This is a genomic window from Mesorhizobium sp. GW821-FHT04C10, assembly GCF_059420305.1.
In genome coordinates, this window is record NZ_JBWKTL010000001.1 from 4,787,871 (window position 1) to 4,841,353 (window position 53,483).

At 62.6% G+C, this 53,483-nt stretch carries 63 protein-coding genes (2 of these 63 cut by a window edge); 34 read left to right on the top strand and 29 right to left on the bottom strand.

Annotated features, from left to right (window positions below; translation table 11 throughout):
* A protein-coding gene (locus AC07UC_RS23300) for a DUF2188 domain-containing protein (protein ID WP_019857848.1) crosses the window boundary here: on the top strand, positions 1-70 show its 3' portion. 170 nt of this gene lie to the left of the window's left edge; 70 of the gene's 240 nt are visible here — the last part of the coding sequence; its start codon lies off the left edge, out of view; it ends in the stop codon at positions 68-70.
* 100 nt (positions 71-170) lie between these two features.
* Here the strand turns inward: AC07UC_RS23300 and AC07UC_RS23305 are convergent, their stop codons facing one another.
* Together AC07UC_RS23305 and AC07UC_RS23310 are read right to left on the bottom strand one after the other, a co-directional pair.
* Positions 171-455, bottom strand: coding sequence for a hypothetical protein (locus AC07UC_RS23305; protein ID WP_140767768.1), 285 nt, complete (start codon positions 453-455; stop codon positions 171-173).
* A 54-nt stretch (positions 456-509) separates the two neighbouring features.
* Entirely contained in the window at positions 510-1,514 is a 1,005-nt protein-coding gene (locus AC07UC_RS23310; RefSeq protein ID WP_494907532.1) for an alpha/beta fold hydrolase, read from the bottom strand.
* 164 nt (positions 1,515-1,678) lie between these two features.
* On the opposite strand from AC07UC_RS23310, the gene AC07UC_RS23315 reads away from it, so the two are divergent.
* The 8 genes from AC07UC_RS23315 to AC07UC_RS23350 all read left to right on the top strand — a co-directional run bounded on the left by AC07UC_RS23315 (position 1,679) and on the right by AC07UC_RS23350 (position 11,253).
* Positions 1,679-2,422, top strand: a complete 744-nt coding sequence (locus tag AC07UC_RS23315) for a competence/damage-inducible protein A (protein WP_494907533.1) — start codon at positions 1,679-1,681, stop codon at positions 2,420-2,422.
* 142 nt (positions 2,423-2,564) lie between these two features.
* Positions 2,565-3,398, top strand: coding sequence for a universal stress protein (locus tag AC07UC_RS23320; RefSeq protein ID WP_202322851.1), 834 nt, complete (start codon positions 2,565-2,567; stop codon positions 3,396-3,398).
* A gap of 117 nt (positions 3,399-3,515) precedes the next feature.
* Positions 3,516-4,016, top strand: a complete 501-nt coding sequence (gene gpt, locus AC07UC_RS23325) for a xanthine phosphoribosyltransferase (protein ID WP_056566656.1) — start codon at positions 3,516-3,518, stop codon at positions 4,014-4,016.
* Positions 4,017-4,226: 210 nt separating this feature from the next.
* Entirely contained in the window at positions 4,227-4,715 is a 489-nt protein-coding gene (locus tag AC07UC_RS23330) for an NUDIX hydrolase (protein ID WP_140767772.1), read from the top strand.
* A 116-nt stretch (positions 4,716-4,831) separates the two neighbouring features.
* Entirely contained in the window at positions 4,832-5,143 is a 312-nt protein-coding gene (locus AC07UC_RS23335; RefSeq protein ID WP_494907534.1) for a PilZ domain-containing protein, read from the top strand.
* Positions 5,144-5,808: 665 nt separating this feature from the next.
* Entirely contained in the window at positions 5,809-9,597 is a 3,789-nt protein-coding gene (locus AC07UC_RS23340) for a vitamin B12-dependent ribonucleotide reductase (RefSeq protein ID WP_494907535.1), read from the top strand.
* 71 nt (positions 9,598-9,668) lie between these two features.
* Entirely contained in the window at positions 9,669-10,445 is a 777-nt protein-coding gene (locus AC07UC_RS23345; RefSeq protein ID WP_494907536.1) for a hypothetical protein, read from the top strand.
* Positions 10,429-11,253, top strand: a complete 825-nt coding sequence (locus AC07UC_RS23350) for a DUF3037 domain-containing protein (RefSeq protein ID WP_494907537.1) — start codon at positions 10,429-10,431, stop codon at positions 11,251-11,253. Before AC07UC_RS23345 ends, AC07UC_RS23350 begins: the two co-directional genes overlap by 17 nt.
* 156 nt (positions 11,254-11,409) lie before the next feature.
* Here the strand turns inward: AC07UC_RS23350 and AC07UC_RS23355 are convergent, their stop codons facing one another.
* Positions 11,410-11,706 (bottom strand): hypothetical protein, encoded by a 297-nt coding sequence (locus AC07UC_RS23355; RefSeq protein ID WP_494907538.1) that lies wholly within the window; start codon positions 11,704-11,706, stop codon positions 11,410-11,412.
* A gap of 58 nt (positions 11,707-11,764) precedes the next feature.
* Here AC07UC_RS23355 and AC07UC_RS23360 point away from each other — a divergent pair, with 58 nt between their 5' ends.
* Entirely contained in the window at positions 11,765-12,217 is a 453-nt protein-coding gene (locus AC07UC_RS23360) for a pyridoxamine 5'-phosphate oxidase family protein (protein WP_140767775.1), read from the top strand.
* Positions 12,218-12,289: 72 nt separating this feature from the next.
* Here the strand turns inward: AC07UC_RS23360 and AC07UC_RS23365 are convergent, their stop codons facing one another.
* Positions 12,290-12,916 carry a hypothetical protein gene (locus AC07UC_RS23365; protein ID WP_494907539.1) on the bottom strand — a complete coding sequence of 209 codons (627 nt, stop codon included), beginning with the start codon at positions 12,914-12,916 and terminating at the stop codon, positions 12,290-12,292.
* Positions 12,909-13,430 (bottom strand): hypothetical protein, encoded by a 522-nt coding sequence (locus AC07UC_RS23370; protein WP_494907540.1) that lies wholly within the window; start codon positions 13,428-13,430, stop codon positions 12,909-12,911. Before AC07UC_RS23370 ends, AC07UC_RS23365 begins: the two co-directional genes overlap by 8 nt.
* A gap of 182 nt (positions 13,431-13,612) precedes the next feature.
* On the opposite strand from AC07UC_RS23370, the gene AC07UC_RS23375 reads away from it, so the two are divergent.
* A complete protein-coding gene (locus tag AC07UC_RS23375) occupies positions 13,613-13,972 on the top strand; it encodes a hypothetical protein (protein WP_494908974.1) in 360 nt (119 codons plus the stop codon).
* Between the two features lie 12 nt (positions 13,973-13,984).
* On the opposite strand, the gene AC07UC_RS23380 is transcribed toward AC07UC_RS23375, so the two are convergent.
* Positions 13,985-14,956, bottom strand: coding sequence for a DUF3592 domain-containing protein (locus tag AC07UC_RS23380; RefSeq protein ID WP_494907541.1), 972 nt, complete (start codon positions 14,954-14,956; stop codon positions 13,985-13,987).
* Between the two features lie 124 nt (positions 14,957-15,080).
* Here AC07UC_RS23380 and AC07UC_RS23385 point away from each other — a divergent pair, with 124 nt between their 5' ends.
* Entirely contained in the window at positions 15,081-15,452 is a 372-nt protein-coding gene (locus AC07UC_RS23385; RefSeq protein WP_494907542.1) for a VOC family protein, read from the top strand.
* A gap of 13 nt (positions 15,453-15,465) precedes the next feature.
* Here AC07UC_RS23385 and AC07UC_RS23390 read toward each other — a convergent pair whose 3' ends face one another.
* Both AC07UC_RS23390 and AC07UC_RS23395 read right to left on the bottom strand, forming a co-directional pair.
* On the bottom strand, positions 15,466-16,074 hold the full coding sequence (locus AC07UC_RS23390) for a class I SAM-dependent DNA methyltransferase (protein WP_494907543.1): 609 nt from the start codon (positions 16,072-16,074) through the stop codon (positions 15,466-15,468).
* A gap of 64 nt (positions 16,075-16,138) precedes the next feature.
* Positions 16,139-16,372, bottom strand: a complete 234-nt coding sequence (locus tag AC07UC_RS23395) for a hypothetical protein (protein WP_494907544.1) — start codon at positions 16,370-16,372, stop codon at positions 16,139-16,141.
* On the opposite strand from AC07UC_RS23395, the gene AC07UC_RS23400 reads away from it, so the two are divergent.
* Entirely contained in the window at positions 16,371-16,559 is a 189-nt protein-coding gene (locus AC07UC_RS23400; RefSeq protein ID WP_494907545.1) for a hypothetical protein, read from the top strand. The genes AC07UC_RS23395 and AC07UC_RS23400 overlap by 2 nt on opposite strands.
* A gap of 32 nt (positions 16,560-16,591) precedes the next feature.
* Here AC07UC_RS23400 and AC07UC_RS23405 read toward each other — a convergent pair whose 3' ends face one another.
* On the bottom strand, positions 16,592-17,665 hold the full coding sequence (locus AC07UC_RS23405) for a glycoside hydrolase family 25 protein (RefSeq protein ID WP_140767781.1): 1,074 nt from the start codon (positions 17,663-17,665) through the stop codon (positions 16,592-16,594).
* A 236-nt stretch (positions 17,666-17,901) separates the two neighbouring features.
* On the opposite strand from AC07UC_RS23405, the gene AC07UC_RS23410 reads away from it, so the two are divergent.
* Complete coding sequence (locus AC07UC_RS23410) at positions 17,902-18,885, top strand: DUF1402 family protein (protein ID WP_494907546.1); 984 nt, start codon at positions 17,902-17,904, stop codon at positions 18,883-18,885.
* 25 nt (positions 18,886-18,910) lie between these two features.
* The gene (locus AC07UC_RS23415; RefSeq protein ID WP_140767783.1) at positions 18,911-19,540 is read left to right on the top strand and encodes a DedA family protein; all 630 of its coding nucleotides are present in this window, start codon (positions 18,911-18,913) and stop codon (positions 19,538-19,540) included.
* On the opposite strand, the gene AC07UC_RS23420 is transcribed toward AC07UC_RS23415, so the two are convergent.
* The 3 genes from AC07UC_RS23420 to AC07UC_RS23430 form a co-directional block, all read right to left on the bottom strand.
* Entirely contained in the window at positions 19,537-20,328 is a 792-nt protein-coding gene (locus AC07UC_RS23420) for a phosphodiester glycosidase family protein (RefSeq protein WP_140767784.1), read from the bottom strand. The genes AC07UC_RS23415 and AC07UC_RS23420 overlap by 4 nt on opposite strands.
* A 121-nt stretch (positions 20,329-20,449) precedes the next feature.
* On the bottom strand, positions 20,450-21,076 hold the full coding sequence (locus AC07UC_RS23425; RefSeq protein ID WP_494907547.1) for a transglutaminase-like cysteine peptidase: 627 nt from the start codon (positions 21,074-21,076) through the stop codon (positions 20,450-20,452).
* A gap of 135 nt (positions 21,077-21,211) precedes the next feature.
* On the bottom strand, positions 21,212-22,084 hold the full coding sequence (locus AC07UC_RS23430) for an undecaprenyl-diphosphate phosphatase (RefSeq protein ID WP_494907548.1): 873 nt from the start codon (positions 22,082-22,084) through the stop codon (positions 21,212-21,214).
* A 169-nt stretch (positions 22,085-22,253) separates the two neighbouring features.
* Here AC07UC_RS23430 and AC07UC_RS23435 point away from each other — a divergent pair, with 169 nt between their 5' ends.
* Entirely contained in the window at positions 22,254-23,159 is a 906-nt protein-coding gene (locus tag AC07UC_RS23435; RefSeq protein WP_494907549.1) for a hypothetical protein, read from the top strand.
* Positions 23,160-23,162: 3 nt separating this feature from the next.
* Here the strand turns inward: AC07UC_RS23435 and AC07UC_RS23440 are convergent, their stop codons facing one another.
* Together AC07UC_RS23440 and AC07UC_RS23445 are read right to left on the bottom strand one after the other, a co-directional pair.
* A complete protein-coding gene (locus AC07UC_RS23440) occupies positions 23,163-23,375 on the bottom strand; it encodes a hypothetical protein (protein ID WP_140767788.1) in 213 nt (70 codons plus the stop codon).
* A 151-nt stretch (positions 23,376-23,526) separates the two neighbouring features.
* The gene (locus tag AC07UC_RS23445) at positions 23,527-23,922 is read right to left on the bottom strand and encodes a GFA family protein (protein ID WP_140767789.1); all 396 of its coding nucleotides are present in this window, start codon (positions 23,920-23,922) and stop codon (positions 23,527-23,529) included.
* Positions 23,923-24,033: 111 nt separating this feature from the next.
* Between AC07UC_RS23445 and AC07UC_RS23450 the strand changes: the two genes are divergently transcribed.
* Positions 24,034-25,062 carry an isopenicillin N synthase family dioxygenase gene (locus AC07UC_RS23450; protein WP_494907550.1) on the top strand — a complete coding sequence of 343 codons (1,029 nt, stop codon included), beginning with the start codon at positions 24,034-24,036 and terminating at the stop codon, positions 25,060-25,062.
* 47 nt (positions 25,063-25,109) lie between these two features.
* On the opposite strand, the gene AC07UC_RS23455 is transcribed toward AC07UC_RS23450, so the two are convergent.
* Positions 25,110-25,358, bottom strand: a complete 249-nt coding sequence (locus tag AC07UC_RS23455; RefSeq protein WP_008875526.1) for a ParB N-terminal domain-containing protein — start codon at positions 25,356-25,358, stop codon at positions 25,110-25,112.
* A 213-nt stretch (positions 25,359-25,571) separates the two neighbouring features.
* Between AC07UC_RS23455 and AC07UC_RS23460 the strand changes: the two genes are divergently transcribed.
* The gene (locus AC07UC_RS23460) at positions 25,572-25,988 is read left to right on the top strand and encodes an acyl-CoA thioesterase (protein WP_494907551.1); all 417 of its coding nucleotides are present in this window, start codon (positions 25,572-25,574) and stop codon (positions 25,986-25,988) included.
* 11 nt (positions 25,989-25,999) lie between these two features.
* Here the strand turns inward: AC07UC_RS23460 and AC07UC_RS23465 are convergent, their stop codons facing one another.
* Positions 26,000-26,959, bottom strand: coding sequence for a LysR family transcriptional regulator (locus AC07UC_RS23465; protein WP_494907552.1), 960 nt, complete (start codon positions 26,957-26,959; stop codon positions 26,000-26,002).
* 136 nt (positions 26,960-27,095) lie between these two features.
* On the opposite strand from AC07UC_RS23465, the gene AC07UC_RS23470 reads away from it, so the two are divergent.
* The 9 genes from AC07UC_RS23470 to AC07UC_RS23510 all read left to right on the top strand — a co-directional run bounded on the left by AC07UC_RS23470 (position 27,096) and on the right by AC07UC_RS23510 (position 35,543).
* Positions 27,096-27,878, top strand: coding sequence for an ABC transporter substrate-binding protein (locus AC07UC_RS23470; protein ID WP_494907553.1), 783 nt, complete (start codon positions 27,096-27,098; stop codon positions 27,876-27,878).
* 64 nt (positions 27,879-27,942) lie between these two features.
* Positions 27,943-28,590 carry an amino acid ABC transporter permease gene (locus AC07UC_RS23475; protein ID WP_494907554.1) on the top strand — a complete coding sequence of 216 codons (648 nt, stop codon included), beginning with the start codon at positions 27,943-27,945 and terminating at the stop codon, positions 28,588-28,590.
* Between the two features lie 9 nt (positions 28,591-28,599).
* Positions 28,600-29,259: an amino acid ABC transporter permease gene (locus AC07UC_RS23480; protein ID WP_494907555.1), complete on the top strand. Its 660-nt coding sequence runs from the start codon at positions 28,600-28,602 to the stop codon at positions 29,257-29,259.
* Positions 29,256-30,020 carry an amino acid ABC transporter ATP-binding protein gene (locus AC07UC_RS23485; protein ID WP_494907556.1) on the top strand — a complete coding sequence of 255 codons (765 nt, stop codon included), beginning with the start codon at positions 29,256-29,258 and terminating at the stop codon, positions 30,018-30,020. Before AC07UC_RS23480 ends, AC07UC_RS23485 begins: the two co-directional genes overlap by 4 nt.
* A gap of 8 nt (positions 30,021-30,028) precedes the next feature.
* Positions 30,029-31,669 (top strand): N,N-dimethylformamidase beta subunit family domain-containing protein, encoded by a 1,641-nt coding sequence (locus tag AC07UC_RS23490; protein ID WP_494907557.1) that lies wholly within the window; start codon positions 30,029-30,031, stop codon positions 31,667-31,669.
* A 1-nt stretch (position 31,670) separates the two neighbouring features.
* Complete coding sequence (locus tag AC07UC_RS23495; protein WP_494907558.1) at positions 31,671-33,056, top strand: aminotransferase family protein; 1,386 nt, start codon at positions 31,671-31,673, stop codon at positions 33,054-33,056.
* 4 nt (positions 33,057-33,060) lie between these two features.
* Entirely contained in the window at positions 33,061-33,990 is a 930-nt protein-coding gene (gene kce, locus AC07UC_RS23500) for a 3,5-dioxohexanoate:acetyl-CoA acetone transferase (RefSeq protein ID WP_494907559.1), read from the top strand.
* Positions 33,991-33,999: 9 nt separating this feature from the next.
* A complete protein-coding gene (locus AC07UC_RS23505) occupies positions 34,000-34,518 on the top strand; it encodes a GNAT family N-acetyltransferase (protein ID WP_494907560.1) in 519 nt (172 codons plus the stop codon).
* Entirely contained in the window at positions 34,515-35,543 is a 1,029-nt protein-coding gene (locus AC07UC_RS23510; RefSeq protein WP_494907561.1) for a histone deacetylase family protein, read from the top strand. The genes AC07UC_RS23505 and AC07UC_RS23510 overlap by 4 nt, the downstream gene beginning before the upstream one ends.
* 15 nt (positions 35,544-35,558) lie before the next feature.
* On the opposite strand, the gene AC07UC_RS23515 is transcribed toward AC07UC_RS23510, so the two are convergent.
* The 3 genes from AC07UC_RS23515 to AC07UC_RS23525 all read right to left on the bottom strand — a co-directional run bounded on the left by AC07UC_RS23515 (position 35,559) and on the right by AC07UC_RS23525 (position 38,514).
* Positions 35,559-36,827: a cysteine desulfurase-like protein gene (locus AC07UC_RS23515; RefSeq protein WP_494907562.1), complete on the bottom strand. Its 1,269-nt coding sequence runs from the start codon at positions 36,825-36,827 to the stop codon at positions 35,559-35,561.
* 46 nt (positions 36,828-36,873) lie between these two features.
* Positions 36,874-37,941: an aldo/keto reductase gene (locus tag AC07UC_RS23520; RefSeq protein ID WP_494907563.1), complete on the bottom strand. Its 1,068-nt coding sequence runs from the start codon at positions 37,939-37,941 to the stop codon at positions 36,874-36,876.
* Positions 37,942-38,052: 111 nt separating this feature from the next.
* The gene (locus AC07UC_RS23525; RefSeq protein ID WP_172352985.1) at positions 38,053-38,514 is read right to left on the bottom strand and encodes a hypothetical protein; all 462 of its coding nucleotides are present in this window, start codon (positions 38,512-38,514) and stop codon (positions 38,053-38,055) included.
* A gap of 386 nt (positions 38,515-38,900) precedes the next feature.
* On the opposite strand from AC07UC_RS23525, the gene AC07UC_RS23530 reads away from it, so the two are divergent.
* Entirely contained in the window at positions 38,901-39,065 is a 165-nt protein-coding gene (locus AC07UC_RS23530) for a hypothetical protein (protein ID WP_081294723.1), read from the top strand.
* Positions 39,066-39,119: 54 nt separating this feature from the next.
* Here the strand turns inward: AC07UC_RS23530 and AC07UC_RS23535 are convergent, their stop codons facing one another.
* Positions 39,120-39,626 carry a DUF1993 domain-containing protein gene (locus tag AC07UC_RS23535; protein WP_494907564.1) on the bottom strand — a complete coding sequence of 169 codons (507 nt, stop codon included), beginning with the start codon at positions 39,624-39,626 and terminating at the stop codon, positions 39,120-39,122.
* A 140-nt stretch (positions 39,627-39,766) separates the two neighbouring features.
* On the opposite strand from AC07UC_RS23535, the gene AC07UC_RS23540 reads away from it, so the two are divergent.
* Positions 39,767-40,822, top strand: coding sequence for a DUF1176 domain-containing protein (locus tag AC07UC_RS23540; RefSeq protein ID WP_494907565.1), 1,056 nt, complete (start codon positions 39,767-39,769; stop codon positions 40,820-40,822).
* Positions 40,823-40,852: 30 nt separating this feature from the next.
* Here the strand turns inward: AC07UC_RS23540 and AC07UC_RS23545 are convergent, their stop codons facing one another.
* The 7 genes from AC07UC_RS23545 to AC07UC_RS23575 form a co-directional block, all read right to left on the bottom strand.
* Positions 40,853-41,746, bottom strand: a complete 894-nt coding sequence (locus AC07UC_RS23545; RefSeq protein ID WP_494907566.1) for an alpha/beta hydrolase family protein — start codon at positions 41,744-41,746, stop codon at positions 40,853-40,855.
* A 32-nt stretch (positions 41,747-41,778) separates the two neighbouring features.
* Positions 41,779-43,389, bottom strand: coding sequence for an NTP transferase domain-containing protein (locus AC07UC_RS23550; protein ID WP_494907567.1), 1,611 nt, complete (start codon positions 43,387-43,389; stop codon positions 41,779-41,781).
* 66 nt (positions 43,390-43,455) lie between these two features.
* On the bottom strand, positions 43,456-44,193 hold the full coding sequence (locus AC07UC_RS23555; protein ID WP_494908975.1) for an XdhC family protein: 738 nt from the start codon (positions 44,191-44,193) through the stop codon (positions 43,456-43,458).
* Positions 44,194-44,197: 4 nt separating this feature from the next.
* Positions 44,198-44,536 carry an XdhC family protein gene (locus AC07UC_RS23560; protein WP_494907568.1) on the bottom strand — a complete coding sequence of 113 codons (339 nt, stop codon included), beginning with the start codon at positions 44,534-44,536 and terminating at the stop codon, positions 44,198-44,200.
* 49 nt (positions 44,537-44,585) lie between these two features.
* Complete coding sequence (locus AC07UC_RS23565) at positions 44,586-45,851, bottom strand: vWA domain-containing protein (RefSeq protein WP_494907569.1); 1,266 nt, start codon at positions 45,849-45,851, stop codon at positions 44,586-44,588.
* Between the two features lie 4 nt (positions 45,852-45,855).
* Positions 45,856-46,785 (bottom strand): AAA family ATPase, encoded by a 930-nt coding sequence (locus tag AC07UC_RS23570; protein ID WP_494907570.1) that lies wholly within the window; start codon positions 46,783-46,785, stop codon positions 45,856-45,858.
* Positions 46,782-47,309, bottom strand: coding sequence for a flavin reductase (locus AC07UC_RS23575; RefSeq protein ID WP_494908976.1), 528 nt, complete (start codon positions 47,307-47,309; stop codon positions 46,782-46,784). Before AC07UC_RS23575 ends, AC07UC_RS23570 begins: the two co-directional genes overlap by 4 nt.
* Before the next feature lie 182 nt (positions 47,310-47,491).
* Here AC07UC_RS23575 and AC07UC_RS23580 point away from each other — a divergent pair, with 182 nt between their 5' ends.
* Together AC07UC_RS23580 and AC07UC_RS23585 are read left to right on the top strand one after the other, a co-directional pair.
* Entirely contained in the window at positions 47,492-48,565 is a 1,074-nt protein-coding gene (locus tag AC07UC_RS23580; protein ID WP_494907571.1) for a branched-chain amino acid ABC transporter substrate-binding protein, read from the top strand.
* Complete coding sequence (locus AC07UC_RS23585) at positions 48,565-49,587, top strand: P1 family peptidase (protein ID WP_494907572.1); 1,023 nt, start codon at positions 48,565-48,567, stop codon at positions 49,585-49,587. Before AC07UC_RS23580 ends, AC07UC_RS23585 begins: the two co-directional genes overlap by 1 nt.
* A gap of 9 nt (positions 49,588-49,596) precedes the next feature.
* Here the strand turns inward: AC07UC_RS23585 and AC07UC_RS23590 are convergent, their stop codons facing one another.
* Complete coding sequence (locus AC07UC_RS23590; protein WP_494907573.1) at positions 49,597-49,851, bottom strand: DUF2171 domain-containing protein; 255 nt, start codon at positions 49,849-49,851, stop codon at positions 49,597-49,599.
* 130 nt (positions 49,852-49,981) lie between these two features.
* On the opposite strand from AC07UC_RS23590, the gene AC07UC_RS23595 reads away from it, so the two are divergent.
* From AC07UC_RS23595 to purB, 3 genes are all read left to right on the top strand, one after another.
* Positions 49,982-50,707: a DUF2259 domain-containing protein gene (locus AC07UC_RS23595; RefSeq protein ID WP_494907574.1), complete on the top strand. Its 726-nt coding sequence runs from the start codon at positions 49,982-49,984 to the stop codon at positions 50,705-50,707.
* The gene (locus tag AC07UC_RS23600; protein ID WP_494907575.1) at positions 50,704-51,231 is read left to right on the top strand and encodes a hypothetical protein; all 528 of its coding nucleotides are present in this window, start codon (positions 50,704-50,706) and stop codon (positions 51,229-51,231) included. The genes AC07UC_RS23595 and AC07UC_RS23600 overlap by 4 nt, the downstream gene beginning before the upstream one ends.
* A 157-nt stretch (positions 51,232-51,388) precedes the next feature.
* The gene (gene purB, locus AC07UC_RS23605) at positions 51,389-52,696 is read left to right on the top strand and encodes an adenylosuccinate lyase (protein WP_494907576.1); all 1,308 of its coding nucleotides are present in this window, start codon (positions 51,389-51,391) and stop codon (positions 52,694-52,696) included.
* 74 nt (positions 52,697-52,770) lie between these two features.
* On the opposite strand, the gene AC07UC_RS23610 is transcribed toward purB, so the two are convergent.
* A protein-coding gene (locus AC07UC_RS23610; protein ID WP_494907577.1) for a VOC family protein crosses the window boundary here: on the bottom strand, positions 52,771-53,483 show its 3' portion. The gene runs 100 nt beyond the window's last position; only the last 713 of its 813 coding nucleotides appear in the window; its start codon lies off the right edge, out of view — the gene reads right to left on this strand; its stop codon occupies positions 52,771-52,773.

Genomic DNA, 53,483 nt, shown 5'->3' on the forward strand with positions numbered 1-53,483 from the left:
TGCCGACGGCAAATGGCACGAGGAATTGGCTGACGGCCGCGACCGGCCGCAGACCGAGGTGTCAGACTAAATTTCCGAAGAAGAGAGCTTGCCTGCCGGAAAAGGCAGGGCGCCGACCGCGGACGCCAGGAGAGACGGCGTCCTACGGTCGACGGCTGCCCAGCGGCCGACTATTTGCCGCAGTACTGGTCGTTCACGTTGCCCTGGGCATTCGCGTCAGGCCCGGCCGTGTTGTAGGCACAAGGGCCGACCGCACCCGAACTGCCAAGGGTGTCCAGCCCGGAGCGGTCGCCATTGATGCTTCCGGTCGTGTTCTGGTCAACGCCTGACGACTCTTCGTTGCCGAACGGCCACCAGTTGTGATGATTGGAATATGCGCCTTCGGATGACTGGGCCATCGCCGATGTGGCGAGGCCGATCGTCAGAACCGATGCTGCGAGAAGTTTCGTGTACATTGAATTACTCCGTGTCTTGGTCGCCTTGGGTGCGACACGGGGTAAACCCGTCAGTCAGCCGGATGGTTCATTGAAATTGTCGTGAGGCAGAGGTGATGGAAACGCTCGGGCGCCGATCCGCTCTATGAAACCGGTCACCCGCTCGGGCTCGACAAACTGCGGCATATGGCCAACGCCGTCGACAGGTTCGAAATCGAGCCCTTCGATCCTGCCTCGCACAGGCTCGCCATGGATGCGGATATCGATGACGCGGTCGGCGGTTCCGAAGAGCATGCCTGCAGGCATGGCAATCTCGTCATAGCGTTGTTCGATGCGACCGAGATCCTGTTCGATGGCCACGACATCGGCTGATGTTGCCTGGAAATGGCCTGGCCGCAGCCCGAGCCACCCGCCGCCGGCGACCATGTAGTCCGCGGGAAAAGCCTGCGGCCCGAAGATGAACTCCATTGTCGGCCGGGCATAGCGCAGGCTCAGAGGTATCGCCACGGTATAGGCCATGATCCGGCGCAACAGGCGTGAGGGAATGTAGAGCAGGTCAAATCGCTGGCGTGCCCGGGTTTCCAGATGCGTCAGCGGCGCCAGCAAGGCGATGCCCGAAATCGCCGAGGGATATTCCACGGCCAAGGTCAGCGCGATGGCGCCACCCAGCGAGTGGCCCACCACCAGCGGCCTTTCCAGCCCCAGTCTTTCGATGAAGCGCCGCACCAAGGCCGCCTGTTCGGGCAACCGGCCCGTGGCGCCATTGGCGCGAACCGAATAGCCCGATCCCGGACGATCGAGCGCGATCAGCCGGTAGCCCGGGCCAAAATGTGCGAACAGCGTGTGCCGGAAATGATGGAGTTGAGCGCCAAGCCCATGCAGGAAAACGATCGGCCGTCCCTCGCTCACATCGATATAGTGGATGCGGTTGCCATCGATCTCGACGAATTTTCCGATGGGCGGCACCAGTCTCCGCGCCTTCGCCGCGATCCACAGCGTCGCCAGCACCAGACAGGCAATCCCCAGAACCGCCAGCAGGAACAGCAGGGCCAGCAGCCACGACAGGATCGATATCAGCATTGTTCACCCGGACCAGAACCAGCCTGAGCTTAGCCGCATCCGGTCACGCCGCAACCTTGCGTCGAAGCGGGCGCGTCCAGGTGTGGATTGTTCCCCGCCCGGTTGGCATTGCCGACAGCCACGCGCCGCGCTATCTCAGGCGACCCGTCCTGCCGGAGCCCTCCATGACCGAAATCGTTACCGCCGCCATGCTCGTCATCGGCGATGAAATCCTGTCCGGCCGCACCAAGGACAAGAATATCGGCCACCTCGCCGATATCATGACGGCGATCGGCATCGACCTCAAGGAGGTGCGCATCGTGCCCGACGAGGAAGACGAGATCGTAGCTGCGGTGAATGCGGTGCGCGCACGCTACACCTATGTGTTCACCACCGGCGGCATCGGCCCGACCCATGACGACATCACAGCCGATTCGATCGCCAAGGCGTTCGGGGTTCCCTGCGAATACGACGCCAAGGCCTATGCGATGCTGGAGGCGAGCTATGCCGCACGCGGCCTCGAATATACCGAGGCGCGCAAGCGCATGGCGCGAATGCCGCGCGGCGCCGACCATATCGACAACCCGGTGTCCGTGGCGCCCGGCTTTCGCATCGGCAATGTCCATGTCATGGCCGGTGTGCCCTCGATCTTCCAGGCCATGCTCGACAATGTCGTGCCGACGCTGAAGACCGGCACGAAGATGCTGTCGGCGGCGGTGCACTGTCCGTTCGGCGAGGGCCTTGTCGGTGGCCCCTTGGGTGAGATCCAGAAAGCGCATCCGGACACGATCATCGGCTCCTATCCAAAGTATGGCGACGGCAAATTCTGGACCGAACTGGTGGTTCGCGCCCGCAGCCAGGAGGCACTCGATGCCGCGCGCGCCGATGTCGAGGCGATGGTGGCGGGTTTCGCCGCCAAGGCGAGCTGATCGCCCCCTGAAGCAGCTGACGCAATTCCGGACGGAGAACCGCCTCACACGTTTCCTGGAATTGCTCTAGCCGGAACCAAGCGCGGCGCCGCGGCGTTTCCCTGCACGCGTGCTCCAAGGCTCGCCAGATTGAGGGATCACCATGCGCTTCAAGACCATCGTTGCCATTCTGCAGAACGAGCAGGACGCAGAACGCGTGCTCGACTGCGCCATTCCGCTCGCCAGCCGCTTCCAGAGCCACCTGATCGGTATCCATGCCGAGGCGCTTCCGGTGCCGTACACCTCGGCAACCGGTTTTCCCGACACGGAGTTCCTGCAGGTATCGGCCGATATGAGCCGCGAACGCGCCGAAAAGCTTCAGGCGGTTTTTCTCAGGCAAATCGAGGATTCAGGCCTGTCCTTCGAATGGCGCAGCCTGGAGAGCTTCTCCGGCGACAGCGCCCTGACCGGTATTTCGAGCGTGCGCGCTGCCGACCTGATCATCGCGGCGCAGAGCGAAACCGGCAGCGATCCGAGCGCGGATGTGGGCACGCTGGTCTACGATGCCGGCCGACCGGTATTGGTGGTGCCGCCCCAGGGGCCATTGCTCACCACTTTCAAGCACGTGCTGCTCATCTGGAACGGCAGCAAGGAGGCGGCGCGCGCCGCCTTTGACGCATTGCCCTTCATCATCGAGGCCGAGAAGACCGAGATATTGATCATCGACCCGCCCGATACGCTCGATGACAGCCCGGAGGCCGCCGGAACCGAAATCGCTTCGTCCCTTTCACGTCATGGCGCCAGTGTCGGCGTCAGCGTACAAAAATCGGGAGGCATCCCGGTCGAGGACATGATCCAGACAAGGATCGTCGAGACCGGCGCCGATCTGCTCGTTCTTGGTGCCTACAGCCATTCGTGGCTGCGTCGGCTCCTGTTCGGCGGAGTTACACGCTCGGTGTTGCGCACCGCGCCGGTGGCGGCCTTCCTGTCGCGGTAAGTCCACAGCGATCGTATCCGGTCGCCCTTGCCAAGGCCAAGGGTTTCCAGTTAATTCCGCGCGCATTCCCTTGGTTTTCTTGCACGCGGCCTTCGCGTGCTGCGGAGTGCGCGAGACATGTCCCTTCCCGAAAAAGCCTTCCCGGTCTCCTGGGACCAGTTCCATCGTGACGCCCGCGCGCTCGCCTGGCGGCTTGCCGGCGCCAACAAGGGTCAATGGAAAGCGATCGTGTGCATCACGCGCGGCGGGCTGGTTCCGGCCGCCATCATCTCGCGCGAACTCGGCATCCGCATCATCGAGACGGTCTGCGTCGCCTCCTATCACGACTATTCCAGCCAGGGACAGTTGCAGGTGCTGAAGGAAGTCACCCCCGCACTGCTTGCCGAGGACGGCGCGGGCGTGCTGATCATCGATGACCTGACCGACACCGGCAAAACCGCGGGCATCGTGCGGGCGATGATGCCCAAGGCCCACTTCGCCACTGTCTACGCCAAGCCCAAGGGCCGGCCGCTGGTCGATACTTTCGTCACCGAAGTCAGCCAGGACACATGGATCTATTTCCCATGGGACATGGGCTTCACCTACCAGAAGCCGATCGCCGACGATCACGTCGGCTGATTCGCGACAAACCGCTTTTTCCAGTTAAGCCGTCACCGATGACAATATTTGCTTCCGCGAAAGGCTCCGCGGGGCAGGATATCCTGTGAAATCGACGCTTATTGGCGGGAATCGGCCAGCCTGACCAAAGTTTTTACTTTTATTGGTGACAATTAGCCGTAAGATTCGTGAGGCGGCAAACGATTCTGGAGGCTGGGGCTAGCTTCTCCGATGTTGACGAGGCCAACGACGCACAACCATCTGGCTGAACGGGTCCGGCGACTCTTCGGCACCGCGCCGTGCCGCCTGCAGGTTGCCGCCCTGCCCTGGCGCGATACCGGGAACGGCGTCGAGATCATGCTCATCACCAGCCGTGATACCGGCCGCTGGGTGTTGCCGAAGGGCTGGCCGGAGGCCAAGGAGCCGCTTTGCGAAGCGGCGGCCCGCGAGGCTGGCGAGGAAGCCGGATTGCGCGGAAGCGTTTCCCATCTCGAAGCCGGCCGTTACTTCTATGCCAAGGTGCTGGCTTCGGGTGAGGAGGTGCCTTGCGAGGTGCTGGTGTTCCCGCTGCACGTCGACAAGATCGCCGATCGTTGGAAGGAAAAGCACTCCCGCACCCGCAAATGGGTCAATTCCGGCGAAGCGGTGCGCATGGTCAATGAACCCGACCTTTGCCAGATCATTGCCTATTTCTGCGCCGACCCGCACAGATTCTCCTAGAGCCGACCGCCGACCTCTTCCGCGTGCGCCATGGCAGGCTCACAACCCTGTGATGTGCCGCATGAATGGTTTGCTAATTTTTCTTCGCTAGAAAATGGCTAACCTGGCGTTGATCGATGGCGAATCCCGTAAACCCAATTCAGCAAGAACCCGGCGAGCCGCAACGCGAGCACCGTCCCCGCGTGCTCAAGGGCGGTTCCGTCATCACCGGGATTCAAAACTCGGAAGTCGCCGTAACGCTGCGCAACCAGCATGCGAGCGGCGCCGAATTGAAAATACCGGTCGAGGCGCGGATTCCCGATCGTTTCCTTCTCTATGTGCCGCTCGACGGCGTGGCCTACCGCTGCGAGGTCCGCTGGCGCCGCAATGACCGGATCGGCGTGCAGTTCACCGGCACCGAGCCGAAGCCGAAACTGCATTACGGCTGAACCGCACCTGCCAGCCCGAGAGGCCTTGCAGCCGGGGCGCATCCCCGACGAGGCCTCGTGCCTGTCGGCGGCGCGTAAATCGCCGCCGGAGATGACAATCGCGGCGGCGCGTTTCTATCCCCGTTATCCACATGTGTGACACACAAGATGTTGGGGTCACAAAAGCTACGCAAACGAATCCTTGACGGCGCAAAACGAGTCGCCTTTTATAGGCCATGTGCTCCTGTTGAGAGCGCGACCGGAAAGTTCTGAGCCCGGTCTTTTTCCCGGATTATGTGTGTTTTTGCCCGCATTTCCGCCTGTTTACGAGGCCGGCGGAAGCGTTGGGATTGTGGGTGGTGGGGCGACGAAAGGGACAATTGTCGGACTGGAATAAATTGTCTGTTAATACTATATTTAGTGTTTGCAGATAGGTTCGACCCTAGATAGTGTGAATTTCCCTCTACGTAGGGAATCGCAAAAGTTTCAGTTGAGGACCCGCGGGGTCGGTTTGCAGCTTGGGTAGGCGCCTGGGAAGGTGCTCGGTTGCCTGTTGCTGCGGGCGCTTGCGACGAGGAGATGCCGGCATTGTTCGCGATGCCGGCAAACGGCGGACTGCGCTTTTCGCCCCGGGGGGCAGAAATCCCCTGACGAAAGCGCTATATATAGACAAAAGGACCGGACCAATGCGCATCGAGCGTCGTTTCACCAAGCCAGGCCAATCAGCTTATGCGGAGATCGAATTCCGCAAGGCTCTTTCCGAGATCAAGAATCCGGATGGCTCGGTGGTGTTCCGCTTGGACAATATCGATGTGCCGGCGCAGTTCTCGCAGGTTGCCGCCGACATCCTTGCGCAGAAGTATTTCCGCAAGGCCGGCGTGCCCGCGCGCCTGAAGAAGGTCGAGGAGAACGATGTCCCCTCCTTCCTGTGGCGCTCCGTGGCCGACGAGGCCGAACTTGCCAAGCTGCCGGAAGCTGAGCGCTATGGTTCCGAGATCGACGCCCGCCAGGTCTTCGACCGGCTGGCCGGCACCTGGACCTACTGGGGCTGGAAGGGCGGCTACTTCAAGTCGGAGGAAGACGCGCGCGCTTTCCGCGACGAGCTCGCCTATATGCTGGCCACCCAGCGCGTCGCGCCGAATTCGCCGCAATGGTTCAACACTGGGTTGCACTGGGCCTACGGCATTGACGGTCCGAGCCAGGGCCACTTCTATGTCGACCCCTTCACCGGCAAGCTGACCAAGTCGAAATCCTCCTACGAGCATCCGCAGCCGCATGCCTGCTTCATCCAGGGCGTGCAGGACGACCTCGTCAACGAGGGCGGCATCATGGATTTGTGGGTGCGTGAGGCGCGCCTGTTCAAATATGGCTCGGGCACCGGCTCGAACTTCTCGCTGCTGCGCGGCGAAGGCGAAAAACTGTCGGGCGGCGGCCGCTCCTCCGGCCTGATGAGCTTCCTCAAGATCGGCGACCGCGCAGCGGGCGCCATCAAGTCGGGCGGCACGACGCGCCGTGCGGCGAAAATGGTCATCGTCGACGCCGACCACCCCGATATCGAGGAATTCATCGACTGGAAGGTCAATGAAGAGCAGAAGGTCGCCTCGCTGGTGACTGGCTCCAAGATCGTCAAGAAGCACCTCGAAGCGATCATGAAGGCCTGCGTCAATTGCGAAGGCCATGACGACGACTGCTTCGATCCGGCCATCAACACGGCGCTGAAGCGCGAGATCAAGGCGGCCAAGAAGTCGGCCGTTCCGGAGAACTACATCTACCGCGTGATCCAGTTCGCCAAGCAGGGCTACACGTCGATGTCGTTCAAGACCTACGACACCGACTGGGATTCGGATGCCTATCTGACGGTTTCAGGCCAGAACTCCAACAATTCGGTGTCGCTGAAGGACAATTTCCTGCGCGCCGTCGAGGACGATGCCGACTGGCACCTGACCGCCCGCAAGGACGGCAAGGTGCTGAAGACGCTGAAGGCCAGGGACCTCTGGGAAAAGATCGGCTACGCCGCCTGGGCGTCCGCGGATCCCGGCCTGCATTTCAACACGACGATGAACGACTGGCACACCTGCGCTTCGGCCGGTGCGATCCGGGCCTCCAACCCGTGCTCGGAATACATGTTCCTCGACGACACGGCCTGCAACCTCGCCTCGATCAACCTGCTGCCCTACCGCAACGCCGACGGCACGATCGACATCGCCGCCTACGAGCACACGGTTCGGCTGTGGACCATCGTGCTTGAAGTCTCGGTGATGATGGCGCAGTTCCCGTCGAAGGAGATCGCCAAGCTCTCCTACGACTACCGCACGCTCGGCCTCGGCTACGCCAACATTGGCGGCCTGCTGATGACCTCGGGCATTCCCTATGATTCCGACGAGGGCCGCGCCATCTGCGCCGCGCTCACCGCCATCATGACCGGCGTCGCCTACGCCACCTCGGCGGAAATGGCCTCCGAGCTCGGCGCGTTCCCCGACTATGACCGCAACGCCCAGAACATGCTGCGCGTCATGCGCAACCATCGCCGCGCCGCCTATGGCGACAAGGACGGCTACGAGAAGCTCGCCGTCAACCCGGTGCCGCTGGTCGCTTCCGACCTCAAGCAGCAGGCGCTTGCCGAGCATGCCAAGGCCGCCTGGGACCGCGCCATCGAGCTTGGCGAGGAGCATGGCTACCGCAATGCGCAGGCAACCGTGATCGCGCCGACCGGCACGATCGGCCTGGTCATGGATTGCGACACCACCGGCATCGAGCCCGACTTCGCGCTGGTGAAGTTCAAGAAGCTCGCCGGTGGTGGCTACTTCAAGATCATCAACCGCGCCGTGCCGGAAGCGCTGCGCACGCTCGGCTATTCCGAGAGCCAGATCGCCGAGATCGAGGCCTACGCGGTCGGCCACGGCAATCTCAACCAGGCGCCAGCCATCAACCCCGGCTCGCTCAAGGCCAAGGGCTTCACCGACGACAAGATCACGGCGCTCAACGCGGCGCTGAAGTCGGCCTTCGACATCAAGTTCGTCTTCAACCAGTGGACGCTCGGCGCCGACTGGGTAAAGGAGACTTTTGGGTTCACCGACGAGCAGCTCAACGACTTCTCGTTCGAGATGCTGCCGGCGATGGGCTTCTCCAGGAAGGACATCGAGGCCGCCAACATCCATGTCTGCGGCGCCATGACGCTGGAAGGCGCGCCCTTCCTCAAGGCCGAGCACCTCGCCGTGTTCGACTGCGCCAGCCCCTGCGGCAAGATCGGCAAGCGCTCGCTTTCGATCAACAGCCACATCCAGATGATGGCGGCGGCACAGCCCTTCATTTCGGGCGCCATCTCCAAGACCATCAACATGCCCAATGACGCGACCGTGGAAGACGCCAAGGGCGCCTACATGCTGTCGTGGAAGCTGGCGCTGAAGGCCAACGCGCTCTACCGCGACGGCTCCAAGCTGTCGCAGCCGCTCAATGCCTCGCTGCTCGCCGATGGCGAGGAGGACGAGGACGATGCGGTCGAGCAGTTGATCCAGGCTCCGGCCGCGGCGCGCGCGGCGCAGATCACCGAGCGGATCGTCGAGCGCATCATCGAGCGCGTCTCGCGCGAGCAGGAAAAGCTGCCCGGCCGCCGCAAGGGCTATACGCAGAAGGCCAAGATCGGCGGCAACACCATCTTCCTGCGCACTGGCGAATATGATGATGGCCGCCTCGGCGAGATCTTCATCGACATGAACAAGGAAGGCGCGACACTGCGTGGCCTTCTCAACAACTTCGCCATCGCGATCTCGCTCGGCCTGCAGTACGGCGTGCCGCTCGATGAATATGTGCACGCCTTCACCTTCACCAAGTTCGAGCCGGCCGGCATGGTCATCGGCAACGATGCCATCAAGAGCGCGACGTCGATCCTCGACTACGTGTTCCGCGAACTGGCCATCTCCTATCTCGGCCGCAACGACCTCGCCCATGTCGACCAATCGGACTTCTCCAACACCGCGCTTGGCCGCGGCATCAGCGAAGGCAAGACCGACGCCGTCTCCAAGGGCCTGACCCGTGGTTCGCCGGTGAAGCTGGTGTCGAGGGCAATCGGCAGCGAGCCGAAGGGCTTTTCCAGCGGCTCGACCGGAACCCCTGCCCGCTCGGCGCCGACCGCCTTCTCCGGCTCCAACGTGCTGGCGTTGAAGCCGGCCAGCGACGAGGCGATCGCCTACAAGCGCGACTATGAGGAGCGGGCCAAGGAATTGGCCGAGGATATCGCCTTCGAGGAAGCGGCAGGTTCTGCTTCCGTGGCCTCGGACGCCACGGCGGCGCTGTTCACCGACGCAGCGGCGAATGAAGCGGCCGAAGCGAAGAGACTCGCCGCCGACCGCCGCGCCAAGTCACTGCTGCAAGGCTACACCGGCAATTCCTGCTCCGAGTGCCAGAATTTTACGATGGTGCGGAACGGGACGTGCGAGAAGTGCGACACGTGCGGCGCCACGAGCGGATGCAGCTGAGGAAGGATAGTTCGGTTCTGATTTTAGAGAAGGGGATATTTATGACGGCTGTTGATACGGGATGAGACTTCATGACTCAGTTGGAAGTTATTCCACTTCGAATCGTTGAATATCGGCCAGTCCGAACGAATCAAACAATGCACGTTATGGGACGTGCGTTGGGTGAAGACGGTAGCTATTATGTCCTGAAGGGCGGCGCGAAGGATGATCTCGTCTCGGCTACCGAGTGGATTTGCAACTCCCTCGCCGATTCGCTGAACCTCCCAGTCGCGAGCCCCAAAATCCTGCAGGGCGCTGATGGCACACGCATCTATGGCACTAAGGAAATCACCCCCAGACTTCCAGAAATTGAGGCTGCTCGAGTGCTTCTGGGCAAAGCAGGGAACGACATTTTCACCCCTGAAATGGCCAACATCCTCTCGTCGACCTATGCCCTCGATCTCGTGATCGGAAATATCGACCGTCATCAAGACAATTTCATAATTTCTGTCGAGTCAGCGAGCGGAGCCGGCCAGCAAATTGGGCATGTTCATCTCATTGATTTTGGTTGCTCTGATCTGCTTCATAATGGCAGAACTCCTTTGCCCCTGGCTCCAATGTCACCTACCGTTCGCATTGGTCGCCAGATTCGTGCGGCTCATGGATTTGCCAATTCTGCGGCTGACACGCTATTGTCTCGGTTGAGGGATGGTCGCAAATTCCTTTTGGAACGAGCGCTTTTTGGAATGCCAAGCGAATGGTTGTCGAAGGAACAGAGAGAGTCGTTTGCAAAGTGGTTTGTAAGCGCGCAGTTCGAGCACCGGCTGAAGTTGATCGGCGAAGGACTCACTGATGGCACATATCTATAACTACGCCATCATTCGACTGATGCCTTTTGCTCATCGCGGCGAAACACTAAACGTTGGCATTGTCGTTTTTGGCGAAAGGCTGGACGTACGCTTTAGCGCGTCCCCATCTTTGCTGGAATATTTTGGCGTCCAAAGTGCGACCCTTGATTGGTTGGCTGAAAACCTGATCAATTTGGATGAAGGCAAATCATCCGTAAGCGACCGAGCTCATGAGATTTCTCGCTTTGCTGGCGTTCAATTGTCTGACATCGGATGGTTTTCGACTGATGATGACCGACAGTATGAGCTAAGAATCTCGGAAATTATTTCGGAATACGTGGAAAAGCCGAAAAAGACGAGAATTCGTAGGGCTTCGTCTAACCTTTCGCGCGATCTAAAACGAATATTTCAGGAATATCAGATATTTAGTAGCAAGATCGAAGATATCGATAGACATAAAGTGATAGCCAATATGCCTGTTGGTCCATCTGGAAAGCTTCACGTCGATTTCTTAATTCGAAACGGAGCTTATCACGCAACTGAGACAATCGATTTTCGAAAGTCGGAAGACGCCGGGCCTGCTGAGCTTAAGAATGCAGCACTGGCAAATGTTACCTTTCAACACGCTCGCGAGGTTTTGGGTGGAACAGAAACCAGATGCTATCTGGTTTATGCTGCCTCGTCATTGGTTGAAACAGCAGTCTTTCCCGCGTTAGAAATCGCACGGAAAAACATCTCAGATTCTTTTAACCTGGAGAGTCGAGACGATAAAGCTCGCTATCTCGATGCGATTCTCGCAGCGGCAGGCGTAAATCACCTATTTAGCTGATAGCTCTTGCTCGAACTTACCGCGACTTTTTCACCAGCAATAAATAGGCGCCACTATTTGTGTCGGGATTCGTCGTCGCTACGAAAGATGCTGGCCTCAATGCTAACAGCCCGTATGTGAAATACTGACCAGGCTATGGTCGGCCGCTTATTCCGCCTACAACACCCGCAGCGTCTGCTCGTCAAACAGCGGTTCGTCCTGCCCCACCCGGACAAACAGCACCTTCCGCCCCTCACCCGCAGGCACCTCGAAATACTGGATGCCGTCGGGCATTTCGCCCCAGTCGCCGCAGGGCGGTTCGGGAATCTCGTTGGGGTCGGCAAGTGCTTTCAGTTCTTTCGCATAGGCGGCGTTTGGGCTGAACGTATAACGCTTGACACCGGGTGGCATAAGGCGAGGCTCAGCCCGCCGGTCAGAGCGGCGTCTTTCCTCCATACGTTTGATGTGCGTCAAGGCCAGGCGATCCACGCCTCACTATCTTCACCGCCAGGAATGACGTTGGAGACGAGCGATGGACGCAGAGATCAGAGACAAGATTCAGACGCTTCTTGATCAGCACCGCATCATGACGGTTGCAACACTGAGGGCGGACGGCTGGCCCCAGGCGACGACCGTGGGCTACGTCAATGACGGCCTTTCCCTCTATTTTCTTTGCGGGCTCGACAGCCAGAAGGCGGCGAATCTGGCGCGGGACGATCGCCTGTCGCTGACCATCGATCACGACGCGCCTCAGGTGATGGAGATCACTGGCCTTTCCATGGCGGCACGGGCACAGCCGGTCACGGACAGGGCCGAGGCCGAGAAGGTCCTGGGGATGATGCCGATGAAATATCCGCCACAAGCCTCGATGCCATTCGCGATGCCGACACCGGAGCAGGTGCGCATCTTCCGTGTGGTGCCTTCCGTCATCTCCGTGCTCGACTACTCGAAGGGTTTCGGCCACACGGATCTCGTGACCTTTTGAGCGCCTGCTCTCGATCAAGATCGGTTATGATGACGGCGTTTTCGCAACCTCCCCTTTGGCTGGAAAGGCCATTCAATTCGGCGGCAACACCCGCAGCGTCTGCTCGTCGAACAACGGCTCGTCCTGCCCCACCCGGACAAACAGCACCTTCCGCCCCTCACCCGCCGGCACCTCGAAATACTGAATGCCGTCCGGCATTTCGCCCCAGTCGCCGCAGGGCGGCTCTGGAACCTCGTCGGGGTTGGCAAGCGCTTTCAGTTCTTTCGCATAGGCGGCGTCGGGGCTGAACGTGTAGCGCTTGACGCCGGCAGGCACTGTGCCTTCCGTGTAAGCCGCCAACACGCAGCGCGAACTGACAGCCTTGTCGGTCTTTTCCAGGAACAGGCGCAGCAGCGCAGCCTCGGCGGTTTCGCCTGATTTGATGTCGAACACCTCGACCAGAGGATCAGCCGCGCCGCCATCGCTGTATTTGATGGCGAGCGCGTTGCCGGCGAATTCGAAATGGATCTGGCGGAAGCCGAAATCGCAGCGCTGCGCCCAGGCGGCAAGGCCGATCGTCTTGTCGGCCAGCTTTTCCCAGACGCATTTGTCGATCGGCGGGCGCGACGGCGCCGGCTCATCCGCGCGTGCCGCGGCGGATATCGTCACGGATGCAAGCAAGGCGCAGGCCCAAAGGATCGATCTCATGGCGCTAGTCATCGCTGCATCCTGTCAGGGTAAAGGCATCCCAGGCCGAGCCGTTCGGATTGGCGTCGGCGAAATCGGCCCATTCGGTGAAAGCCACTCCGAAATCGGGCAGCAACAGCCCTTTCGGCGCCGGTGTCGCTTCGCGCGAAGCCAGCTGCTCGGCGCCGCCGCCGGTCAAGGCGTAGACCTGACCATCCCATATCCTGCACAGCCCGCTGCCATCCTGCAGGCCCGCTTCGCGGTCGTCGTCGGTGCAGGTGTGACGGATGGTGCCGAGCGGAAACGAATTCCTGCCATTGGTCCAGGTGATGTCGGCCGGCAGGCTTTTGTCGGTGTTGGGCACGCTCAGCGAAAACACCTGCGCCGTCAGTGCCGCCGGCTCATTGTCCAGCGGCCGGAATTGTAGAACGGCGCCCGAGCGCTGCTCGCGGTAGGTGGCGTGGCTCAGCAGGCATTCCCCGGCGCTCGCCATCTGCAAGGAGCCGAGCAAACCCAGGACAACAAAGGCCAGTCTGTAAATGATCATCGATATCTCGGGAAAAGCGTTGTGAAGCGAGGCTGCCGGGCTGCACAGTCGCATCATCCGTGCAAAACCATAAGCGAAATCCGGAACGAGCGCCCTCGACCGCTCCCGAACGAAAACTTATCCGGGTACCGATCCCGACAGTCTGTATGGTCGCGAGAAATGGCGAAGGAGAAAGCCCGGTGATGCAGCGTTTTGTGATGGCGATGGCGATATCCACTTTTGCGGCGATCCCATCGCTGGCGGCGACGCCCTATGTCGGGACGTGGTCGACGGACAGGTTGAACTGCCATGCGGCCGCCGACGCCCAACGCCAGACCGTCTACACCGTGGATCAGTCGGCCCTGTCGTTTCCCGACCTCGGCTGCGAGCACGCGACCTTCCGCAAAACCGCCACGGGCTGGGTGGTCCGCGCCAGCCAGTGCTATGGCGCGGACCCGTCGCTCGACGAGCCATTTTCCCGCATCATCCATATCAAGAAACATGGCGCGACGGTGCGGTTCACCTGGCGGGGATTCGACAGCGGCCCTCTGGTCCGCTGCTGAAAGCGCCGACACTCAGACCAACCCGACGAGCAGGGCCGCGCCGCCGAGGAAGCCTGCCGAACAGACCCATAGAAGCCAGAGCCCGCGCACCCGGCATTCGAGCACGGCCGAGGCGGGGTTGGCGGGGTCGTAGTGCACGTCGACCTTGCTGCCCTCGGCATAGCTCCGGGCCTGGCCGCTGACGAGGCCGGGCAGCGAAGCCGTCACGGTGGCGCCGAACGTCACGCGGTCGGCGCTGTAGCGCTGGCCGGCGACGCCATAGCTGTAGACGATGCGGGATTTGAAGACGGTGCGCCAACGTCGATAGCCGCTATAGTTTCGCAGCGCCTGCAGACCCGAGGACTCAATGCGGCCGGCGGCGACCGGCCATTTTGCCGCCTGTTCGGCCAACGACTTCTGGGCGAAACCCATGCGCAGGGCGAACAGCCCCATGAACAGCAGCAGTGCCGCGGCGCCGAGGTTCTGCGGCTTGGGCAGATGCGGCCGGATCGCCTCCAGCACGCCGCCGACGGAAAACACCAGCACCGCCGTGCCGATCACCAACCCGGCCGAGAGCTGAAGCATGAACTTGAAGGCGCCATCCGGCATGGTGCGCTCGATCACGGCTTTGCCGGGATCGGCCGGATTGTAGAAGACCGTCACCTCCGCCCCGCGAGGAAACTGCGCAAGGGTCTCGGTGACTTCGAAATTCCCCAGATTTTCCTTCACGCTGTAGCGCGAGCTTTGAAATTTCCTGCCGCCCACCTTGTATTCGAAGGTGATCGCCGGAAAATTGCGCATCTCGGTGGTGTCGCTGCTGTCCGAGCCGACGCCCGAGCTTCTGACTTCACGCGCCTCGACGCGCGACGAGATGATCTTTCCTGGCGTCGGCAGCCAGCGGCTGAGGGCTTGCACCTCTCGCCATTTCACGAAGGTGATGAGCGACAGACTGCCCGCGACCACGCAGGCAAATCCGATCAGCAGAAATTTGAGTTCCAGCTCCACCCTGATCCCCCCGGATTGCAGGAACCGGCACTAGACAGCACGGCGGCGGCAATGTCTTGCTTATTCGTAGGGGCGCCGGGGTGACCGGCCCAGCAAATGTTCAACATCCCAGGCGAAACACAACATGATCGATCACATCACCATCGAAGTGGGCGACCTGGAGAAGAGCAAGCTTTTCTATGAACGCGGTTTCGCGGCGTTGGGGTATCGCCTGTCCTTCGGCAAGGAGGGCGTGTTCTGGGCCTTCGATGTCGGCAATGGCTGCCTGTTCGAAATCCAGCGCACGGGCGAGAAGACGCCGCTCACCCATCTGCATGTCGCTTTCCGGGTCAAGAGCAAGGCGGAGGTCGATGCATTCCATCGCGCGGCGCTTGAAGCGGGTGCCGAGGACAATGGCGCGCCCGGCCCGCGTCCGGACTATGCGAAGAATTATTACGCCTGCTTCGTGCTTGATCCCGATGGCTACAACATCGAGGCGATGGTCAACGAGGCGTGACGCGCCCTTCCCTTCACAACGGCCGCACCGTCAGGAACGTATTCCATTCCTCGTCGTTGCGGCCCAGGTTGAAGTCGTCCCTGAGAAGGACCAGCCCGGCGGCTTCGAGACGGGCCGCGAAATCGTCCCTGCGCCAGTAGACCGTATGATATTCGCCTGATGTCTCGCCATCGCCATTGCGCATCGATACCAGGAAGGCGCCGCCTGGCCGCAGCGACCCGGCTATCCTGGCAAGCACCTGGTCAATCTGGTCGCGCGGTACATGGATCAGGACGGCGAGCGCCAGGACAGCGTCATGGGGCCCGCCGAGATCATCGGTGAGGAGATCGAGAAGCTCGCCATGCTTGCCGCGCGCGGCCTGCAGTTCGAGAAACCGTTTTGTCGCGTCGGTGCGGCGAACCTTGACGCCCAGGCCCTCCAGAAAGTCCGCGTCGTAGCCGGCTCCCGAGCCGACTTCCAGAATCCGGCCGGCCGTGCCGGCAATCGCCACAAGGCGCTTCAGCGATGCCTGCTCTCTCTCGTTGGGAACATGCCGCACGATGGCATCGTAGCGTTCCGCATAATCCTCATAGGCGCTGATCGTTTGACGGCTCTTCGCCAGAGCCTCGGATGGCACACTCATCTTTCCTCCCTCGCGTCCTATCGGTCAAAGATCGTCCTCGGCGAATGGTGCCGGAACGCACATGTCAGTCGAGCACGCCGATATCGCACAGGAAATGATCCGACAGCGAACACTGGTCAAGCAGGCCGCGCCCGCGGGGTCTGAACGGCGCGGTGAAAAGGTCCAGCATCGGACGACGAAGCGCAAAGCCGCAGCGTTGCATATGCCCATCGACACGATGACGTGATGGAAGGGTAATTTGACGGCCGATGCGATCCGATGGAGAAATCCACAGCGAGAACAGCCGGAAGATGGCCATGAGCGACGAAACCGACGACGACACCGACATCGTCAATCAGCTCGCCTATGTCAGAGCCGATCCAAGCCAGCACGACACATTGACACTTCTCACCATGATCGATGCCGCGATTGCCGAGATCATGGCATTGAGGAGAAAGCTGCGGCTGAGCGAGGACAAGAATACCGGGAGCAGCCAGCTCCAATAGGCGGCAGGACCAGAGCGAAGGCCGACGCGAACCTAGTCCGCGTCGGCCATCATCTGACGGCCGCCGCCGCCGGCCCAGGCGCGCCATTGCCGTTCGTCGCCATGGAAGACGTTGAGGTCGATGCGGCCGGTCACGCCATGCGACAGGCCGGAGCCGGAATATTGCCAGAACAGCCATTTGCGGCCCGGGTAGACTTTCGAGGGATGCTGCGCCACGGCGCGCAGCCAGAAGGGGTAGTCCGGGAAAGCACCCTGGAGGTTGTCGCGATAGAAATCCGGCGCGGTATAGATGATCGGACGCTGGCCGTAGTGACGTTCCAGCTTGTCCATGAACACCTGCATCTTCTCCAGCACCTTTTCGCGCGACGGACGCCGCTTGCAGGAAGAATCGCCATTCCACTCGACGTCGATGACCGGCGGCAAGGCACCGTCGACCTTCGGCACGTTGCGGATGAACCAATCGGCCTGCTCGCTGGCAACGCGGCACCAGTAGAAGAAATGATAGGCGCCGCGCTTCAGCCCGGCGGCGTCGGCATTGCGCCAGTTCTTCATGAACATCGGATCGAGATGGTCGCCACCATCGGTCGCCTTGATGTAGGCGAAGTTGGCGCCCTGGGCGCGCAGCTTTTCCCAGTTCACGTCGCCCTGCCAGCGCGAGACGTCGACCCCGTGCACGGCAAGGTGGCGAGGCGAGGAGCGGCCGAAATTGATCGGCTTGGCATCGCGAAAACCGTAGCGCGTGACCGGCCCCGCCAGCATCGGCGGTGCTGCCCGCGACAAGAGCCTTGGCGGCGAGACCAGAGCCGCGGGCTCGATGGGCGGATCGACATTGTCCGGCAATTCGGGCGCCGGAAACGCCACCGTCTCTTCTTCCGCCAGGCCGAAGGGCCGATCAATGTCTTGCGCCGGCGCCGCCTCGGCCAGCTTGCGCGCTTTACCGGCCTTGGTTGCGGGAACGGATGCGATCGGTGCGCTTGGCCGCACCACCGAACTGGTGGTTTCATTCGACGGCTTCTGCATGTCGAGCGCGTCCATGCCCGATGTCGACGAACAGCCGGCAAGGCACAGGGATGCGATCACGAAACTGATGACGCCTGGTAACCGCATCTGGACCTGTACTCAAAACACAACAGACCGAAGGCAACGGCCCACGGACAACCAGCGCTAGTTATGAACGAGAAATTACCAATAAAGTTTGAATCAGATTTTTACCATGAGTGTGACCCATTTCAGACATTCGCCAGCGAAGGCCGGCCAAGCCTTGACAGCGCCATGATGTGGCTGTTGAGACGGGAGGCGGCGTCTCGCGCCGGCATTACCCGCGATTTTGAAAAAGGCGCCCGATGATTGCGTTGCAGCGGCTTCTCCCGATCCTCCTGCTCGCGGCCCTTTCCTGCGGCGGCGTGCCCTTGTCCGGGACAGCGCATGCCAGCGGGCTGGTCGTCGTTCCCCCCGGCAATCGCTCCGAGACGCAACCGCCGATCCCGGATGCATCAGCGACGCGAACCCGCGCCTTCAAGACCACCTACGCGGAAAAATACGAGAAGATCGTCGCGCTGCTGAAGCGCGAGAAGAAATTGATAGCGCATATCAAGCAGGCGGCCGCGGCTTACGATATCGACCCCATCCATATCGTCGGCGCGCTGGTCGGCGAACACACCTACAATGTGACCGCCGTCGGCTCGGTCCAAACTTACTATGTGAAAGCGCTGTCCTATTCCGGTCTCGATTTCTCCTTCCGCTACAAGGGCGTGCCGGTGCAGAGCTTTGTCCAGCGGCCGGAGTTCGCGGCCTGCGCCGAGGCAGGGGGCAGTGCCGCCCTGTGGAGCTGCCGCGACAGGGTCTGGGTCGACCATTTCCGCGGCAAGACGGTCGACGGCGTCACCTATGACGCGATGACCTTCCAGCAGGCGTTCTTCCAGCCCTTCTTCGCCGGCCAGACATTCGGCCTCGGCCAGATCAGCCCGCTGACCGCGCTCGAGGTCACCGACCTGGTCAACAAGGTCAGCGGCTACGACAAGCTCACACCGGATCATCCGCAGGCCATCTATCGCGATGTCATGGATCCCGACCGCAGCATCGTCTACATCGCCGCGATCGTGCGCGACGCCATCGACGCCTACAAGGAACAGGGCTTCGACATATCAGGCAATCCAGGCATCACGGCCACGCTCTATAATGTCGGCCAGCCCCGGCAGCGGGCGGCGGATCTGCGCACGGCGCTCACCAGCGGCAAGGGCCGCAAGCTGCCGGTCGAGAATTATTACGGCTGGCTCGTCAACGACAAGCTCGACGAACTCAGGAGCCTGCTCGGCAGCGGCAGCTGAGAAACAATTTTAAGCAGGAGCTTGCGTGCAGTCGTTCATCGACCAAAGCGTTTGTTTCATCGAGAACCATCAGGCGTGGGCCGGTCTCGTGGTCGGGCTGCTGGCTTTTGGCGAGTCGCTGGTGCTGGTCGGCATCCTGTTGCCCGGCACCACGGTGCTCATCATCGTCGGCGGCTTGGTCGGGGCCGGTATCGTCCAGCCTTTGCCCGTCCTCCTGGCGGCGATGATCGGGGCGGCGCTCGGCGATACCATCTCCTATTTCCTCGGCAGATGGCTGGGGCGCGGCGTCGTCCATAAATGGCCCCTCAACCGCTATCGCCGCGAGGTCGCCAGGGCGCGGCTGTTCTTCCATCGTTATGGTTTTGCCGCGGTTTTCATCGGCCGCTTCTTCGGCCCGGTCCGCGCCACAGTGCCGCTGGTCGCGGGCATGATGGGCATGCACCGGCGCCGCTTCCAGATCGCCAACATCCTGTCGGCGATCATCTGGGCTCCGGTCGTGCTGTCGCCGGGATGGCTGGTGGCCAAGGGCGCCGGCAACATCCCCGAGCTCGATGCGACCAGCCTTTTCGGGTTGGCGGCGATCGGCGTGGTTGTCTTGATCATCATGGCGGTGATTGCCCTCAAGCTCCGAAGCAGGCGGTCCGCCCGAGCCTAGCCACGCTTCCTGAACACGCCGATCATCGGCCCCAGATTCCAGTAGTCGTCGTTGCGTCCGATGGCAGGCGCGAACAGGCTCGAAATCGTGCCGTCGAGAAACAGCGCATTGTCGCAGCCGAGCGCATCGCGAAACAGGCGGGCGAATGCATGGAAATTCACCGTGCCGTTCGAAATGGCAAAGACCGCGACACCATCCTTGCGCACCCCGACGCCATCGCGGGTCTTGCGCGAGGTGCCGTCGGACTGGAACTTCGGATGCAACTGGCCGTCGATCACCAGCATCGGTCCCGATTGCGTCGCATAGTCGGTGGACGGCCGCTTGCTGACGAAATCCCACGTCGCCCGGACCGCGGCCTTGCCGCCGCTGATGTAGAAGATGCCATTCGGCTGCAGCGAGAAATTGCCGCTTCCCGATCCTGTCTTCACACCAGCCATTTCCTGGCCACGCTCGACATAGAGGCCCACCGGCCTGAGGTCTGGGTGGTACATGCCGGCGTTGATGGCAAACAGCATGGTGCGGCCGGCCGCGCGCTGGGCGTTGTCGAGATTGTGCAGCGATTGGAAAGGCTTGCCAGCCGGATCCTTCCAGAACAGTTCGATCGAATACAGCTTCGGATCGACCTCGCAAATGAGGTAGCTGGTCGCCTCGAAGGTAAGGTCGCGGCACGGTGGCAGCGACACGAACCATTGGCTGAATGTCATCGTCGTGGCGACTGCCTGCGGCAGCGCCGCCTTGACCAGCCCCAGAAGCAGGGGCGCCGAATTGAGAAGTGTCAGAAAGTCCATGCGCCTGCGGATGCCAGCTTCAATCAGCTTTCGTGGTTATCACCACTTGCTGGCACCATGGAAGTCCGGCACGAAAAGATCGGGCCGAGGTTCATGCCCGGGCGCAGCGGAGCCGACCAGACTATTTGACGGCGCTGACCAGCTGTTCGTCGCCGCCAAGAATGGAGACCCAGTGCCCTGTGTTGTCGCTCGCCTGCCGCTTCAGGTAGCGATAGCTCGTCTGGTTCCAGAGGCGGACCTTGTCGGTCAGATTGTCGAGGATGAAGTCGCCCTTGTCGGTGCGCACCGTCAGCACGGCGTGGCCTTCGCCATCCGGCTTGCGAACCACCGTCATCAAAAGATTGGCTATGGCAATGCCCATGCCGTTGAGCTCGCGCCGCTTTTCCAGCGCGTAGTCCTCGCAGTCGCCGAAGCCGTTGTCCGGATAGGCCCACCACTCGTCCTTGCCGTAATTGTCCATGTCGCTCATCGGTTTGACGCGCGTGTTGACAGAGAAATTGACGGCCGAGATATCGTGCAGCAGCTTGCTGGTCATATGTTCCGGCACGCTGTTAGGCGAGCGGATCGAGCATTCGTCGAGATGGATCTTGCAAAAATCATAGTGGCCAATCGGCTGCGAAGTCGATCCGCCGACAACCATGGAAGCAGGCGCGGCATAGGCCGAACCCGTCGCCGCACAGAAAACGGTCAGGGCAAACGCCAGCCCCAGCCCCTTCGCCTTGCGGCGCCAACCCATCGAGGATGCCATGCGGCCCCACCCATCTGTTTTGTTAACAGAACGTTAAGGGCTGTTATATTCCGAAGTCAATGAACCTGGCCGATCACATCTTTGCGGATCGATGCATGCATCCAGGTGGTTGCCCGCGCGCAACACCGGGCCTGGCTAAGCCAGCCACCCCATCGCCACGCCCAGCAGCAGGACGACCCCGAGCAGGCCGCGATAGATGACGAAGGGCCAGGCGGAGAAGCGCTCCAGCACGCGCATCAGGCCCCATATGGCGAAGAAGGCGGAAATCGAGGCGACGACCAGTCCGGTCGCAAGAACCGACCAGCCATGGGCGTCGAGGTGAACCTTGTGTAGTTCCCACAACTCCTTGAGGCCGGCAAGCGCGATCGCCGGCAGGCCGAGCAGGAATGAGAAACGCGCCGCCTCGGCCCGCTTGAAACCGAGCCCGAGCGCCGCGGTCAAGGTCGAGCCCGAGCGCGAGACGCCGGGGATCAGTGCGCCGACCTGGGCGACGCCGACAAGCAGCGCATCGGTGAGCGACGCTTCGCCGATGGTGCGCTTGTGGCGGGCGAAAATCTCGGCAAGCGCCAAGAGGATCGCCATGGCGATGCAGGACCAGCCGATCACGCTCAGGCTGCGCAGCGGAGAATTGCAGGCATTGAGAATGCCCGACAGCGCGACGCCCGCGATAATGATCGGGATCGTCGCCAGCACGATCCAGGAAGCCAGCCTGAAATTCCGGTCGGCGAAATCGCGCCGCGTGAGCGCGTCGAGCGAGCCGAACAGGAGGTCCCTGACATCGCCCCAGAAATAGCTGATCACGGCGGCAAGAGCGGCAAGCTGCATGGCGGCGGAGAAGGCGGAACCCGGATCCTGCCAGCCGAGCACCGCCGGCACGATGCGCATATGGGCGGTCGACGAAATCGGCAGCAATTCGGTGATGCCCTGCACCAGGCCGAGGAAGGCGACCTTGGCAAATCCCAGGCCGACGAAGCCGGTGTCAACGCCCTGGGTGCAGATGTCAGCCATGTCGAGCCTTTCCGTTGGATAATCGTAAGGGCAATCCCCGCCTCGCAATAGACTCGCGACGCCCGAAAGCCAATTTACCGATTTGTAAGGCGTCTTTCCGGTTGACAAGCCGCGCCTGAATATTATTATTCACTAATCTTACACTGTAAGTCTGGCGATGGAGGAGAGCATGCAGACCGCCCTGTCAGAATTGCAACTCCCACCCGAACCCCATCCGCCGGTCATCGCGATCGAGGATGTCTCGCGCGACCTCAGCCGTATTCTCGAGCGTGCCGAAGTGCAGGCCTGGCTCGACCTCTACGCCGCCGCGCCGGCCGATTTCGCCGCGCGGCAAGAACTTTCGCTAGCGAGACAAGGCGACCTTGCCTGGACCACCTGTGCGACGATCCCGTTCATCCATTTCAACTGCGTGAAGAATTTTGGCGTCGACAGCGCGGCCACCGAAGGCCAGCTCGACGCGCTGCTGGCGCACTACCGCGCCGCCGGGATTTCGCGGCCCTGGTTCCATGTCAATCCGCACAGTGAACCATCGCGCCTCAGATGCTGGCTCGAGGCGCGCGGCCTGCAGCGCCAGGGCGGCTGGGAGCGGATTTATCGCGGGGCGGAACCCCTGCCATCCGAGCCGCTCTTCTCGGCTGACGGCGTTTCGATCGAACGCGTGACGACGGCAACGGCAAGCGACTGGGCCGCTTTCATCGACAGAAGCTATCGGCTGCCCACCTCGCCCTGGCTGCTGGCTCTGGTCGGCCGGCCGGGCTGGCATCACTACATGGCGAAGCGAGATGGCGCGGTGGCGGCGGTGCGCTCGCTGTTCATCGGCGCCGACGGTGCTGCCTGGAGCGGCATCGACGCGCCGGTGCCCGGCATAATGACGTCGAGCTTCGATCTGGACGCCGTGCTTGGAGAAGCGCTGGTGCGCGACGGCATTGCGGCTGGCGCAAAATTGTTTGTCGCCGACATCGAGGCGCCGCACGAGGAGCGCGACGGACCGGCCTATCGCAACTATGCCCGCCTCGACTTCAGGATCGCCTATTTCCGCAGCCATTACAGCTATTTGCCAGCCAACTCGAACTGACCGCTAATTGCGCAGCCATTGCTGGAAACAGCTCTTGACCACCATATGCGCCGGTGGAACGACCGGCTGGTCCGCGGGTGCGTCATCAACCGCCCGGCTGCGGGCCCGTTCGAGCAGCATGCGTACCTGCTCGGGGCGGACACGGTCGCGCTCCATCACAAGCAGGACCATCGGATCGCTCAAAAGCTCGTCCAGGGTGCTGATGCTGTCGTTCATCCGTCGTCTCCTCGAATGCCGGCCCGCGCAGCATAGATAGGACGACAAAGATGGCTCGCCAATGACGCTTTGCCGGCTATCGCGTGTCGATTTGGATTAATTTTTTGTCATGGTCGGGCCCGCTTCCGCTGTTGAAGGCGGAACGAAAGAGCTAGGCCGGCGGAGCGCCCTCATGTTGCGGCAGGTCGTCGTCGAGCAGCACCCAAGGCTGCTTCGAGGCGGTGAAAATATGCATCTGCGGCCGGAACAGCGAAGGGTCGTCGAGCGAGCCCGTGGTGACGCCGATGATGCCGGCCGAGTCGCGCCGCGAAAACATTGTCGTGCCGCAGCCTGGGCAAAAACCGCGCTTGAGATCTGGCGAGGTGTTGACTGTTGCCAGTGGTCCCTCGATCGTTACATCATCGATGCGAAACAGTACGCGCGCGTTGAAGGCGGCGCCAATCGCCTTCTGGCAAAGCCGGCAATGGCAGATGCGCTCGTTGATGGGAGCCGCCTCGGTGCTGTAACGCACCGCTCCGCACAGGCACCCGCCTTCATACCTTGTCATGGCCTTGATCCAAAATGGAGAGAATAGGCGTCAAGGTTAGTCGTCCGGCCGATAGGGTCAATTGAAATGCTTTGATACGATGCCATCGATAACCGTGATGCGAGGCTCATCATGACCCAAGATATCGAAACCATCGGCATTGCGGATCTGTTCGGGCCACCCTCGCCCGCCCGTGACCGCGCCGACGGCCACATCATGGCCGCGGCCTCTGGAATAGGCTTCATGGCGGTCCGGGATTTTCCCGGCGACGCCTGGCTGACACCGGACAGAAGATCGCAATTGCTGCGCATCTTCGCCCTTCCCGACACCGAGAAGCAGAAATTGCTGCGCTGGAATTTCGACAGCACCAGGAAGAACTTTTATCGCGGCTGGTTCCCACTCCAGCCTGCAGCCGTATCCTACAAGGAAGGCATCGACATGGGACCGGATATTGCCGATGCGGCGCGCGTCTCGGCTGCCGACGATCCGCTGTGCGAGCCGACACCCTTGCCGGCCGAAGGCACCGTGCCCGGCTGGCGCACGGCCGCGGCGGATTATTATCGCGCGATGGAGACAGTCGGCAACGCGCTGATGCGGTCGATAGCGCGCGGGCTTGGTCTGCCGGAAACGATCTTCGATCCGTATTTCGAGCACGGCATCTCGACGTTGCGCCTGATCCGCTATCCCTTGCGCGACGCCACTGCCGGCATCGACACCAGCGGCCCGGAGTTCTCGGTGGTCCACAAGGGAGAGTTACGCACCATCATCGGCCGCGAACATGCCGATTCCGGTTTCGTCACCTTGCTGGCCCAGGATGGCGTCGAAGGCTTGCAGGCAAAGAACCGCACCGGCGAATGGATCGACGTGCCGCCGGCCAACGGCACGCTGGCGGTCAATTTCGGCCAGTTGCTGGAACGCTGGACCGGCGGTCGCGTGCGGGCGACGCGGCATCGGGTGATCGCGCCGAAGACAACTCGGTTTTCGATCCCGTTTTTCTATGAACCGGGTGTTAACGCCGAGATCGCCCCCTTGCCACTAAGCGGCGCCGAGCCCTTCGAGCCATTTCTTTATGGCGATTATCTCTGGGAGTCGGCGACGAATTTCGTCGAGATGAGCGGCATCAAGAATCTCAGACAGCCGCGCCGCGCCAAGGCATCGTAGTCCGAACGCGATTGCCGCCAGAAGGCTGTCGTCAAAGCAAGGAAGCGTCAGTGACGCTTGGCCTGGACAAGATAGGCGTCGATCTCGGTCTCGCCGAGCCACTTGGCCGCTTCCAGCCGGTGCAGTCCTTCAACAAGGATATGGCGCTTGCCGTCGTGGCGGACCTGGATCGGCGTCTTCATGCCGTTCTCCAATATGTCCTCGGCGAGATGGCGGACGGTCTCGGGGTGTAATGTCTTCTTGCGCGCTGTCGGCACGTAGATGTCGTCGACCTTGACCTTTTGCACTCTGAGCATGCCTGTCCCCGTGGCGGAAACGCCGCCGTCCCCTGAGATAGTCGGTTTGGTTCGGAGGGCCAAGGGCACGGCTAACGAATGTCGGTCCCAAGGCCACTCCCGGTCCGAAGGCCATCGACCAGGTCCGCCGGTTTGCCTGTCGCCGCGCGTTTCGATATGGCGTCTCGCGATCCTCAACGATGGCCACGGAGCAATCCCCATGAGCAAGTCCCCATGAGCAAGTCCCTTGTCACCTTTGTCGGTGTTGCTCATCCCTGGATGTGCGACGTGATGGGACACGTGAATGTGCGGCACTACGCGGCGATGTTCGATGATGCCAGCTTCCAGCTTCTTGGCCACATCGCCGGACAGGACAGCAGCCAGGCCTCGGCAACGGGATGGGCCGATGTGCGCACTGAAATCGACTACCGGCATGAGACAAAAGCCGGCTCACTTCTCACCATCCGCTCGCATGTGGTGAAGATCGGCCGCACCTCCGTCACCTTCGAACAGGTCATGTCGGGATCGCTCGACGGCATCGTCCATGCATCGAGCCGGACCACCAGCGTACACTTCGACCTTGCCGCGCGTGCCTCGGTGGCGCTGGACGAAGCGATGCGCGGCCGCGCGGCGGCCTTCCTAGTCGAATAGGCCTGCGTCGATCAGCCGTTGTAGATGCGCTCGTCCAGCGGCGTCTCGGTGATCAGAGCCTGCAGCCCCGACAGCAGCGCCTTCTCGGCACGATTCATCGCCTTGTCGGGATTGGTGAGCAGGAAGATGTCGATGGCCGGCGGCGTGTGGTAGGGCGGCAGCCGCCACAGCGTGCCGTCGGCCACGTCGCGTCGCGCCACGTGTAGCGGCAGCGGACCGATGCCGAGCCCGGCGACGATCATGCGCCTGACTTCCTCCAGGCTCGAGGAGACACCGACGACATCGGCGTTCAGCCGGGCTTCGCTGCGCAACAGGGCGACCGGCCGCAGCGCGTCCGAAATATGGTCGGTCTGGAAGGATACAGAGGGCTCGCCGCGCAGATCGGCAAGCTTCAGCCCGGCCTTTCCGTAAAGCCTGTGCTGCGGGCCGCAGAAGAAGCCGAAGAACTCGCGATAGACCATCGCGTAGTCCAACGCCGGATCGCGCTGGCTGACAAGGCAGATGCCGAAGGAGGCGCGCCTTTCCCGCACCTGCTTGGCCACTTCCGTGCTTGCCGCGACCGAAATGGTGATGCTGGCACGCGGATAGTTGCGGTGAAATTCCGCCAGCGCCCGGTCGAACAGCGGCGAGACGACATGGCTGGCCGTGGCGATCATGACATGGCCGGTGACATCGTCGCTGATGCCCCGCATCAAGAGCGGCAGCTGCGATATCGAGCCGAATACCTCGACGCTCTGCTCATAAATCAGCCGCCCGACCTCCGTGAGTTCGAAGCGCGTCGCGTCGCGGTCGACCAGCCGCCGGCCAACCCGATCCTCCAGCCGCCGCAAGGCATTGCTGACGCTGGGTTGCTTGAGGTTGAGACGCTCGGCGGCGCGGGTGATGCTCTTGACCTCCGCGATGACGACGAACGTACGCAGAAGGTTCCAGTCGAGATCCCAGACCAGACGTTCGGGGCGAGGCAATGCCATTCCTGATATCTATGCTCCCTATTCCCATTATCTATTTGCGCAATGCTGATGCAAAGGCAATCATTGACATCAGGAGAGCGCCCCAACGCCTCCCAAGAACAAGCCTTCGCGCTCCATCCAGAGGACAGGAATTCAGATGAACAGGGTATTTTCCGGCATTGCGGTTGCCGCGCTGTTGCTTGCATCGGCCGTCACCACCGTTTCGGCAAGGGCCGACGACCTCGAGAAGATCAAGGCGGCGGGCGAATTGAAGATTTCCATGAGCGGGCAGTATCCGCCCTTCAACTTCGTCAGTGACCAGAACGAGGTCGTCGGGTTCGACGCCGATATCGGCAAGGCCATCGCTGAGCGCATCGGCGTCAAGGGCACCATCATCACCACGGCCTGGGACGGTATCATCGCCGGCCTGCTCGCCAACAAATACGACACTGTCGTCGGCTCGATGACGATCACGCCCGAGCGAGAGAAAGTGGTCGATTTCGTCGGCCCCTACTACCATGCCGGCCGCGCGGTTTTCGTGAGCCAGGATTCCAAGGTCCAGAGCCTCGAAGACCTCAAGGGCAAGACCCTTGGCGTGACGCTCGGCGAAACGCATGAGAAATGGGCGCGCGAACAGGGCGGCTGGGATATCCGCACCTATAAGGGCCTGCCGGAGCTGCTGCTCGAACTGAAGGCCGGCCGCGTCGACGCCATCGTCGTCGACAACATTCCGGTCATGGTGGCCGTCAAGGAAACCGGCGAAAAGGTCCGCAAGCTCGACACGCCCAACATCGAGGGCGGCAGCGTCGCCATCGGCATCGCCATCCGCAAGGACAATCCCGAACTCAAGGCCGCCATGCAGAAGGCGCTGGACGGGATGCTGGCCGACGGCACCTACGAGAAGATCTCCAAGCAGTGGGTCGGCAGCGACATCCGCTAATCCTTGCCGGCTCCAGGCGGTGAAAACCACCTGGGGCCGACCGCCACTCCAGCCGAGTCATTCCATGGATTTCGCCTTGATGAGCCGTGTCTTCCCGTTCTTTGTGGAAGCCGCGCTGGTGACACTGGAACTGACAGCGCTGGCCCTGGTTCTGGGGCTGGCAGCGGCGGCGTTGGCCGCGGCCGCCAGAATGTCGAGGTCGGCTATCCTGCGCGCCATCGGTACGGCCTATGTCAGCCTGTTTCGCGGCACGCCCTGCCTGATACAGCTCTTCGTGCTCTATTTCGGCGGTCCGCAGATCGGCATCAATCTGGATCCGTTCACGGCCGGGGTCGTCGGGCTTGGCCTCAACATCGGCGCCTATATGGCGGAATCGATCCGTGGCGCGTTAACAGCGATCGACCGCGGTCAGACGGAGGCTGCCCGCACGATCGGCTTCAGCCGCTTCCAGACCTTGCGCAAGGTCGTGCTGCCACAGGCCGCCCGGCTGATGATCCGCCCGCTCGGCGTCAACACGGTCGCGCTGTTGAAGGGTTCGGCACTGGTCTCCACCATCTCGGTCGTGGAACTGACCTATACCGCCCAGCGCTTCATCGGCTCGACCTACAAGCCGTTCGAGATCTTCGGCGTCGCCGCCCTGCTCTACATGGTCATGGTCTACGCCGTCGCCCGCATCGTCGACTTGCTCGACAAGCGCTTCGCCATCGTCTGAGGGAGTGCGATGCAAGGTTTGGATTTCACCGTCGTCGCTCCCTATTGGGACCTTTTGCTGACGGGCGCCTGGTGGACCGCGCTGCTTACGGTCTGGGCCGGAGCGCTCAGCTTCATCTTCGGCATCCTGTTCGCGGTCATCGTGCTCTATGCGCCAGCGATCCTCGCCTACCCCGTTCGCGCCTTCATGTGGCTGTTCATGGGCACGCCACTGCTGCTGCAGCTTTTCCTGATCTATTTCGGCCTTGTGCAAATCGGCATCGACATCCCCGCGCTGGCCGCCGGCATAATCGGGCTTGGCCTGCACTTCGCCGTCTACAATGCCGATGTCATCCGTGCCGGCATCGTGGCGGTCGATCCCGGTCAGACGGAAGGCGCGCGCAGCATCGGCTTCGGCAAGTGGCAGGCGCTGCGCTACGTCGTGATACCGCAAGCCATCCGCAACACGGCACCGCCGATCGGAAGCAATTTGATCGCACTGTTGAAAGAGTCCTCCATCGTCTCGGTCATCGGCATCGCCGAGCTTGTCCATTCAGCACAACTGGCGATCAGCGAAACCTTCCGCCCGTTCGAGTTCTACATCACGGCCGCCGCGCTCTATTACATCTTGAACCTAGTGCTCGAGGCGGCCTTGCATCGGTTTGAAAGACATGTGGAGGTTTCCCGATGAGCACGCGGCGGCCAATGGTCGAGGTCCGCGGCGCGCGCAAATCGTTCGGCGCGGTCGAGGTCCTCAAAGGCATCGACCTGTCAGTGGATCGGGGGCAGATCGTCGCGATTATCGGACCGAGCGGTTCCGGCAAGAGCACGCTGCTGCGCTCCATCAACCATCTTGAGACCTTGAACGGCGGCGAGGTGTGGCTGGACGGCGTGCAGGTCAACCAGAGACTGCACGGCCAGGCCTTCGAGCGGCACATCAACAAGGTGCGCCAGCACATGGGCATGGTGTTCCAGCACTTCAACCTGTTCCCGCACCTGACCGTGATCGAGAACATCACCATGGGACCGGTGATCCTGAAGGGCATGGCAAAAGACGAAGCCCGGGCCTTGGGGCATGGCCTCCTGTCCAAGGTCGGGCTGACCGACAAGATCGACGCCTATCCGTCGCGGCTTTCGGGCGGCCAGAAGCAGCGCGTGGCGATTGCGCGTGCGCTGGCCATGCAGCCCAAGGTGATGCTGTTCGACGAGGCAACCTCGGCCCTCGACCCGGAATTGGTCGACGAGGTCAACGCGGTGATGAAACAGCTTGCCGCCGAACACATGACCATGCTCATCGTAACGCACGAGATGCGCTTTGCCGGCGAGGTGGCCGACAGGGTGCTGTTCATGGACGGCGGCGTGGTGGTCGAGGAAGGCCCGCCGGGCGAGATCTTCCGCGCGCCCCAGAAGGAGCGCACGCGCACTTTTCTCAAGAAATATCTTTCCGCCTGAGTACGACGATGACCAGATTGCCCACGGAATTTCCCGATTTTGGACTGACGCCAGAGCAGCGCCGCCACGCGGTGCGCGGCCATTACTACGAGTGGCCCGGCATGGATGGCGAGCGTGGCGAAATCTGGTGTTACAGCGACCGCTTCTCCTATCGTGCCGGCGAAACGGTAACGCTGCATGTCAGTTCCACGGCTCCCTCCTTCGGCATGACGATCGTCCGCGACGGCGGCAGCGAGACAAAGGTGTTCGACAAGTCGGGAATCGCGGCGCGCTGGCAGGACAGTCCGGACCAGTGCTCGGCAGAAGGCTGTGGCTGGGAAGCGTCCTTCGAATTTCGTGTCGACGGCAGCTGGCCGTCCGGCGCCTATCGGATAACGTTGAGTGCCGAGGGGCGAGACGGCAAGCCGATCCGCAGCCACCATCTCTTCATTGTCTCTCCCCAGGCCGGCAAGAAGCCCGGCCGTGTGCTGCAAGTGGCGGCGACGGGCACCTGGCTCGCCTACAACACCTGGGGCGGCTCCAACCACTATCAGGGCATCACCGGGCCGGATCGCGACCAGTATTCCCCCATCGTGTCGACGCAGCGGCCCTGGTGCCGTGGCTTCGTCGTGCTGCCGAAGGATGCGCCGCGCGTGCCGCTGGAGGTCGCCGTGCCGCCGAAGACGGTGCCGCGTTACCCCCATATGGAATGGGCGCTTGCCACTGGCCATTCGAAGAAATACGCCTCGTCGGGCTGGGCAAGCTACGACAGCCACTTCTTCCGCTTCGCCGAACGGGCCGGCTATGAGGTCGACCTCGCCAGCCAGCACGATCTGCATTTCTCGCCCGATATTCTCGACGGCTATGACTGCGCCGTCTTCGTTGGCCATGACGAGTACTGGACCTGGGAAATGCGCGATGCGGTCGACAGCTACGTCGAACGCGGCGGCCATGCGGCGCGCTTTGCCGGTAATTTCATGTGGCAGACACGGCTGGAGGACGAAGGCCGCCGACAGGTCTGCTACAAATACCGCGCCCGCGCCGAAGACCCGGCCTATCGCGGCGGCGACGTCACCCGCGCCACCAATTCCTGGGAAGCGCCGGAAATCGGCCGGCCGGGTTCGGCAACCTTCGGGCTCGACGCGACACGCGGCCTCTACGCCGGCTGGGGCGGCTGCGCGCCGCGCGGCGTGCGCGGCTTTCCGGTTTACCGGCCCGAACACTGGGCGTTTGCCGGCGCCGGCATCTATTATGGCGACCTGCTCGGCGCCGACAGCCATGTCTATGGCTACGAGGTCGACGGGCTCGATTTCGAGATCCGCGGCGGCCTGCCCTACCCTACCGCGACCAGCGGTGCACCTGATGGATTGCAGGTCCTCGCCGTCGGCATGGCGTCCCAGGTCGAGGAGAGCGCCGATATCCCGATCGAGGACCAGTTCCTCACCGACGAGGATGGCCGTTTCAGCGCCGAGACGCTGTTTGGCGACAGGAGCGACGCCAATCTCGAAAAAGTCAAACGTGGCAACGGCATGATCGTCAACTTCCCGCGTGGCAAGGGCGAGGTCTTTCATGCCGGAAGCTGCGAATGGGTCGCCGGCCTGCTAAGACAAGACCCCATGGTCGAACGCGTCACCCAGAATGTCCTTGATCGCTACCTTGGAAAGTCCTGACATGTCGAACACCCAGACCGCCGCCCAAGCAACCGAGGCGCGCCGAGAATCGCATCTGTTCTACCTCTCCAGCCTGCGCCGGCCGCTCATCGACCGCGCCGAGGGCATCTACATGTGGACGCAGGACGGCCGCCGTTTCATCGACGGATCCAGCGGGCCGATGGTCGCCAATATCGGCCATTCCAACCGCAACGTTCTGGACGCCATGAAGCGGCAGATGGACCGTGCCACCTTCGCCTATCGCCTGCACTTCGAGAACGAGCCGGCGGAGGAACTGGCGCGCGAGCTCGCGGGCAAACTGCCGGAAGGCATGGACCGCATCTTTTTCGTCTCGGGCGGCTCGGAAGCCACGGAATCCTGCATCAAGCTGGCGAGGCAATGGGCGGTCGCCACCAGCCAGGCCAGCCGCTGGAAGGTGATCACGCGTTTTCCCTCCTATCATGGCGGCACGCTGGGTTCGCTCTCGATCACCGGCGACGATGCGCTGGCCGAAACCTTTGAGCCGATGATGCGGGTGATGCCGACCGTGCCCGCGCCAACCGCCTGGCGCGACCGCGACAATCTCTCGATGGAGCAGCGCGGCGTCCGCTATGCCGACATGCTGGAGGAAAAAATCCTCGCCGAAGGACCGGAGAGTGTCGTCGCCTTCATCATGGAGCCGATCGGCGGTGCCGCCACCGCCGCTCTTGTGGCGCCCGACAGCTATTACGCACGCATCCGCGAGATCTGCGACCGCTACGGCATCCTGCTGATCCATGACGAAGTGATGAGCGGCGCCGGCCGCACCGGCAAATTCCTCGGCGGCGATCACTGGAACTGCAAGCCCGACATCGTCGCGCTGTCGAAGGGGCTGGGCTCGGGCTATGCCCCGCTCGGCGCGCTGGCGGCCCCAATGCGGCTGGTGCAGCCGCTGCTTGCCTCCGGCGGCTTCCAGCACGGCCACACCTATGCCGGCAATCCGTTGGCCTGCGCCGCTGGTCTCGCCGTGCTCGGCGAAATGGACCGCCTCGACTTGATCGCCAATGCCGCTGCCATGGGCGACGTTCTGATGGACGGGCTGAAGGGGCTGGCGACGCGCTTTCCGTTCGTTGCCGACGTGCGCGGCAAGGGCCTGCTGACCGGAGCCGAGATGGTTGCCGATCCGGAGACATTGCGGCCGATCGACCAAGGCAAGAAAGCCACGCAGCGTCTGCTCGACCTTGCCTATGAGCGCGGGCTGATCATCTATGGCCGCAGGGTCAAGGGCGGCGTCGACGGCGACAATTTCATGGTCGCGCCGCCGATGATCGTCACCAGCGAACAGGTCGGCGAGATCGTCTCCATCATCGGCGACTCGCTGGAGGTTCTGGCTTCCGAGCTCGACCTGCCGGTCGAAGGCCGGGGGTAAGGAAATGGCGCCGCGAAAAGTCATCATCACCTGCGCCGTCACCGGCTCGGTGCACACGCCGTCAATGTCGCCCTATCTGCCGGTGACGCCGGACCAGATCGCGACCGACGCGATCGCGGCAGCGGAAGCCGGCGCCTCGATCCTGCATCTGCATGCCCGCGACCCCAAGGACGGACGGCCAACGGCCGATCCGGGCGTGTTCATGCAGTTCCTGCCGCGCATCAAGCAGGCAACCGACGCGGTGATCAATATCACCACCGGCGGCTCCTCGTTGATGACACTCGACCAGCGGCTGGAGGCCCCGCTCCGAGCCGAGCCCGAAATGTGCTCGCTCAACATGGGCTCGATGAATTTCGCGCTGTTCCCGATGCTCGACAAGCCACGGGAGTGGCAGCATGAGTGGGAGCCAAAGCTGCTCGAAGCCACCCGCGACACCATCTTCAAGAACACCTTCGCCGACATGGAGGGCGTGCTTGAGAGGCTGGGCAAGGGCTGCGGCACGCGCTTCGAATTCGAGTGCTACGATGTCGGCCACCTCTATTCGCTGGCGCATTTCCGCGATCGGGGCCTGGTGTCGGGGCCGCTGTTCATCCAGTTCGTGCTGGGTATTCTGGGCGGCATCGGCGCCGACCCGGACAATCTCATCCATATGAAGCGGATTGCCGACAAACTGTTCGGCGACAGCTACCAGTTCTCCGTGCTGGCCGCAGGCCGCAACCAGATGCCGCTGATCTCGATCGCCGCGGCAATGGGGGGCAACGTCCGTGTCGGGCTGGAAGACAGTCTCTACGATGGCCGCCAGCTGGCGAAATCCAATGCCGACCAGGTGCGCCGTATCCGTGGCATTCTCGACGGGCTGTCGCTGGAGGTTGCCACGCCAGCCGAGGCGCGCGACATGCTGGCGCTCAAAGGCGGCGACCGGGTGGCGTTTTGAGGCAAGACCGTGACCAATCCAACCCTCAGTGACGTCCTGATCCGCCCCGGACGGATCGAAGACGCCGAAACGATCCACGCCGCCCTTCTCAAACTCGGCACCCATATCGGCGCGCATCAGGAGATCACGTCCACATCAGATGATCTCCGCCGCTACGGCTTTGGCGAAAAGCCCGCCTTCTCGACCCTGATTGCCGAGATTGGCGCCGAGTTCGCCGGCCTCTGCCTGCATTTCCCGATCTTCTCGACCTGGATGGGGCGGCCCGGCGTCTATGTGCAGGACCTCTATGTCGAGGACCGCTTTCGCGGCCGCAAGATCGGCGAACGGCTGCTGCGGCGCGTCGCGGCGGAATGCCGGAAAGAAGGCGGCGTCTATCTCAGGCTGTCGGTCGACACCGACAATGAAGGCGCCAAGGCCTTCTACGAGAAGCTTGGCGTCGCCTGGTCGAGTTACGAACAAACGCAGAAGATCGTCGGCGAAGCCTTCTTTGCCTTCGCCGGCGCGCCGGAAAATGGGGGACAGGAATGAAGGCTTTTTATGCCGAGGAGCAGAAGCGGCACGACCCCAAGGCCTTTCTTTCCAGCGGCGCGCCGCAGCCAAACCCGGAAAAACCCGAGCGCGTCGAAAGATTGTTAGCCGGCGCAAAATCCGCCGGCTGCACGATCGAGCGACCGCGAAATCACGGGCTCGGTCCGGTTGCCGCCGTGCATACGCCCGAATATCTCGACTTCCTCGAACACATTTTCGAGCGCTGGCAACGCATCGACGGCGCGTCCGCCGAAGTGATCCCCAACATCCACCCGATCGCACGTAACGGCTCCTATCCGGCCTCGGCGGTTGGCCAGGCCGGCTACCATATGGCCGACACAGCCTGCCCGATCTCGGGCGAGACCTGGCACAGCGCATTGTGGAGCGCCTGGAGCGCGGTCGAAGCCGCTGAAACGGTAATTGCTGGCGCGCCGGCGGCCTATGCGCTGTGCCGCCCGCCCGGCCATCATGCCTTTTCCGATGTCGCCGGGGGCTTCTGCTTCATCAACAATTCGGCGGTCGCGGCGCAGGTGCTGCGCAAGCAGGCAGCACGTGTGGCGATCCTCGATGTCGACCTGCACCACGGCAACGGCACGCAAGGCATCTTCTATGCGCGGCCCGACGTGCTCACAGTCTCGCTGCACGCCGATCCGGTGCGCTTCTATCCGTTCTTCTGGGGACACGCCGACGAGCGCGGCGAAGGCGCGGGCCTCGGCTACAATTTCAACCTGCCGCTGCCGCGCAAATCCGCCGACGCGGCGTTTCTGGAAGCGCTGGCGGTGGCCTTCCAGCGCATCCGCGCCTTTTCACCGGATGCGCTGGTCGTGGCGCTCGGCCTCGACGCCTTCGAGGGCGACCCGTTCGGCGGGCTTTCGGTGACGACGCCCGGCTTCTCACGCATTGGCGAAGCGATCGCAAAGCTTGGCCTGCCGACGGTGATCGTCCAGGAAGGCGGCTATCTCTGCGACGCGCTTGGCGACAATCTCACCGCCTTCCTCACCGGCTTCGGCGGCAAGGCGCGGTGACGGTTCACGCTTGCGTCAGGAACGCTGCTGCCTGAGCATGGCGATGACCCGATGCACGCTCTCCAGCGTCTCGTCGATCTCAGCCGCCGTGTTGTAGTGGGCGATACCGATGCGCACGACGCCCTGCTCGGCTGGAATGCCGAGTTGGTGGACGATCTCCCAGGCGTAGTTGTGGCCTGACCACAGGAAGATGTTCTCGGCATTCATCTGCCGCACGATCGTCTCCGGTACGATGCCGTCGACGGTGAACGAGACTGTCGGCACGCGATCGCCGAGCCGCTTCGGATCGGTGATGCCATGGATTGTCAGGCCTGGAATGTCGGACAGGCCATCGATCAGTCTTTGCGCCAGCGGGTTTTCATAGGCGATGGACACTTCGAACGCCTTGGCGATCTTTTGCCTGCGCGAGCCAGTCTCGCCCGCCGCCTCGCCCAGCCCTGCAAAATGATCGACCGCCGCCGTGAGGCCGGCCATCAGCTCGATCTGCGGCGTGCCAAGCTCGAATCGCTCCGGCAGGCCATTGGACGAACAGCGGCATTTATAGGGTTTCAGGCCTTCGATGACGTCACGCCGGCCCCACAATATGCCCATATGCGGGCCGAAGAATTTGTAGGCCGAGCAGATCAAGAAATCGCAGCCGAGGTCCTGCACGTCGATCAAGCCGTGCGGCGCGAACTGCACGGCGTCGACATAGACCAGCGCGCCGGCCTGTTTTGCGATGGCAGTCAACGACCTGACCCGGTTGATCGAGCCGGTCAGGTTGCTGGCGTAGTTCAATGCGACCAGCCGTGTCTTGTCGGAGAGCAGACCAGCCAGGGTCGCCTCTTCGACCTGCCAGCTCTGTTCATCGAATGGCAGCCAGCGCACGACGAGGCCAAGGTCCTCGGCCAGTTGCAGCCAGGGCGAGACATTGCCTTCGTGATCCATGCGGGTGAGGATGATCTCGTCGCCGGGCTTCAGCGAGCGGCCGAGCGTGCGCGACATATGATAGGTCAGCGTCGTCATGTTGGCGCCGATAATGATTTCATCGGGGCTCGCGGCACCAAGGAAATCGGCCATAGCCTGATGCGCCTCGTCGACCACGGTCTGGGCGGCGACCGTCGTTTCGAAGTAGCCGCCGAGATTGGCATTGGTCGTGAGCAGGCAGCGCGATACCGCATCGGCGACGGCCTGGGGCACCTGCGTGCCGGCCGGGTTGTCGAGATAGATGCGGCGGCGTCCCTTGTCGCTCAGGGAAAGTGCGGGGAATTTTCCGCGCACGGCCTCTATCGGAAAGTCCACCATCGTCTCCACCCCCTTTTGTTATTCCTCGATAATCCATCCCCTCCAATCAGGGACAGGGATTGCCGACCCGCTGGTGGACCGCATCCACCGCCTTCTGCATCTCTTCGGTCCAGACAACATCCACCGAAGACAATGCCATTTCGAGTTGCGAAATGGTTGTCGCGCCAATGATATTCGACGTGACGAAGGGTCGGCTCGAGACATAGGCGTTGGCAAACAAGGCCGGCTCCAGGCCAAAGGTGCGCGCCAGCTCATTGTATTCGAGCAGCACCGCGGCGGCATTCGGCGTCTCGTAGCGCTGGCCGCGATTGAACAGCTGCGAGCGTGAGCCCTGCGGTCGGGCGCCATGGTCGTATTTACCGGTCAGATAGCCTTGCGCCAGCGGCGAATAGGCAAGCAATGAGACGTCCTCACGCTCGCAGACCTCGGCGAGGTTCACCTCGAAGGTGCGGTTGACGAGATTGTAGGCGTTCTGGATCGAGTCCACGCGCGGGCCGATCCCCTTGTCGGCCTCTGAGAGGTAACGCATGACGCCCCAGGAACTTTCGTTCGACAGGCCGAAATGGCGGATCTTTCCTGCCTTCACCAATTCATCGAAGACGCCAAGCGTCTCGGCGATCGGCGTTTCGTTGGCTGGTGCGCCGTCAGCATCGGCGCGCCGCGCCACCGCCCCGACACGCGTCGGGTTGGCGCCCCAGGGGATGTCCCGCTCCGGCCAGTGGATCTGGTAGAGGTCTAGATAGTCCGTGCCGAGCTTGGCCAGCGACTTGTCGATGGCGTCAAGAATATCGGCGCGCACCAGTTGCGACGGCCTGTCGCCGCGAAACCAGTTATTGGCTGTGCGACCAACGACCTTGGAGGCCAGGATCACCTGGTCGCGGTTGCCCTTGGCCTTCATCCAGCTGCCGATGATCTTTTCCGTCCGCCCTTGCGTCTCCGCCTTGGGCGGGATCGGATAGAGCTCGGCGGTGTCGATGAAATTGACGCCGCGCGAAAAAGCCAAATCCATCTGGGCGTGGCCCTCGGCTTCGGTGTTCTGCTGGCCCCAGGTCATCGAACCAAGGCAGATCTGGGTAACAAGAAGATCGGTCCGACCGAGACGGCGTTTGTGCATGAAATTCTGCTCCGGAGGGAAAGCGTGCGCGGGAGGCTGCATCTATAGGGAAAGCCAAGGCGCTCTCCAAGCCTCGCCAGGCCGACTTTTGCGTGAACCAGCGCTGGTTGACTAGCGGCGAGCGCCGGCCACTGCGCGGCGCTTGGCCTCGTCGATCAGCATGTTGGCCACCTGCATGCGGATCATGGCGCGCTGGCGCAGATGCGGGGCGACGCGATCGGGATGGTTGCTGAAAGCAAAGCTGCGGCGCATGCGGCCGAAATCGGCAACGCCCTTGGGCTTGTCCAGCCCCAGTTCGGCCGCGATCGATTCAGGATCGATCGGCGGCAGTTTTTCCTCAGGCTTGGGTTCCTCGCCGGCCAGGGCCAGTTTGGCGTGGTCGAGCAAGGCAGCGAATTCGCTCGCCAGATCAGCGCCGGCCTCGCGATATTCGGCGGCCGATACTTTTATGCGGCCGGAATGGAGTTCATCGGCAACCGAGAGATAGTCGAATGGAATGGAAGGACGCGCACCGGCCTCGTCGCCCTCGATGCCGTCGCCCTTGTCGGAGGCAACGAAGAGGTCGTCGAGCAGCGAAGCAAAATCGCGCTTGGCGCTGGTAGCGATGTCAGCCTCCCCTTGCCCGACTGTCAGGTTTCCAGGAACATAGAACCGGCTCGTTAAAAATACATACCACCGATCTTGATGAATTTAGCCATTCGAAGGATCGCACCGGGCGCTCAAACAAAAAGCCGGACTGCACTTTCATGCAGTCCGGAAATTCGCCAGGAGTGGCGAGGAAAAACTGGCCATGAGCCAGCGTCGAAGCCTACGGTTCGTGCGGCCCGGAAGTTTCACTGGTCCGCAAAAAAGTTTGATGAAAATCATCCGGACATAGCAGGCATGCAAATGCTGCACTGCACAATTGTCACGATTCACCTATATTGGCAGCCGTGGAGGACCAATCAGGAGCCTGAATCATGGGTTTCTTCACGGAAATGTTCGCCCGGCCGCGTCCACAGGAACATCTGAGATACCGCGCGGCGCTCGCGCTGCTTCACTCGATGAGCAATGCCGACCGCGCCGATATCGGCATCAAACCCGCCGATTTTCCGCGCATCGCCCGCGAAATGTCCATTCGCTAAAGCAGCCTGCGAGATGTCCCGGATCGATCCGGGACATCTCGAAACGTCAGCCGCTCAACGCGATCCCAGGAATGTCGCCTTGCCCAGCGGCACGCCATTGTGGCGAAGGATGTCGTAAGCGGTGGTGAGGTGGAAGTAGAAGTTGGGCATGGCCACATGCAGCAGATACTGCATGCCGCCCAACGTCGTTTCGCGCCCGCCAAGCTTCAACTCGATCACCTTGTCGTCGGAACCGTCGATATCGGCGGCCGAGAACGTTGCCAGAAGCGTGAGCGTCTTGGCTATCCGCGCCTCGAGATCGGCAAAGCTTGCCTCATTGTCCTCGTATTTCGGCACCTCGCGGCCGGCCAGGCGCGACGGCGCCCCCTTTGCATGGTCGGTGGCAATCTGCACCTGCCGGGTCAACGCGAACATGTCCGGCGCAAGCCGCGCCGTCAAAAACACCTGCGGGTCGATCTTGCGGTCAAGCGCGTTTTGTTCGGCAGCCACCAGCACACTGGAAAGTGCTTTCAGCCTGGCTGAAAACACGGGCACGGATGCCTCATACATCGATATCGTCACGTCAAATCTCCTGTCCGGTCCGAGTGCCGGCGAAGGGACGTAGCGCCTATGCGAACGATTCTTCAAGCGCCGCGGGCACCGCGTCACCACGCCGCCGCAATCGCCGTGGTAGAATTTCCGTTATCGAGCGGAGATTCCCGATGAGACGCGTCCTTCTCGCAGCGACTTCCCTTCTCTCCCTTGCCATGTCTGGCCAAACGGCGCTGGCCGCCGATGACACCGCGCCCGAAGCGCCCTATGTCGACGACCGCTCGAGCGCCGAGGCGGTGATCCGCTCCCTCTACAGCGCCATCAACCGACATGAATTCGCCCGCGCCTGGGGTTACTACGGCGATACGAAGCCGGCTAAGGATTTTGACAGCTTCGTCAAAGGCTATGACGGCACCAACAAGGTGGAAGTCGCGACCGGTGCCATTTCGGACGAAGGTGCCGCAGGCAGCATCTTCTATAACGTCCCAGTCGCCATTCGTGCCACGGACAAGAGCGGCGGCGAAAAGGTCTTTGCCGGCTGCTACACGCTGCGCCAGGTGAATGCCCAGATCCAGGCGGCGCCGCCCTTTGATCCGATCCACATCGAAAAAGGCGCGTTGAAACCTTCGACCGCCAATTTCGAGGAAGCTGTGCCGCCAAGCTGCGGCGACGGCCCGCCGCCACCCAAGAAGGACACCGCGCTGGAGCAGGCCAAGAAGGCATTCCTGGCGACCTATGGCGACCAGTGCGACAAGGAGCTTCTGGCCAATGAGCCGGAGACTTTTTCGATCAAATACAAGGACAAGGATGCGCAGCCCGCCGACCCCGACAAGGAAACACGCCTCTTCCATTTCTCCTGCTCGGCCGCAGCCTACAATGAAAACTCCGTCTACTACATGAGCGACGATGTGTCAGGGGTGCGGCAGTTACAGTTCACCGAGCCCGAGATGGACATTCGCTACGTGAACAATGACAGCGAAGGCAAGGTCGAATCCATGCACATTGTCGGCTTCCGGACGACAGGCTGGGCGACCAATTCCAACTATGACAAGGATGCCCACACGATCACGACGTTCGACAAATGGCGCGGCGTCGGAGATGCCTCTTCATCGGGCACCTATCTGTTCCGCAATGGCGACTTCTCGCTGGTCCAGTATGATGTCGACGCGTCCTATGACGGCGAGGAAAACCCGCAGACGGTTGTCGACTACAACACCGCGCCTTGAGCACCGAACGGCTTCAGGCCAGCCAGTCGATCAAGGCGCCTTCGACAGCATCCAATTGAGCGTTCCGCGCCAGTCGGCCATGCGGATTGGCGTGCCGTGGGTGCCCGTCTCGAAACGGACGAAGCGGGTCGGGTAGGTCTTCGATTTGGCCAGGATGGAGCGAAAGAACGCTTCCTGGTTCGCCACGGGGAAGACCACGTCATGGCTGCCTTGACCGAAGAAGACCGGCACGCGGCGTTTGAAGGCGGGGCTGGCAAAAAAGCTCTCGTCCCATAGCGATCCGAGCAGCAGCAAGCCATTTATGCGGCCGCCCGTATCCTTGCGCCCGGCAAGCTTCCAGCACAGCGCACCACCCATTGAGCCGCAGGCGACGAAGATCTTCGCGCCAGGCGACTGCTCTGCATAGTGATCGATCAGAGCCGCGACTTGTGCGGCACCCTTGTCGCCGAAATCGGGAAAATCCGGCGAGAGATAAAGACCGCCATTGCCGGCCATCAGGTTCTTGATGCGGTTGAAATTGCCGCCGAAGGTGAAGTCGTCGACCCCCTGTTTGCGGCTGCCACCCTGCCCGTGCAGGTAGAGCACGATGATCGCGGCGCCTTGCGTCTTGCCGACGGCGACATGCCTGACATCGCCGGCGTCGGTCTTCAACATCAGATCCTGCTGCACCTTGCGTACGCTGGCGTCGGTGTATTGCGGGTGGACGCGCTTTTCCGGCACCTCGTCACGCTGGTTGATGTCGCGCATCTCGCGATAGTCGATGACCGTATAGGCGCCGCCGTCGCCGGTGGATAATGTCGCCGGATAGGCGAAAAGATCATCCTTGAAGGGTTTCAGTTCGAGAGCATGGGCGTAATCGACAGCGCAAAGAACAAACGCTGCGACCAGAAAGCCGTGGAATGGGGAGAGGATACGAAGAGCCATAACGCAGGCATGCGTAATGAAACTCGGGTTTGTCAATCCTGCAGCACGCCGCCGGCGCCTTCGAGCGCTTCGCGGGTGTCGACATCGACAGACGCGCCCTCGCCGATCTCGACATCGATGACATCGAGCCCTTCGGCCTCGACCAGATGGCGAGCGCCGGTGTCGCCTTCGAGGTGGGCGATGGCCGGGAACAGCGAGCGCGGTAAAAGCACCGGATTGCCGCGCTTGCCCGCATGCGAGGCGCGGACCACGGAATTGCCCCCGGCTCTACGGAAGGCATCGATCAACCGGTCAAGATCGTCCGACTCAACGCCAGGCATGTCACCCAGAACGATCATCGCAGCGGCGATGTCTTCGGGCAGATAGGCAATGCCGGCTTTCAGCGAGGTGGACAGGCCATCGGCGAAATCGGGATTGTCGGCGAAGGTGACGTCGAGACCCGACAATGCCGCGCGCACCCGTTCGCGCTGATGGCCGGTGACGACGATCGTGCCCGATACCTTCGAGCCAAGCGCGCGCTCGGCGGTGCGGCGCACCAGCGGCTTGCCGTCGAACAGCGCCATGAGCTTGTTCGGTCCACCCATGCGGCTCGACCGGCCGGCGGCAAGAAGCACGGCGGCGACCTTGAGATGGGTCTTGGCCGGCAGGGGTTCGCGCGGCTGCGGCCGCGTCGGGATTTCCATCAACAGCCCGCCGACTCCCATGCCGGCGATGTCCTTCGCGGTGACGTCGAGGCCGGCAACCAGACGGTCAAGCACCCAGTCGAAGCCGTTTTCCTTGGGGCTGCGGGCGCAGCCGGGCGCGCCGATGACGCGCTTGCCGGCAAGCGTTCCCAGCACCAGAAGATTGCCGGGATCGACAGGCATGCCGGCGCGGATGACAGTCCCGCCCGCCATCTCGATCGCCGCCGGAACGACATCGGCGAAATCGCTCATCGCCGAGGCGCCGAAGATCACCACCATGTCGTTCTCGCGCACCAGCGAGCTCGCAGCCTGCGCCACCGGCGCGATCTCATGCGGCGTGCGGCGCTCCGCCGTCAGCCTGCCGCCCGAACGCGCCAACCGTGCCTCGGTGACGCGCAGCGTCTTGTCGAGTACGCTGGGCTTGATGCCCGGCAGGACCGTCTGGATGACCCCGACACGCACCGGCCGATAGGCATTGACGGCAAAGATCTCGCCGCCGGCGCAGATTTTCGCGACCGCATCGACCAGCGCGGAGCTGACCGCGAATGGGATGATCTTCACCGTTGCGACCATCTGCCCTTTTTCGACCGGCGCATGCTGCGCCAGCGTGGCAAGGGTGATGGCGGGATCAACGGCGTTGATGGCGTCGATCATCGCGGCATCGACCGTGAAGATGCCCGATGCCCTGGCGTGGAGATTGACCCGGCCGGTGGCGGCCGGCCTGACATCGATGCCGCTGAAGCTCATGCTCTCGGCAATTTTTTGCGCCGCGGCGTCCTCGCCGAGATCTTCGGAGGAAAGCACGGCAGCGACGACCTGCGAGATACCTGCCCGCTTGAGCAGGGAGATGTCTTCGGCGCTCAACCTGTGCGCCTTGCGAAACCGCTTTTCGCCGGCGGTGGTGGCGTGCGCCAGCACCGCGCCTTCGGCCTCTTCAATGGCAACCGGACCGAATTTCACGCCACAGCGCCCGCAGAGCGCCGCGCGTCCACTTGGACGCGCAAAGAACGCTCTGCTGCTTTGAATCTACGCATCGTGCTTCTCCAAAATCGATTCCGATCCTTGGGCCGATGCGGAGGCATCAAGGCCGCGCGAGCGGAAGGCGTAGATGGTCTGCGCCAGCACCGCGACGGCGATCTCGGCGGGGCTGGCGGCACCGATGTCGAGGCCGATCGGCGCATGAATGCGGGCGATCTGGTCGGCAGTCGCGCCCAGCGCCAGCAGGCGTTCGACGCGCTTTGCATGGGTCTTGCGGCTGCCAAGCGCACCAATATAGAAGCAGTTGGCGTCGAGCGCCGCCTTCAACGCGAAGTCGTCGATCTTCGGGTCATGAGTGACGGCGGCAAGCGCCGTGTAACTGTCGAGTGGCTGGCGCTTCAGCACATCCTCCGGCCACTCGGCATGCAGGGCAATGTCGGGAAAGCGGTCCGATGTGGCGAAGGCCGTGCGCGGATCGATGATCTCCAGGGGATAGCCAGCGATCCTGGCCATCGGCGCCAGCGCCTGGCTGATATGGACGGCACCGATCACCACGAGGCGCGGCTGCGGCAGATGCGCATTGAGAAAGAAGGTCCGTCCTTCCGCCTCGACGGAACCGGAATTGCCCGATCGAAATGCCCTGGCGATCGCGGCTCCAAGATCGCCCGCGACCTGGTCGCCCTCACGCACGATGCGGTCGCGGCCATCGCCGAGATCGGTGACGAGGATCGCTGCGCGGCGGGCGCGGCGCTCTTCGTTGAGCGTTTTCAGCGCGTAGGGATCCATTGGATCAGCCAAGCCTTTCCACATAAACCTTGATACGGCCACCGCAGGACAGGCCGACCTGCCAGGCGGTCTCGTCGGCAACGCCGAATTCCAGCATCCTGGCGTTGCCGGAGCCGATGACGTCGATCGCCTCGGTCACCACGGCGCCCTCGACGCAGCCGCCGGAGACAGAACCGTGGAAATTGCCGTCAGCATCGATGACAAGGTGGCTGCCGACCGGGCGTGGCGCCGAACCCCAGGTCTCGACCACCGTCGCGATAGCGACATCCTTGCCGTCCCTCATCCAACCTTCCGCGATGATCAGCGGATCGCGGGCCTCATCGAGATAAAGACTGTCACTCATCGTTGCTTCTCTCAGGGTCTGTTTTTCCAAGGGCCGAGAAAACATATGGCTATGCGGCGTGTCTCTCGCCAGCGTCAATCCATCGGCGTGGATCGACCGATTGTGCCGACTTCTTGTCGAGTGACGCGCAGAGGTCGGCGAGCGCATCGAGATTGTGCACCGAGCGGAATTCGTCGACATGCGGCAGCATCGCCTTGACGCCGCGGGCGCGCGCCTGAAAACCATCAAAGCGCAGCAACGGGTTCAGCCAGATCAGCCGCCGGCAGGATTTGTGCAGCCGCTCCATCTCCTCCGAGAGGCCGGCGACATCGTCACGCTCCAGCCCGTCGGTTATCAGAAGCACCACCGCACCCTGCCCCAGCACGCGCCGCGACCATATCAGGTTGAACTCGGCCAGCGTGTCACCGATTCGTGTGCCGCCGGACCAGTCCTTGACCGCCATCGAACAGTCGGCAAGGGCGGCATCGGGATCGCGATGGCGCATCTGCCGGGTCAGGTTTGTCAGCCGCGTGCCGAAGACGAAGGTGTGCACGCGCCGGCGCTTTTCCGTCAGGGCGTGCAGGAAATGCAGGAAGATGCGCGTATACTGGCTCATCGAGCCGGAAATGTCGGCCAGCACCACCAGCGGCGGATGAACTTCGCGCGCCGAGCGGAATTTCGGCAGGATCAATTCGCCGCCGGTGCGCGCGGCTGAGCGCATCATGGCGCGCGGATCGATGCGGCGGCCATGCGCGTCGGCCTTGAAGCGCCTTGTCCGCACCATGTCGACGGGCAGCCGCAGCTCGGCGATCGCCTTCCTGGCATCGGCCATCTCGGCTGCGTTCATCTGGGCGAAATCCTTGCCCCGCAACACCTCGCTGCCGGAAAAGGTGAAGCGGGCATCGACCTCGATCTCAGGGACTTCCTGCGGCGGCTGGTTCTTCTGGTGGCCTTCGAACATCGCCTGGCTGACACGGTTTTCGGCCGCGCGCGGCTTCTGCTTCTCCCTGACGTCAGGCGCCACAGGGGAAAACATCGCCAGCAATTTCTCGATCAGTTCGCGCGATTTCCAGAACAGCCGGAAGGCCTCGTCGAAGGTCGGGTGATCCTCATGCCTGGACACCAGCACGGCATGCAGGGTCCAATAGAAATCGTCGCGCGAGCCGATGCCGGCGGCCAGCACCGCCTCGATGGCATCCTTGACGGAAGCCGGCCCGACCCGCATGCCGGCCTTGCGCAAGGTGCGGGCGAAATAGACGATGTTGTCGGCGATGCGCCCATCCGCCGTCGCGTCCGTGGGGTCAGCCTCTTTGGGGTAAGCACCCGGCGCCTTCATCGCGCTACTCGGCCGCCGCGAGCTCGGCCTTGACCTCGTCGAGGATGCGCCGGCCTTCGCCCGAACCAATGCGGGCAATGTCGTCCTGGTATTTCAACAGCACGCCGATCGTGTCGGATACGGTCCCCGGGTCGAGCGCCACCTTGTCGAGTTCCGTCAGCGCGCCGGCCCAGTCTATGGTTTCGGCAACGCCCGGCACCTTGAACAGCTCGATCTGGCGCAGCTTCTGGATGAAGGAGACCACCTCCGCCGAAAGCCGTTGGTTGGCCCGCGGCACCTTGCGGCGCACGATCTCCAGTTCGCGCTCGGCATTGGGATAATCGACCCAGTGATAGAGGCAGCGCCGCTTCAAAGCGTCGTGGATCTCGCGGGTGCGGTTGGTGGTGATGATGACGATCGGCGGCTCTTCCGCCTTGATGGTGCCGAGTTCGGGCACCGTCACCTGGTAGTCGGAGAGGATTTCGAGCAGGAAGGCCTCGAAGGCTTCGTCGGTGCGGTCGAGCTCGTCGATCAGGAAGACAGGCGCGGCACCTGCCTTGCCGGTCAGCGCATCGAGCACCGGGCGGCGGATCAGGTATTTTTCGGAGAACACGTTGCGCTCCATGGCGGAGCGGTCGACCTTGCCGGCCGCCTCCTCCATGCGGATCTCGATCATCTGCGCGGCGTAGTTCCACTCGTAGACGGCGGAGGAGACATCGAGCCCTTCATAGCACTGCAGCCGGATCAGCCGGCGGCCAAGCGCCTGCGCCAACACCTTGGCGATTTCGGTCTTGCCGACTCCGGCCTCGCCCTCGAGGAACAAGGGCCGGTTCATGCGCAGCGACAGGAAAAGCACGGTCGCCAGCGACCGGTCCGCCACATAGTCCGCGCCGGTCAGGAGATCGAGCGTCTCGTCGATCGTCCGCGGCACGGGGCGCGGGTTCAGCTCGGTCATTCTTTCTCCGTGAACGCCGCCGTTCCGCTGTCCAGGACGTGATAGCCGCGGGCGTGGTAGATCAGCGGCCGCAAATTATCGCCCATGCGCAGGCCTGTCACCTTGCCAAAAAGCACACGATGGGTGGCCAGATCCTTGGTGTCGATCAATTCGCAGTCGAAGACCGCGAGCGCGCCCTTGAGCGTCGGCGCGCCGGTGGAAATCACATCCCATTCGCCGAGCGCAAAACGCTCCTCGACCGGCAGACCGGTAATGCCGGAAAAGCCGATCGACAGCGGCTCCTGGTGCGAAGCCAGCGTGTTCAAGGCAAACTTGCCGTTTTTCACGAACAGCTCATTCTTGGCATTTTCACGGTTGAGGCAGACCAGGATGGTCGGAGGGGTGTCCGACACGGAACAGGCGGCGATCACCGTGGTGCCGCGCTTGCCGGCAGGGCCGTCTGTCGTGACCACATGGACGTGACCGGCAAAATGGCTCATCGCGTCGCGATAGGCCTGCGGTCCAATGTCATTCTTCTTCAGCACAAGAACTTTTCCACAGTCAGAACCCCTACCGCTATATATGGCCAGACATGACATGCCACAAGCGAAGTGCTTGGCCCATATCCCTGAATTCGCGTGTTGCACCAAGGCCGGGCAGCCTTTAGGTCTTGGCGGTAATTGGCGCCCGCGCTGTCATCGCGGGTCTGGAGGAACTCTTCGGCAGGATGCGACCCGGGGCAACGATATCGGCCGCACTGGCCTGGCTGTTCCTGACCGGCACCGCCGGTGCACAGACGCTGACGATCGGCGTCGCCGCCCCCTTGTCAGGTCCATCGGCCATCCTCGGCAAACAGATCCAGGCCGGCGCCGGGCTGGCGGCGCAGGCAAACGGCATCGAACTCAAGACTGAAGACGATGCCTGCACCGCCGATGGCGGTGCAGCCGCGGCCAGGGTTTTTGCCGCGGCCAAGGTCAGTGTCGTGGTCGGCTTCCTTTGTACCGAATCCATCGAGGCGGCGATGCCGATCCTCAAGGAAGCCAACATACCGGTCATCACCGTCGGCGTGCGAACCGAGAGCCTGACCGACCGCCGCGCCAAGACCGGCTGGCCGGTCTATCGCCTCGGACCGCGCGGCGACGACGAGCGCAACGCCGTCGCCTCCACCCTCACCCGCCTGTGGCAGAACGAGCTGTTCGCCATCATCGACGACGGCACCATCTACGGGCGCGAGATGGCGGAAACATTTCGCGCGGCCGCCGAGCAAGCGGCGCTGAAACCGGTGTTCGTCGATACGTTCCGGCCGCAGCTCGACAACCAGATAGGGATGATCGGGCGGCTGAAGAAGGCCGGCGCCACGCATGTCTTTGCCGGCGGCGACGGCGACGACATCGCCATCATGGGCCGCGACGCGGCGCAGCTCCAGGCCGGCATTGTCTTTGCCGGCGGCGAAAATCTGCGCACGCCACCCGCTGACGTGCCCTATGCGACGGGCACGCTGATGATCGCACCGCCGGAATGGGCCGATGTCGCCGACGCAAAGGTGCTGGAAAACTTCTCCGCGCAGAAAATCGTGCCGGACGGCTACACGCTGCCGGCCTATGCAGCGATAGAGATCGCCAAGGCCGCAGCGGCCTCGTCCGGGAGATCGGGCGGGACCCTCGCCGACGCACTGACCGGCCATGATTTCACCACGGCGATCGGGCCAGTCCGCTTCGACGCCAAGGGCGACCTCAGCCAGAGCCTCTACCGCGTCTTCCGCTTCGACGGCACGCGTTTCGTGCCCTTGGAAGGCAATTGATGTTCCGCACCGGCCCGCGCAATCTTATCACCGATGTTGCCGGCCTGCGCGTCGGCAACGCTTCCGACGCCATGCTGAAGTCCGGCGTGACGACGGTGCTTTGCGACGAACCGGCGGTGGCCGGTGTCCAGATCCTGGGCGGCGCGCCGGGCACGCGCGAGACGGACCTGCTCGAACCGCACAATTCGGTCGAGGCGGTCCATGCCGTGGTGCTGTCGGGAGGTTCGGCTTTCGGCCTTGATGCGGCGTCCGGCGTGCAGGCGGCGCTGCGCGAGCGCGGCATCGGCTTCGAGGTCGGCGGCTTTCGCGTGCCGATCGTGCCGGCGGCGATCCTGTTCGACCTGCGCAATGGCGGCGACAAAGACTGGGGCCGCTACCCCCCTTACCGCGACCTTGGCTATGAGGCAGCGCAATCCGCCGCCACCGATTTCCAGCTCGGCACGGCCGGCGCCGGCGCCGGCGCGCTGACCGCGGGGCTGAAGGGCGGCCTGGGCTCGGCCTCGACGCTGCTCGATAGCGGCGTCACCATCGGGGCGCTGGCCGCCGTCAATCCGACCGGATCGGTGACCGTCGGCCGCACCCGCCATTTCTGGGCAGCACCCTTCGAAATCGGCGGCGAATTCGGCGGGCTTGGCTATCCCTCGCCGATGCCGGACGATGCGACGCGGATTTTGCTGAAATACCGCGACAAGCAGGCAGGCATGCAGATGGAAACCGGCGGCAACACCACCATTGCCGTCATCGCCACGGACGCGGTCCTCACCAAGGCCGCGGCGAAGCGCCTGGCCATGTCGGCGCATGACGGCTTCGTGCGCGCCATCTGGCCGACACACACGCCGGCCGATGGCGATCTCGTGTTTGCACTGGCGACGGGAACGAGCGGCATTCGGCTCGAAGCCGATGCGGCAATCGACCTCTATGCCGCGGCCGGCGCCACCATGGCACGCGCCATCAGCCGCGGCGTGTTTGCCGCGACGCCAGCCGAGAACGATCTGTTCCCGGTCTGGTCGCGCCGGAGCTGAAGGCGTCGATCAGGTCGGATCGGACTTTTCTTCCTCTAACGTCACCGCGACATCGGAATTCGCCGACAGCCAGACCTTCTTGCCGTCGACCTCGGCAACCAAGGCCAGGGGAATGTAGTGATGATGGCCCTTGTGAGCACCCTCGCCGCTGTCGGCCTTGGTCAGTTTGATACGCTGGCCGTCAACCTTGTCGACGGTGCCGACATGCACGCCATCGGCGCCGACGACTTCCATATGCTCACGAATCTTGCTGGTGTCGGTCATGGTGGTTCTCCATTGGGACTGCCGACAATAACAAATGACAAGCCGTTTGGATGCATCGGCTTTCGACCCGCACGACGTTTTGATTCGGTCGTGCTAGGGATTGAACGATCGCGGCTGTCGGAGTGAAACAATGCGACTGCTTTTCCTGTTTGCCGTTTCCCTGGCCGTGCAGTTTGCGGCATCGATCGTCGCCCAGGCCGGCGATGTCGCCGAGCTTGAAATCCTTGGCTTCACCAAGGACGGCGGCGTGTTCGCCTTCGAGGAATATGGTGTCCAGGACGGGTCGGGCTTTCCCTATGCCAACCGCTATTACATCGACACGAGCAATGACAGCTTTCTCAAGGGCACCCCAATCAGGGTCCGGCTTGACGACGAGAATGCCACGCTCGACAGCGCCCGCCTGCAGGTCCGGCAAAAGGGCGAGGCCATTGTCAGCCAGACCGAGCTGAGCGCCAATCGCGGCATCACCGCCGGCTTCAACCCGGTGACCGAGCTTTCGGCCGATCCGCACCGCATGGTGGTCAATCCGCGACCGATCTTCTCTCCGGTCGACCAGCCGCTCGAGTTCCGGCTGGACGAGATCGGCATGAACAATACCGAAAGCTGCCAGAGCCAGGGCGAGATCAATGGCTTCAAACTGCTGCGCATCGAAGCGCAGGACGGCGGCACCACCAAATTGCTGCATGAAGACAAATCGATCCCCAAGAGTCGGGGGTGTCCGAACGGCTACCGCATCGGCGCGGTGCAGACATTCTCGATGGACAGCCTCAGCGCCTATGCGGTGCTGATCGCTGTGCGCCAGTATGGCTTCGAGGGGCCGGACTATCGCTGGATCGCGGTGACCGGTCGCCTGTGACACCGCTTGCTCAACTCGCCACATCCAATCGTGCCCTCGCCCGCTTTCGCCACGCGACACCAACGCCGCGCACGGCCCTTCTCGGTGCCCTCCTGTGGGCTGCCACGATGGGTGCCAGCGCGCTCGTCAACCTGTCGTTGCTGGATAGTTGGGTGACGCCGGATAAAATCCGCACAGTGTCGCTGCTGTTCGCGGGCGGCGGCGCCCTGGCCTTTCCGGTTGGCTTGTTCGCGGCACGGCTGGTCTCGCTCGGAAGGGGCTGGGAGGTCGCCTTCGCGGCAGCAATGGTGTGCCTTGCCGCCGTGACGATCGGGCTGACCGCCGGACTCTATGCCTTGCAGTACCGGTCCTACTATGCCGAATGGCATGCGCCCGTCTTCACTCTCACCTGGGGGTTTCAGTTCGCCTTCACAATGGCGGTGGCGCTCTACCAGTTCGTTGTGCTGGGCATCCGGCTCTATTTTCCGCTTGGGTTCATCGCCTTGTTTGCCGCCAGCCTCTGGTTTGCACGGCAGCGGCGTTGAGCATTTCCTCCGCCTCTGTTAGGACGCGGGCTAACCCGGAGCGGTTCAGCGTTTGGTAGAACCGCCGACCCGCTCTAACTCCTTCTTTTTCGCAATTCCCGTGGGAAAACCGCTGCGCACTTTTCCTGGATTGCTCTAGATACATCAGGACTGACCGATGATCCCTCGCTATTCCCGGCCGGAAATGGTCGCCATCTGGTCGCCCGAAACCCGGTTTCGCATCTGGTTCGAAATCGAGGCCCATGCCTGCGATGCGCTGGCCGAACTCGGCGTGATCCCGAAGGAAGCGGCAAAAACCATCTGGGAAAAGGGCAATGCCGCGAAATTCGACGTCGAGAAGATCGACGAGATCGAGCGCGTCACCAAGCATGACGTCATCGCCTTCCTGACCCATCTTGCCGAATTCGTCGGACCGGACGCGCGTTTCATCCACCAGGGCATGACGTCTTCGGATGTCCTGGACACCTGCTTTGCGGTCCAGCTTACCCGCGCCAGCGACATCCTGCTCGCCGACATTGACGGCCTGCTTGCCGCTCTCAAGCGACGCGCCTTCGAGCACAAGGACACCGTCACCATCGGCCGCAGCCACGGCATCCATGCCGAGCCGACAACCTTCGGCATCAAGCTGGCGCAGGCCTATGCCGAATTCTCGCGCTGCCGCGAGCGGCTGGTGCATGCGCGGGAAGACATCGCCACCTGCGCCATTTCCGGGGCGGTCGGCACCTTCGCCAACATCGAACCCTATGTCGAGGAGCATGTCGCGGCAAAGCTTGGGCTGAAGCCGGAACCGGTGTCGACGCAAGTGATCCCGCGCGACCGCCACGCCATGTTCTTTGCCACGCTCGGTGTCATCGCCTCGTCGATGGAGCGGCTGGCGACCGAGATCAGGCATCTGCAGCGCACCGAGGTGCTGGAAGCGGAAGAGTATTTTTCTCCGGGCCAGAAAGGCTCGTCGGCAATGCCGCACAAGCGCAATCCGGTGCTGACGGAAAACCTCACCGGCCTTGCCCGCATGGTGCGCTCCATGGCGCTGCCGGCGATGGAGGATGTGGCGCTCTGGCACGAGCGCGACATCTCGCACTCCTCGGTTGAGCGCATGATCGGGCCGGACGCGTCGGTGACGCTGGATTTCGCGCTGTCACGCCTGACCGGCGTCGTCGAAAAGCTTGTCGTCTATCCCGAGAACATGCTGAAGAACATGAACAAGTTCCGCGGCCTGGTGCATTCGCAGCGCGTGATGCTGGCGCTGACGCAGGCCGGCCTGTCGCGCGAGGATTCTTACCGGCTGGTGCAACGCAACGCCATGAAGGTGTGGGAACAAGGCGCTGATTTTCTTGAGGAACTTTTGGCCGACAAGGAAGTGACCGCCGCGCTCCCCGAGACGGAAATCCGCGAGAAATTCGACCTTGGCTACCACACCAAGCATGTCGACACGATCTTCAGGCGGGTGTTTGGGGAAGCTTGAGAGCCCAGTCCTCAGGGAAAAGGCCCGCCTTGCCGGCGGGCCTTTCGTATTCGCACTTGTGATGGAAAAGCCGATCAGGCCTTTCCAGGCACAGTCCTGATCACGGTGCCCCAGGGGTCCTCGCGGGTCGTTTCGCCGGTAACATTGTCCGAACGCATCTCGACCCAGGCAAGGCCCGAGCGGGCCGGGTCGCGGCGGCCGGCGCCGGCGCTTTGCCAGGCATTGGCGCCGATGTGGTGGTGGTAATGGCCTGACGACAGGAACACCGCCTGGCCGCCATACTTGGCCACCGTGTCGAAGCCGAACTCCTGGTTCCACCAGGCCTCTGCCTCTTCCGGCCTGCCGACGCGCAGGTGGACATGGCCGATAATGCTGTTTTCCGGCGCACCTTGCCAGCCCGCATCGCCCGCCGGCACTTCGCCAACGACCGCAGGGACGTTCAACCGCTCCGTCGCCATGGCGACCTTGTCACCATTCCATTTCCAGTCCTGTGGACGGCGGTCGGCATAGATTTCGATGCCGTTGCCTTCGGGATCGGTCAGGTACAGCGCCTCGCTGACCAAATGGTCCGAGGCGCCCTCAATGGCGATCTTGTCTGATATGGCGTGGTTGATCCAGCGGCCGAGATCGGCACGGCTGGGCAGCAGGAAGGCCGTGTGGAACAGGCCGGCGCTGCGCGGATCGTCCGGCTTGGCCGAAGCATCCGGCTCGAGCACCAGCAACGGTCGGTTAGCGGCGCCGAGCGTGATCGCGCCATCGGCACGGCTCAATTCCTGCAGGCCGACGA

Coding starts and splice junctions, on each gene's coding strand:
- AC07UC_RS23315 (WP_494907533.1), top strand. CDS start 1,679: ATGACCGAAATCGTTACCGCCGCCATGCTCGTCATCGGCGATGAAATC.
- AC07UC_RS23360 (WP_140767775.1), top strand. CDS start 11,765: ATGGACGCAGAGATCAGAGACAAGATTCAGACGCTTCTTGATCAGCAC.
- AC07UC_RS23400 (WP_494907545.1), top strand. CDS start 16,371: ATGAGCGACGAAACCGACGACGACACCGACATCGTCAATCAGCTCGCC.
- AC07UC_RS23475 (WP_494907554.1), top strand. CDS start 27,943: ATGGATTTCGCCTTGATGAGCCGTGTCTTCCCGTTCTTTGTGGAAGCC.
- AC07UC_RS23520 (WP_494907563.1), bottom strand. CDS start 37,941: ATGCACAAACGCCGTCTCGGTCGGACCGATCTTCTTGTTACCCAGATC.
- AC07UC_RS23405 (WP_140767781.1), bottom strand. CDS start 17,665: ATGCGGTTACCAGGCGTCATCAGTTTCGTGATCGCATCCCTGTGCCTT.
- AC07UC_RS23555 (WP_494908975.1), bottom strand. CDS start 44,193: ATGGATCCCTACGCGCTGAAAACGCTCAACGAAGAGCGCCGCGCCCGC.
- AC07UC_RS23370 (WP_494907540.1), bottom strand. CDS start 13,430: ATGATCATTTACAGACTGGCCTTTGTTGTCCTGGGTTTGCTCGGCTCC.
- AC07UC_RS23590 (WP_494907573.1), bottom strand. CDS start 49,851: ATGACCGACACCAGCAAGATTCGTGAGCATATGGAAGTCGTCGGCGCC.
- AC07UC_RS23515 (WP_494907562.1), bottom strand. CDS start 36,827: ATGGTGGACTTTCCGATAGAGGCCGTGCGCGGAAAATTCCCCGCACTT.
- AC07UC_RS23465 (WP_494907552.1), bottom strand. CDS start 26,959: ATGGCATTGCCTCGCCCCGAACGTCTGGTCTGGGATCTCGACTGGAAC.
- AC07UC_RS23530 (WP_081294723.1), top strand. CDS start 38,901: ATGGGTTTCTTCACGGAAATGTTCGCCCGGCCGCGTCCACAGGAACAT.
- AC07UC_RS23545 (WP_494907566.1), bottom strand. CDS start 41,746: ATGGCTCTTCGTATCCTCTCCCCATTCCACGGCTTTCTGGTCGCAGCG.
- kce (WP_494907559.1), top strand. CDS start 33,061: ATGGCGCCGCGAAAAGTCATCATCACCTGCGCCGTCACCGGCTCGGTG.
- AC07UC_RS23420 (WP_140767784.1), bottom strand. CDS start 20,328: ATGGACTTTCTGACACTTCTCAATTCGGCGCCCCTGCTTCTGGGGCTG.
- AC07UC_RS23485 (WP_494907556.1), top strand. CDS start 29,256: ATGAGCACGCGGCGGCCAATGGTCGAGGTCCGCGGCGCGCGCAAATCG.
- AC07UC_RS23395 (WP_494907544.1), bottom strand. CDS start 16,372: ATGGCCATCTTCCGGCTGTTCTCGCTGTGGATTTCTCCATCGGATCGC.
- AC07UC_RS23440 (WP_140767788.1), bottom strand. CDS start 23,375: ATGAACGACAGCATCAGCACCCTGGACGAGCTTTTGAGCGATCCGATG.
- gpt (WP_056566656.1), top strand. CDS start 3,516: ATGTCCCTTCCCGAAAAAGCCTTCCCGGTCTCCTGGGACCAGTTCCAT.
- AC07UC_RS23365 (WP_494907539.1), bottom strand. CDS start 12,916: ATGACTAGCGCCATGAGATCGATCCTTTGGGCCTGCGCCTTGCTTGCA.
- AC07UC_RS23470 (WP_494907553.1), top strand. CDS start 27,096: ATGAACAGGGTATTTTCCGGCATTGCGGTTGCCGCGCTGTTGCTTGCA.
- AC07UC_RS23570 (WP_494907570.1), bottom strand. CDS start 46,785: ATGACCGAGCTGAACCCGCGCCCCGTGCCGCGGACGATCGACGAGACG.
- AC07UC_RS23460 (WP_494907551.1), top strand. CDS start 25,572: ATGAGCAAGTCCCTTGTCACCTTTGTCGGTGTTGCTCATCCCTGGATG.
- AC07UC_RS23445 (WP_140767789.1), bottom strand. CDS start 23,922: ATGACAAGGTATGAAGGCGGGTGCCTGTGCGGAGCGGTGCGTTACAGC.
- AC07UC_RS23490 (WP_494907557.1), top strand. CDS start 30,029: ATGACCAGATTGCCCACGGAATTTCCCGATTTTGGACTGACGCCAGAG.
- AC07UC_RS23375 (WP_494908974.1), top strand. CDS start 13,613: ATGCAGCGTTTTGTGATGGCGATGGCGATATCCACTTTTGCGGCGATC.
- AC07UC_RS23435 (WP_494907549.1), top strand. CDS start 22,254: ATGCAGACCGCCCTGTCAGAATTGCAACTCCCACCCGAACCCCATCCG.
- purB (WP_494907576.1), top strand. CDS start 51,389: ATGATCCCTCGCTATTCCCGGCCGGAAATGGTCGCCATCTGGTCGCCC.
- AC07UC_RS23345 (WP_494907536.1), top strand. CDS start 9,669: ATGACTCAGTTGGAAGTTATTCCACTTCGAATCGTTGAATATCGGCCA.
- AC07UC_RS23340 (WP_494907535.1), top strand. CDS start 5,809: ATGCGCATCGAGCGTCGTTTCACCAAGCCAGGCCAATCAGCTTATGCG.
- AC07UC_RS23455 (WP_008875526.1), bottom strand. CDS start 25,358: ATGCTCAGAGTGCAAAAGGTCAAGGTCGACGACATCTACGTGCCGACA.
- AC07UC_RS23580 (WP_494907571.1), top strand. CDS start 47,492: ATGCGACCCGGGGCAACGATATCGGCCGCACTGGCCTGGCTGTTCCTG.
- AC07UC_RS23425 (WP_494907547.1), bottom strand. CDS start 21,076: ATGGCATCCTCGATGGGTTGGCGCCGCAAGGCGAAGGGGCTGGGGCTG.
- AC07UC_RS23410 (WP_494907546.1), top strand. CDS start 17,902: ATGATTGCGTTGCAGCGGCTTCTCCCGATCCTCCTGCTCGCGGCCCTT.
- AC07UC_RS23385 (WP_494907542.1), top strand. CDS start 15,081: ATGATCGATCACATCACCATCGAAGTGGGCGACCTGGAGAAGAGCAAG.
- AC07UC_RS23495 (WP_494907558.1), top strand. CDS start 31,671: ATGTCGAACACCCAGACCGCCGCCCAAGCAACCGAGGCGCGCCGAGAA.
- AC07UC_RS23560 (WP_494907568.1), bottom strand. CDS start 44,536: ATGAGTGACAGTCTTTATCTCGATGAGGCCCGCGATCCGCTGATCATC.
- AC07UC_RS23335 (WP_494907534.1), top strand. CDS start 4,832: ATGGCGAATCCCGTAAACCCAATTCAGCAAGAACCCGGCGAGCCGCAA.
- AC07UC_RS23565 (WP_494907569.1), bottom strand. CDS start 45,851: ATGAAGGCGCCGGGTGCTTACCCCAAAGAGGCTGACCCCACGGACGCG.
- AC07UC_RS23510 (WP_494907561.1), top strand. CDS start 34,515: ATGAAGGCTTTTTATGCCGAGGAGCAGAAGCGGCACGACCCCAAGGCC.
- AC07UC_RS23330 (WP_140767772.1), top strand. CDS start 4,227: ATGTTGACGAGGCCAACGACGCACAACCATCTGGCTGAACGGGTCCGG.
- AC07UC_RS23320 (WP_202322851.1), top strand. CDS start 2,565: ATGCGCTTCAAGACCATCGTTGCCATTCTGCAGAACGAGCAGGACGCA.
- AC07UC_RS23310 (WP_494907532.1), bottom strand. CDS start 1,514: ATGCTGATATCGATCCTGTCGTGGCTGCTGGCCCTGCTGTTCCTGCTG.
- AC07UC_RS23305 (WP_140767768.1), bottom strand. CDS start 455: ATGTACACGAAACTTCTCGCAGCATCGGTTCTGACGATCGGCCTCGCC.
- AC07UC_RS23390 (WP_494907543.1), bottom strand. CDS start 16,074: ATGAGTGTGCCATCCGAGGCTCTGGCGAAGAGCCGTCAAACGATCAGC.
- AC07UC_RS23350 (WP_494907537.1), top strand. CDS start 10,429: ATGGCACATATCTATAACTACGCCATCATTCGACTGATGCCTTTTGCT.
- AC07UC_RS23480 (WP_494907555.1), top strand. CDS start 28,600: ATGCAAGGTTTGGATTTCACCGTCGTCGCTCCCTATTGGGACCTTTTG.
- AC07UC_RS23430 (WP_494907548.1), bottom strand. CDS start 22,084: ATGGCTGACATCTGCACCCAGGGCGTTGACACCGGCTTCGTCGGCCTG.
- AC07UC_RS23595 (WP_494907574.1), top strand. CDS start 49,982: ATGCGACTGCTTTTCCTGTTTGCCGTTTCCCTGGCCGTGCAGTTTGCG.
- AC07UC_RS23450 (WP_494907550.1), top strand. CDS start 24,034: ATGACCCAAGATATCGAAACCATCGGCATTGCGGATCTGTTCGGGCCA.
- AC07UC_RS23540 (WP_494907565.1), top strand. CDS start 39,767: ATGAGACGCGTCCTTCTCGCAGCGACTTCCCTTCTCTCCCTTGCCATG.
- AC07UC_RS23585 (WP_494907572.1), top strand. CDS start 48,565: ATGTTCCGCACCGGCCCGCGCAATCTTATCACCGATGTTGCCGGCCTG.